Raw genomic sequence first — 57336 nt, forward strand, 5'->3', positions numbered from 1 at the left:
TCGACATACGAAAACAGCGACCCCGTCCGATCATCCCCGCCGCGCATCCAAATTCCCTCGAAATCACTTGCAAGATGGAATCATGTGTCCAGCCCAAAAGCCAGTGGGTTTTTCAGCAGCCTGCTAGAGCCTTTCCTGGTTAGATTGAAGCATTCTGTTGGCTCAAACGGATTCGGATGGTCGACCGGCCGGCGCGCGTCGTAGCCAAGCGCTACGGCTAGTGGACCATTCCGCCTGGTTTCGTCCTGTTGGAAAATTGGTGGACGAGCATGATACCCTGCTCGAGGAGCAATTCGGCCGCCCGCAGATCGCGGGGCGCAAGCTCCCCCGATAGTCCCCGGATCGTATTGGCGATGCAGATGGAGTTGGCGACGAAGCGGGCGTCGCCCTCCCCTCCTGCCTCCTCAGCGGTTGCCTCAAGGGCGTCGGCGACGGTGTCGAGCAGGCTCGACCGTTCGACAAGCGTCATGTCGTTCAGGGTTTTCGAAATCTCGTTCATGATTGTCTCCTCGCGCGTGCCCAAGCCGGGTCGGAGCGCCGATTTTCTCGATTTGAGTCAGATGGCTTTGACTGTCAGATGGAGATGGACGTCTGTAGAAACAACTCATAGCTGCTGCGCGCTTCACGCATGCGTGCGGCGAGCGGGGTGGCTCAATTCATCATTTCCCGCCGATCATTCCTGATGCTTCAGGAGGTCGGCAAGCATCGGGCGCTGGCCTTTCAAAAGCTTTGTTCCCGCGTCGGCCAGGGAAAACCAGCCCGCGCGATCGACCTCCGGAAAGCTCTTTAGCCGGCCCGATTTCGGGGGCCATTCCATTTGAAATTCAGAGCTCCGTATGGCGTTCACGTCCAATAGCGGATTGGCTTCGATCGACCACGCGACGACGATCTTGCCACTAGGCTGCCGGTATTCGCCCAGCGGTGTGACTATGCCGTCGACTGCAACACCCAGTTCTTCGGCAGTCTCCCTCATTGCCGCCGCCAGTTCATCCTCTTCCGGCTCGACCAATCCCTTCGGGATCGACCAGGCAGCCTCGTCTTTCCCAGCCCAGAAGGGACCGCCTGGATGGACGAGGAGAACTTCGAGGTCATTGGACACGCGCCGATAAATCAGAAGTCCGGCGCTGCGGATTGCCATCGCGTTGTGCCCTTCCTGCTTTCATCATGAGGCCAGACATTCCTCGCAGATGCCGCAGCCGTCGTCGTCCATCCATCGACACCGGCGTTTACAGCAAAGGCAAATACGGCCATCGGACTGGTCTTTTGTGTCTTCCGGAGGAATGATCTCGATCGTCGTATCGAATTGAGTGTCAGCCACAAGTTCCACCATCTCGTCGCTCCATCAGTCTATTGGACATGAGATAGGAGCGACTCCCGATGTCGGCAAGTTCTCGACCAGCGGCGCAATGAAAGTTGCGCGCTTTCACCTTGAGGGCGTCCCGTGCCGCCGGAACCTGGCGATATCAGTTGCTTGCTGGAATACGGGCGATGACCTTTATCTCGAAGTCGAAGCCGGCGAGCCAGTTGACGCCGAGTGCGGTCCAATTCGGATAGGGCGGCTTGCTGAAAATCTGTTGTTTGACGGCCATGATGGTTGCGAACTGGTTTTCAGGATCCGTGTGGAAGGTGGTGACATCGACGATATCATCGACCGTGCAGCCGGCTGCGCTGAGCGTGGCCTTCAGGTTTTCAAAGGCCAGCCGGACCTGGCGTTCGAAATCGGGTTCGGCTGTTCCATCCGAACGGCTGCCGACCTGTCCGGACACGAACAGCAGATCACCGGATCGGATCGCGGCCGAATAGCCGTGCTGCTCGTAAAGAGCGTGCCTGTCGGCAGGAAAGATTGCTTCGCGTTCAGTCATTCTGGTCTCTCTTTCTTGTTGGCAACGACCGATCAGCGCGGCGTAACGCTTCACAGGCTCGCGCACTATTTGATATACGGTACGTATGTGTGATATCTCGCATACGCAGCGTATGTCAATCCTATATACGTTACGTATGTGAATTTGAGGGGTCGGATGGCGAAAACACGCAGCGAAACGATGCAGGAAAACCGCGCCAAGTTGATCGCGGCAGCGCGAAAGGCTTTTGCGGAAAAGGGGTACTCCGCTGCATCGATGGACGAGCTGACCGCTGACGCCGGTCTGACACGGGGCGCGCTTTACCACAATTTTGGAGACAAGCGCGGGCTGCTGGCAGCGGTTGTCGATCAGATCGACATGGAAATGGCGGCGCGCGCCAAAGAGATCGGGGCTCTGGCGGGTAACGATTGGCGGGGCCTGCTCGCCGAGGGTGCGGCCTATATCCAGATGGCGCTCAATCCGGAAGTCCAACGCATCGTTCTGCTCGACGGACCTGCGGTGTTAGGCGATCCCTCGCAGTGGCCAAGCCAGAACACCTGTCTGCAGGTGACCAAGAGCACCGTCGAGCGCCTGATCGCACAGGGCGTCCTCAAGCCGCTTGACGCAGAGGCAACGGCCCGGTTGCTGAGCGGCGCGGCTCTCAATGCTGCTCTCTGGATTGCCGCCAGCGAAAATCCGCAAAACGTGCTGCCGAAAGCGGTCGACGCCTTTCATGCCTTGGCGGCAGGTCTGCTTTTGCAGCGTTTGTGATCGTTCGCTGCAGGTCAGCGTGCAAGGCTGCCGGCGGCGGCGATGATCTCCGCCGCGGTCGGGAAGATGGAGAGGCTGTTCGGTCCGTCGAGCGCCTCGATTCGTGCCCAGCCGACGGTGCCGTTCGCATTGACCATGAAGTGCCCGACGAGTTGGGTAGCGTGATTCGCGAAGATCGCATGATCGGCTTCCGTAAGCTCGAAGCGGTCCTTGGCGTTGAGTATGGTGTTGGCTTCCATCGGGTGCCGCGGTTCCGGCAGTTCGCCGGTAGGGTTGATGCGTGCCGCCTGGAACTGCGCCATCGTCGCGCTATAGGGCCATTCGGGCTGCTCGCCACTCCCATCGGGCAGGAACCCGGCATGCGGCACACCGTAGGCCCGATGCGTGCGGCAGTCCGGGTCACATAGAAGCGTTACCGGCGTCGGCCGGTGGCGGAAATACAGGCGGGCACGTTCCACCGGCGTGTTGATAACGGCCACGGTCTCCACCCCGGCGGCACGCAGGGTCGGCTCTACGCCGGCAAGCTGTTCCAGCTGACGCCGGCAGAACGGGCAGTGGAGCCCGCGAAAGAAGCCGATCAGGAACGGGCGACCGCTCAAGTCGGCGAAAGAGACTGTTCCGTCGAAGTTGGCCGTGGCTAGTGCAAACCCGGGCGCGGCTTCTCCAGGTTGCAGCGGGCGTTTCTGGTCTCCCATGGAATAATTCCTTTATCGTATCGTCCAGATGGATGACCGACATTTAACTATACCACGTGTCGCAAGAAGGCCCAGTGCTCGACATTGAGACCGCCGAATGTGGTTCGGCATCCCATTTGCCGCTGTCACTCCTTCACCGCCCCGGTCATCGAGGACACGTAATAATCCACGAAGAACGAGTAGAGGATGACCACCGGGAGTGAGCCGAACAGGGCTCCCGCCATCAGCGCCCCCCATTCGAAGACATCGCCGCGCACCAGTTCGGTCAGCACGCCGACGGGAATAGTTTTATTCTCCGAGGACTGAATGAACGTAAGAGCATAGATGAATTCGTTCCAGGACAGTGTGAAGGCGAAGATCCCGGCCGAAATCAGCCCCGGCACGGCGAGCGGCAGGATGATCTTGGTGAGAATCTGCCACCGGTTGGCGCCGTCCACGAGCGCGCTTTCCTCCAGCTCGAAAGGGATCGAGCGGAAATAACCCATCAGCAGCCAGGTGCAGAAGGGAATGAGGAAGGTCGGATAGGTGAAGATCAGCGCCAGCCGGGAGTCGTAGATCCCGAGCTTGAAGACGATGAAGGCAAGCGGGATGAAGAGGATCGAGGGCGGCACGAGATAGGCGAGGAAGATCACCAGGCCGACCGAACGCGAACCGGTGAAGCGGACGCGCTCGATGGCATAGGCGCCCAAGACCGAAGCCACAAGCGAGAGAAAGGTGGAGCAGACCGCCACCAGCATCGTGTTCCACAGCCAGCCCGGATAGGATGTCTCGAGGAACAGGTATTTGATGTGCGCGAGCGTCGGTCCCACCACCCAGAACGGGCTGTAATTGTTGTAGTCGGTCAGCTGGTCGTTGGGTTTCACCGCGGTGACCGCCATCCAGTAGAACGGGAAGAGCAGGACGAAGACGAAGACGGCCATCGGCAGGTAGAGCATCACGATCCGCCGCGGCAGGCGGTTCAGATAGCTCATGCCTTCTGCGTTGTCGGTCACGACCTGATCGGCGGTGGTTAAATTTGTCGACATCGTCACTCTCCTAATCCTTGGCCTTAATCCTGGCCGCCCTGCTGCCATTTGCGCCGTTGCAGGCCGAAGAAGCTGAACATGATCGCGCCGAGCAGGAAGGGCACCATTGCAACCGCGATCGCCGCACCCTCGCCAAGCTGGCCGCCGGGAATGCCGCGCTGGAACGAGAGTGTCGCCATCAGATGCGTCGCGTTGACAGGGCCGCCCTTGGTCAACACGTAGATCAGCTGGAAATCGGTGAAGGTGAAAAGCACCGAGAAGGTCATCACGACGGCGATGATCGGCGTCAGCATCGGCAGCGTCACATAGCGGAAACGCTGCCAACTCGTGGCGCCGTCGAGGGAGGCTGCCTCCTGCAGCGAGGCTGGGATCGTCTGCAGCCCGGCAAGCAGCGAGATCGCCACGAAGGGAATGCCGCGCCAGACATTGGCGACGATGACGGATATGCGCGCATTGATCGGGTCGCCGAGGAAGTTGATCGGTCCGCTGATCAGCCCCAGCTTCATCAGCGACCAGGAGATGATCGAGAACTGCGCATCGTAGATCCACCAGAAGGCCAGCGCCGACAGCACCGTCGGCACCACCCAAGGAAGCAGGACTATGGCCCGGAAAAAGGATTTGTAGGGCAGGTGCTGGTTGAGCAGCATCGCCAGCCAGAGGCCGAGCGCGAATTTCAGCACCGAGGCGACGGAGGTATAGAGGATGGTGTTGAAGACCGACAGCCAGAAGACCGAGTCGTCCATCAGGAACTGGTAGTTTTCCAGCCCGATGAAGACGCCGTCGCGGCCGATCCTGGTATCGGTGAAGCCGAGCCAGACGCCGAGCCCCAGCGGGTAGGTAAGAAAGCAGACAAGGAACACTGCCGCCGGCAGCATGAACAGGAAGCCGAGCACATTGTTGTTCTGCAGGAGCGAAGAGACCGGCCCACGTCTATCCCTCGAATTTGCCATCGACATTGCTTATCTCCAGATCGCGTTTGAACTCCCGGAGGAGGCTGCGGCATGCCGAAGGCCGGCACCCCGCTTGCTTTAGGAATAGTCAGAGCATGATGGCATCATGCTCCGACGCGCGGGTCAGACGCGATAGTAGCGGTTTGCCCGGCGTTCAGCTTCCTTCATCGCATCTTCCGGCGACATCTGACCGGTGACGGCGGCGGCATACATGTCGACCAGAACATAGTCGGCCATGGTCGCTGCTGAGGCATAGCCGAGCGGGCCGGCATAGCCGTTCGGGCGCAGCTTCTCCGAGGCGCGCGCATAGGGCGCGTGCACCGGATCGGCGGTCCAGATCGGGTTCTTGGCGAAGGCCTTGAGCGGCTGGCAGCAATAGGCGCTGGAGCCCTGGATCCAGGCATTCATCTGATCGGCTTCCATCATGAACTTGATGTAGGCCTTGGCCGCTTCTGGATATTTGGTGTGCTTGAAGAGAAGCAGCGAGCTCGTCTGGCAAAGTTCGACGCTCTTGCCGACAGGTCCGATCGGGAAGTTCGTCGTGCGGATGTCCTTGGCGATCTCGGCGAGCTTCGGGTCGTTCTTGGCGGTGTAATAGACCGAGACGCCGTTGGCGATCAGCGAGACCTGGCCGGCCAGGAAGGCGCGGTTGTTGTTGACGTCCTGCCAGCTCTCCGTGCCCGGAATGAAGGTCGCGTAGAGCTCCTTGGCATAGTTGATCGAAGCCAGCGTCTCGGGGCTGTTGATCGTTACCTTGCCGCCTTCGTCAACCATCATGCCGTTATGGCTCCACAGCAGCCAGTGGGCGTAGTTGTTGCCGTCGCCGACGGCCTTGCCATGCGGGAAGCCGGCCGGTGTGCCCTTTGCCTTCATGGCCTTGCAGAGTTCGAGGAAGCCTGCGGTATCGTTCGGGAATTCGTTGAAACCGGCGGCCTTGACGTGGCTGTCGCGATAGACGACGGCGTTGCCGATCGCCGTCAGCGGCATGGCGATGAAGGTGTCGCCGCGGGTCGCATAACCCTTAACACCGTCGTACCAGCCCTCATATTTATTGCCGAGATAATTGCCGAGTTCGGTGAGATCGACCAGCTTGTCCGGATACTGATGCGCGTCGTCGAACCAGCACATGATGAGATCGGGGCCGGAGCCGACATTGGCGGCAACGGCGGCCTTCGGACGGATGTCCTCCCAGCTTTCCTTGTCGATGCGCACTTCGACGCCGGTCGCTTCGGTAAACTTCTTGGTGTTGGCGATCCAGGCCTCCTCGTCGCCCTTGACGAAGGGTGTCCAGCGCAGCAGACGAAGGCTGGCACCGCTTTCCGGCGTGTAGCTCGGTTCGGCCTGGGCGAGAGATGGCCGAATGCCGAGGCCGGCGGCGCCGGCGACGGCAGCCGAGGCGGCAAGAAAGTCACGTCTTTTGATCCTCATGAGATTCCTCCTCATCAAAACGCGGGTGCGAACTCCCCGGCGCTCACCTCCCGCTTGGTGAACGACGGTCCTTGCATCCCTGAGAGGGGATGCGACCAACCTGCTGGCTGCGAGAGCTCCTCCGCCCCGCCGCTGCCGGACGGCGTCAGTCGGTTAATCTCCGGCCGCTCTCGGCATCGAAGAGATGAACATGCGCGGCGTCGATCGCAACGCGCAGAATTTCGCCCGGCCGCGCGTTGACGCGTTCGCGGAAGACGCAGCTGACATCGCTGCCGCCGAGCTTGAGGGTGAGATGGGTCTCATAGCCGGTCGGCTCGATCACCACGATTTCGCCGGGCAGGCCATTGGCGTCGAGCAAGATGTATTCCGGGCGAAGTCCGTAGACGAGGTCGCGGCCGATGGCGCCGGCCGGCGGATGGGCGACCGGCAGCGTCGTGCCGTCGGATGCCCTGAATTGCGTCGGGTTTTCCGGATCGAGCCTGCCCTTGATCATATTCATCGCCGGCGAGCCGATGAAGCCGCCGACGAAGAGATTGGCCGGCGTGTCGTAAAGCTCGAGCGGCGTGCCGATCTGCTCGACGACACCGTCATGCATGACGACGATCTTGTCGGCCATGGTCATCGCCTCGATCTGGTCGTGGGTGACGTAGACGGTAGTGGTTTTCAGTCGCTGATGCAGCTCCTTGATTTCGGCGCGCATGGCGACGCGCAGCTTGGCATCGAGGTTGGACAGCGGTTCATCGAACAGGAAGACCTCCGGATCGCGCACGATCGCCCGGCCCATGGCGACACGCTGGCGCTGGCCGCCGGAAAGCTGGCGCGGATAACGGTCGAGCAATTTGTCGAGACCGAGGATGCCGGCGGCGTATTTCACCCGCTTCTCGGCCTCGGCCTTCGGCGCCTTGTTCAGCATCAGCGAGAAGCCCATGTTCTGCTCCACCGTCATATGCGGATAGAGCGCATAGTTCTGAAACACCATGGCGATGTCGCGGTCCTTCGGCGGCAGCGTGTTGACCACGCGCCCGCCGATCTTGATCTCGCCGCCGGAAATGTTCTCAAGTCCCGCCAGCATCCGCAGCAGCGTGGATTTACCACAACCCGACGGGCCGACCAGGATCACGAACTCACCATCGGCGATGTCGATATCGACGCCTTTGATGACCGGAAATGCCCCGAATGATTTCCGCACATCCGCGAATTGAACGCCTGCCATACTCACTCCTCCCAGAAATCGAGCGCTACATGCTGTGTCTTCGTCTTGTCGTTATAATGAGGCTCCCGCCCCTCTCCTCAATCTCCTCGCGACGCACCCGGAGCGTCTTCGGCGAGGTAGACCTCGATCAGCTCGTCGACGCTGGTTTCGGCGGTGAAACCCAGTTGCGTCGCACGATCAGGCGCAAAGGATTTCGGCCATCCGGCGACGATCGCTTCAATGACCTCGTCGCGGCGACGGTCGATCAACTCAACCGCCTCGGGGCCGGCAACCCGGCGCAACGCGGCAATCTGGTCGGCAACGGTGGCTGCAACCCCCGGCATGGTCAGCGTGCGCCGCGCACCCAGCGACGATGTGTCGAGCGTCGCGGCGTGGATCAGAAATTTGACGGCGGAACGTGGGCTTGCCAGCCAGTGCTTGACCGTTTCCTCCACGGGAAGAACAGCCCGCTGGCCGGCGAGCGGTTCCCGCAGAATTCCGGAAAAGAAGCCGGATGCGGCGGCATTCGGGGCACCCGGCCGGATCACGATGGTCGGCAATCGAATTCCCACGCCGTCGATGAAGCCGCGCCGCGAATAGTCGGCGAGCAACAGCTCCGATATCGCCTTCTGCACGCCGTAGCTGGTGAGAGGCGCCTGGACGTAATCGTCGGGGATCGGATCGGGAAACGGCGAGCCATAGACCGCAATCGACGAGGAGAAGACGAACCGGGGAACATAGGCTTGCCGGCTTCCTTCACGACGGATCGCTTCCAACAAAGCTCGCGTGCCATCGAGATTGACCCGGTAGCCCAGTTCGAAATCGCGCTCGGCCTCGCCGGAAACGATCGCGGCGAGATGAAAGATCACGTCGGCCCGGCGAGCCGCCAGGGCTTCCGCGGCATCGCCTGCGGAAATATCGGCGGCTAGGGCTTCCACCGACGCAACGACGCCGGCTGGCACAGGCGGAGGGGCGATATCGGCGAGCGTCATGCGGGTGATCGTATCGGCGCCGAGGAAACCGCTGCGCGCCAAGCTGGCAGCGAGCTTCCGGCCGATCATGCCTCCCGCCCCGATAATGAGAATATGCATCGTATTCCCCCTGTCTTCGACTTCTGTCTCTCCTGCTCTTCGCCTGCGGCCTAGGCTAGGAGCAGCTTGGTTGTCGTATAAATGCGGGTTTCGTGGAGCGCGAAGGCCGCGCATGCGGCGTCCGGATCCCCAGTCTCCAAACCGGCGAGGATCAACCGGTGATCGGCGATGCTGGTGGCGATCGTCCCGGGCTGCGATACAACGCGCCTTCGGTGGCTGAGAAGGTAGGAATAGAGGTCGGCGGCCATGTCAGCCAGCACCGCGTTGCCGCTGGAGCGATAGATGGCGGTGTGAAATTCCCGGTCACAGATCAAGAAGCGAACAGGATCGTCACAGGCGGCTTCCTGTGCTGCGATCGACTGGCGGAGATAATCAAGCGTCGAAGGTTCCATCCTGACCGCGGCAGCCCTGACGACCTGCGCTTCGATCAGCAGCCGCGCCTCATGAACATTGTCGAGACTGTAGGCCGCAATGTCGCGATAGCGCGCCGCCTGAACAGCCAATTCGCCGACATCTTCAGACGCCACCACCGTGCGGGTTCCCTGCGCAACCGAGAGAATTCCATGCGTGGAAAGGATCAGGATCGCCCCGCGGACGGTCTCGCGGCTGACCGAGAGCGCGGCAGCCAGTTCACGTTCGCTCGGAAGCGGGTCACCTGTCTTGAGGATGCCGGTGGCGATGAAGGTCGCAATCTTCTGGACGACGAAGTCTTTCATCGACTTCTTCGGCGCTCCACCAAGCGTCGCAACGTCGTCTTCGAGCATGGCTCGAACATCCATCGCCATGCCCTCCCCCTGAGGTCTGCTGGTCCGATAAGTGGGCCAGTAGACCTCGAGGGCAAAGGATTGTCAACGCTTGATGTCCACGATCCACTCCGCTGTCATTTGGAGCGGTTTTGCGAAGGGCAATATCGGCCCTCAGAGAAAATTCATTCCGACAGGGACAGCTGACCACGGGCGGACTGTTATTCGCGTTCAGGCCGCGTTCGAGACTTTGCCAAGGCGTTTGATTGCCTGCTCCAGCGGGCGCTGGCCGTCGCAGTAATCCTCCCAGGCTGACGATTTCGACAGCAGTGCCGGCACGGTGCGGATGGTGAAGCGTTTGGGGTCCAGATCCGATTTGACCTGGCTCCAGGTCAGCGGCATCGAGACGGTTGCGCCCGGGCGCGCACGGGGCGATAAAGGTGCCACGGCCGTCGCCATCCGGTCATTGCGGAGATAGTCGAGGAAGATGCGGCCGTTCCTCAGGCTCTTCGTCATCTTGATCAGATAAAGTTCCGGATGGTCGCGCGCCATCTGCTGGCAGACGTCGTGCGCGAAGCTCTTCGCTTCTGCCCAGGAAAGCGGCTTGCGCTTGTTGATCGCAAGCGGCGTGACGACGTGCAGGCCCTTGCCGCCGGTCGTCTTGCAAAAGCTGATCAGACCCAGCGCGTCGAGACGATCGCACATTTCGCGGGCGGCGGAAACGACTGTGGAGAACGGCACGTCGGGGCCGGGGTCGAGGTCGAACACCAGCCGGCCGGGCACCTCCGGCTTATGCGGTTCGCAATTCCAGGGATGCAGCTCGACAGCGCCGATCTGCGCGACGGCAGCCAGACCCTCGACCCGGTCGATCTGCAGATAGGGCTTTTTGTCACCGAAGACCTTGACCAGTTCGAGAAGGTTCGAGGTGCCGGGCATCGCATGGCGCTGGAAAAACTGCTCGCCGCCAACCCCGTCGGGCGTTCGGATGATCGAACAGGGGCGACCCTTGATGTGCTCGATCATCCAGGTGCCGACGGCTTCATAATATTGGGCCAGATCCTCCTTGGTCACGGCTTTGCCATCATTGGCATCCGGCCACAGCGACTTGTCGGGATTGGAGATCAGTACGCCCATCACCTCGGCCTTGGCGCCTTTGCGGCGGATGGGTCTGCTCTTCACCGCCACCGCGGGCTCCGGCACTTCAGTCTGTGCGGGCTTCGCCGGCCGTTCGGCCTTGACTTCCCTGGCCGGCTTGTCCTCGCGCAGACCCTTGAAGGCGGCCTGGCGGGCCTGACCGTCGGCGGTCCAGCCTGCGAATTCGATTTCGGCGACGAGTTCCGGCTTCAACCAGGTGACCTCGGCCTCCCTTTTCGGCGCGCCGATCCCGGTAAAGGGCGATTTTGCCGTCTCGAGCGCCTTCAGCTTCGGAAGCAGCGTTTCCACCTTTTTCGCGCCATAGCCCGTGCCGACGCGGCCGACATAGACGAAGTGGTCGCCGCGATAGACGCCGACCAGCAGGGATCGGAATTTGCCATTGGTCTTGGCATAGGCGCCGATCACCACTTCGTGGCCGGCGCGGCATTTCGATTTCGCCCAGCTTTCGGTGCGGCCCGATTGATAGGGTGCATCGCCCTGTTTGGAGACGATGCCTTCCAGTGAGAGCTTGCAGGCAGAGCGAAGGACCGCATCGCCGTCGGTCTCGAAATGTTCGACGAAACGCAGGCGGGGATCACTGCCGGCATCCGACAGAAAGCTTCGAAGCCGCGCCTTGCGCTCGATGAGAGGCAGAGATCTCAAATCCTCGCCACCCTCATAAAGAAGATCGAAGGCGAAATAGACGAGATCGCCGGTCCTGCCCTCCGAAATGGCTGCCTGTAGGGCTGCGAAATCCGGTGCGCCATGGTCGTCGAGCGCGCAGATCTCGCCGTCGATGATGGCATTAGGCAGCACCGATGCCGCCTCGGCGATCTGTGGGTATTTGCCGGTCCAATCCAGGCCTTTCCTCGTCTTCAGCGTCACCTCGCCCTCGAGCGTGCGCATCTGGATGCGGTAGCCGTCAAACTTGATCTCGTGAATCCAGCCGGTGCCGGCCGGCGGCCGCTCCAGGGCCTGGCAAAGTTGCGGCTCAATGAAGTCTGGAAGGTCGACCCTTGCTGCCGTCTTGGGCTTCCTGTCGGCTCGGGCGTCCTCTTTTCGCTCTTCGGCGGCCAGCCCGTGATTGCTGTCCCAGACGGCATTCGCTTGAACATCACCACCCTTGATCATGAATGGCTTTGGCTTGCGGCCTTTGCCGGCCGCGATCATATCCATCGCTCGGCCGGAGGCGACCGAGGTGTCGTTCTCTTCCAGGATCGCTGCGCCATTCTCATCGACCGAGAATTCGTCGTGGTGCTTGATTAACAGCCAGTTGGTTCGCTTGCCGCGATCGCGGTCATTACGCATGCGCACCAGCACGAAGCTTCCGTGCAGCCTTTCGCCTTCCAGGGTGAATTTGAAGTCACCCTTGGCGAGCGCCTGCTCCGGACTTTTCTTTCCCTCCGGCTCCCAATAGCCGCGGTCCCACAACATCACCGTGCCGCCGCCATACTGCCCTTTCGGGATCGTGCCTTCGAAATCGCCATAATCGAGCGGGTGATCCTCGACCTCGACAGCCAGCCGCTTGTCGTGCGGATCGAGCGATGGGCCCTTGGTGACCGCCCATGATTTGAAGACGCCGTCGAGTTCGAGCCGCAGGTCGTAATGCAGCCGGGTGGCATCATGTTTCTGGATGATGAAGCGACGGCGATTGCTGCGCGCGCTCTGCTTATCGCCGCTCGGCTCCGTCGTCTTTTGAAAGTCGCGCTTCGATCGATATGTCGAGAGGTTGTCACTGGCCATGGTCGTTCCCCAAACAGCATATCCGAGCATGGAATGCCGGCTGGCGGCTGGAAGTTCCATGGTGGCCTGCTCTTGCTGAATATTGGCAACACGCGCGTCTATTCCAAGCCTCACCGCATCGCGAACGTGGCCTTCGATACTTCGAATGACGGCCAGGCGTGCCGACCGGGCCGAACAAACCGGCACCCACCGATTGTCGGCCACAGGAAGCGGCGAGGCGATGAAAAAAATTCGCCGTCGCGTCGTATCGTTCTCATGCCTCAAACGTTAATTGCTACCACCGGGATGCAAACATGCGCGTTGACCAATGGCTTTCCCTTCTCATCATCGCGCTCATGATGGGCGCCTTCGTATGGGGTCGTTATCGATACGATATCGTCGCCGTGAGTTCGCTGCTCGTTGCCATCATTGCCGGCATCGTGCCTGCCAAAGCTGCCTTTTCCGGTTTTGCCGATGACATTGTTATCATCGTTGGCAGCGCGCTCATCGTCAGTGCGGCGATATCCAGATCGGGGATCATGGATGTCGCGTTGCGCCGATTTTCTCCCGAAAGACGCGGGCCGCGGATGCAGCTGATCATTTTGGTTGCCATTGTCGCCGCCCTGTCAGCTTTCGTCAAAAATATCGGGGCGCTGGCAATCATGATCCCGGTTGCCGTGCAAATGGCGCGGAAATCACGCGTATCGCCGTCGATGTTCCTGATGCCGATGTCTTTCGCCTCTCTGCTCGGAGGGCTTATGACGCAGATCGGCACATCACCGAATATCATCGTTTCCCGGGTGCGTGAGGAAATCACCGGGCAGCCGTTCACGATGTTCGACTATACGCCCGTCGGCCTGGCGCTCGCGGTCACCGGCGTTGTCTTTCTGGGGCTGTTCTACAAGCTGCTTCCGGAAAGAACCCGGGCAGAAACCTCGATGGATGAGGCGGTGGCGATCAAAAACTACACGACCGAGGCCAAGGTCGTCACGCCGTCGGCGGCGATTGGCCGGTCCGTCAGCTGGCTGCAGAAGCCCGCCGGCGGCGATGCGATGGTGACCGCAATTATCGGTGGCAGCGGCCAAAGACGAACGCCGCTTCCCGACACAGTGCTCAAGGATGGCGACCGTCTTATCATCGAGGGCGAGCAGAGCGCTCTCGACAAGATCGTCAGTGAAGCCAGGCTTCAACTGTCCGATCGTAAACACGAGCCGGAGACACGCCAGGACATCAGTTCCGTTGAAGCCATCGTCGGCGAACATTCCCGTTTGATCGGCGTCAGCGCAAAAGACGTCTCTCTCTTCCACAATACCGGCCTCAACCTTCTTGCCGTCAGCCGCCGGGACAGGCGCTTCACCGAGCGTCTGGGCGAGATCAAGATCCGCAACGGCGACGTCGTGGTCTTGCAGGGCGACTTGCAGAAGCTGCCGGATCTTTTACGCGAATGGGGATGTTTGCCGCTGGTCGTACGGGATTTGAAGCTCGGCAACGCCCGCAACGGCATGATCCCCGTCATCATCCTCTTGGCCACCATGGGGGCGACAGCCTTCGGCGGCATTCCTGTCGCGACAGCATTTTTTGCCGCCGCCTTTCTGATGGTGGTCACCGGATCTATTCCCTTGCGCGAAGTCTATCATCATCTTGATGCGCCCATTTTGATCATGCTGGCCGCTCTCATCCCGATCAGTGACTCGCTGAGAACCACGGGAACCACCGACATCATCGCGGACCTCCTGTCGCGGATCGCCGAGATGCTCCCGCCGTTCGGCGCTCTGGCTCTGATCCTGGTTGCGGCCATGGCCGTGACCCCATTTTTGAACAACGCAGCAACTGTTCTGGTCATGGCGCCGATCGCCGCGACTTTTGCCGCCAAGCTGGGCTTTCGGCCCGATGCTTTTCTGATGGCGGTGGCCATTGGTGCCGGCTGTGATTTCCTCACGCCCATCGGGCATCAGTGCAATACGCTGGTTATGGGGCCGGGCGGATATCGATTTGGCGACTATGCGAGATTGGGCCTGCCGCTCTCGCTCATTGTCGTGCTGGTCAGTGTGCCCGCCCTGCTGGCGGTCTGGCCGATGTGAGCCGGCGGGGTCGGCCTACTCCGCGAGGCAATTCAGGCTGGGCCATCGGCGCAGCCTTGGTGCGTTATTTCCACTGCGTCGCGTCGGCGGCAGCGCAGCCATATGGCGGCAGGGAACCGGCAAAGGTGATTTTCAGCTTGGCGCAGCCCCAGCTGTTGATCGGACCGGGCATGGAATTGTTGAGGGTGATGCCGATTTCGTCATAGGGGCTATCGGTGTTGGAGATATAGCGATACCAGCGGAAACCGGTAAAAACGACGAGAGCAAGAGCGATCGTCAGCAGCAGGCGAACTAATTTTTTCACGATATTTCCTTATATGCAAAGGTCGCCGTTTAGCACTCCCATGTCGATGCTGATAGCTCCGGCCAGGTGCAAGACGCGCGTTCGGTAATGGCAGTTTGAAAAATATCCGGCGCAATCGATTCTTTGACGGGATCTGCAATGACCATCGAAGCAGCACGTAATTCGCATCCCATCTACTTCATCGGAGCTTTTGCGACGGGTGGGCTCTTAACGTTCATGGTGCATCTCAACGGTGAGTTGGCACGGGTCGGCAATCCCATGTTCTCATCTTGGACCGCTCACGGCACAGGCATGGTCGCCGCCGTCATTCTTCTTTTAGCGCTCAACCGCCGCCGCGCTCCGATGGTGGGTAAAACCGACAGAGCGCCCTTATGGGCCTATCTCGGTGGTGTATCCGGGGCCGCAACGGTTATTCTGACCTCGACCGCGGTCAACTCGCCGCTCGGGCTCTCCGGCACCTTGGCTTTGGGTTTGGCAGGCCAGGTCGCCTTCAGCCTGGCGGCCGACAGTTGGGGTCTATTCGGACTGCCCAAGCGGCGCCCGGACATGCGGGACATCGCCGCGCTCGGCCTGGTCGTCACCGGCGGCGCACTCATTATCCTGTTTGGGCGAGGTGCGGCGTGACAGTGTTCGTTCTCCTGGCTTGCCTCGGCGGCGTGCTCGTCGGCCTCAGTCGTCAGCTCAATGGGCGGTTGAGCATATCCACAACGCCGCTGATCGCATCCTTCTGGAATCACGCCGTAGGCTTTGCGGTTCTTACATGCCTTGGTCTCGTTGTCGGAGGCCTGCTTCCAGCTGAAGCCGCCGAGGCGCCTTGGTATGTCTTTTTGGGTGGTCCGATCGGCGTCGTTTTCGTGGCGGCAGGCAGCTGGGCGATTGCTCGGATAGGCGCGGTCAATGCGGCTCTGCTGATCATTGGCGGCCAGATGGTAACGGGGGTGGCGTTTGATTATCTTCGCGCCGTGCCGACGTCGTTCTGGGCGAACGCCACCGGAATTGTTCTCATCGTCGGCGGAATGATGGTCAGCCGGCGGCGACGCAAAGCCGGCGGCTCGCAATAGCTGTGCGCGTCGAACAGCACGGCAACCCCTGTCGGAGTTGTCGGAGGCAGTGGATATTCTCGGAGTTTAACGGCTGGTTCGTTCGTCCAAGGTGGAAAGAGCGTCCTGCAGTCTCAGCGCCGCAAGTGCCCTCGTTGCCTCATCCGGAGACCATCCCGCTTCCAGTGCCGCGGATAGAACCAGCGATTCCGTTTGGAGCTCGAGCTTCTCATAAAGCGGCTCGATGGCTTCGCGCGCGGTGACGACGTGCTGGTCAGGTGGGGTGATGGGTGTCGCAGCAACCGTAGGCATGAATGCTCCTCCTTTTGAACGCTAAGGTTCGAAACCCAATGACAGGCATCCTTGTTCCGTGCACATCGCATTTTGGCCTGATCATCGATGACAGAACGTATTCTGCAATCCCGACGGTCGATACTTCGTCGTCTGAAGCCGTCTCCAGCGTCGAGCGAAAACCTTCGCTCGATGAAAGCCAGCGGGCAGGCTACCGCATAATTGCTTAAATCGGAAGCGACTTGAGGATTGTGCCGCGATTCAAGCTGTTGCAGCGCTCTTTGCGCTTCATGAAGAGGCGAGGAAGCCTTCCGTATCCTCCGCCACGAATGTTCGTTCGCCTTTGGGCAGCATCGCATCGCCATGCTTGCAAGGTAGGGACAATCAGGCATCCGCCAGAAAGACCACTAAGAATCCTGCCTCTACAAATCGATCACGATGTCGCCCTTAGGCTTCGAGCAGCAGATCAGCACGTTGCCGTCCGCCGGCGCATCGACCGGGTCGGGCCGGTAGTCGACGCTCCCTGCTACAAGCCCGGTCTCGCAGGTGTGACAGACGCCGGTTCGGCACGACCATCGCACCGGCACGTCGCAGGCCTCCGCCAGTTCGAGCAGGCTCTGGAATGTCGGCTCCCAGCGCACATTAAGACCGGTGCGCGCAAACGACACCAGCGGCCCCGAGCCTGGAGACCCCGCCGGTGAATGTGGTGGACGAGGCGGCGAAGCAGACATTCCGGGGGTTATCGACGGACCGGCGCCGAACATCTCGCTGTGGATGCGATCCGGGGCGATGCCCAGGGCTATCAGTCCGACGGTCAGATCGCTCATGAATGTCGAGGGCCCGCAGATATAGACATCACAATCGCGCGGCAGGTCGAGTGCTCTTAGCGACTGCACATCCAGACGGCCGTAAGCGTCGAAATCCAGCTTCGGCCGATCCTCGGGGTCGGGCAAACTGTAGCGAATGTGGCTGCGATGGTGAGCAAGCGTCCCGAGCAGCCCGCGCGCCTCCTCGGCAAACGGATGTTCGCGGCCGTTGCGGGTAGCGTATAACCACCAGACTTGCCGGGTCGACGCTTCGGCCGCCAGAACGTGAAGCATCGCCAGCACCGGTGTCACGCCGATACCCGCACTCAAGAGAACTATTGGCGAGGCGCCCGGCCGCAACGTGAAACTGCCGCGTGCGGCGCTTGCCTGCACGATGTCTCCAATCTGCAGTTCGTCATCGATGTAACAGCCGGCAAGGCCATGGGGCTCCCGCTTGACGCTGACGCGATAATGGCTGGCGCTGGGCTCGCCTGACAGCGAATAGCTACGCATCATCGCCGGCGCAGAAGCTGGCCCGAACCGCAGCACCACGAACTGCCCAGGCAGTGCCGCGGTAACGGGTTGGCCATCCGTCGGTTCGAGCAGGAGGGAGGTCACGTTGCCGCTTTCCCGCACCTTGCGCGACACACGCATAGGGCGGAAACCGCGCCATGCCGGCGGCGGGCCGGATGCGGCGGCGAGCCCGGCATTTCCCGTCGTTGCCCCCTCCTCCCGCCTCTGCTTGAGCAGCGCCTCGAATGAACCACGCCAGCCGGCGCTCAGCGCCGGGATGCGCAGCGCGCGCTCCAACTGGTCACGAGGATGGCCGGGCATGTAAAGCAGCGCGTTGATCGCAAAAATGCTCATGCCTTCGGGGCCGGACGCAACCTTCGTGATCTCGTCGCCTGCCCGCACGTCTCCTTCTTCGAGCACACGCAAATAGAAGCCGGGACGGCCATGTTTGACCAGCAACGCGGCCATCTGCGGCTCGTCCATGCGTATACCAAGCCGGTAGCAAGTGACGCGCGGCTGCGTCACCTCGAACAGCGCGGCGCCGATCCGATAACGGTCTCCAATGCAGACTTCTGCGTCAGGCAAACCATCGATGGTAAAATTCTCTCCGAACTGCCCGTAGACAAAGTCGTCGCGGCGCAACTGCTCCTGCCAGTACCGGTAGGAATCGATCTGATAGACAAAGACCGCACGGCCTTCACCGCCATGGCCGGCGAGGTCGGCTTGTCCATCGCCGTCCACGTTCAACCGCCGCACCATGCGCGGGCCATCGACCGGCGTTTTCCAAATGGCGGTGTTGACGATCTTGCCTTGCCAAGTGATGTCGCGCGGCAGGCCCACATTGACGGAAAGCAAGCGTACCATGACATTTCTCCCGAATGATCATCACCGCAATTTCGAGATCGATAGAGGATGGCTGCATGATGAGCCCGTCTCTTCGCGAGGGTGCTCCAGTGACGTCCTCCGGTGGCTCTCGCGATCATAGGCTTGCCCATAGAACCACAGAAGGGCTTTTCGATCGATCATACCATGGTGTCCCCGCCGGGGTCCCTTCCAGTCCGCGAGCCGGCAGGCAAGGCCTGCCGTTTCCCCGCGCGGGTCGAACCGCAGAGCAATCTAGATGTGAACGGAAATCATAGGGTTGTCGCAGGACCGCCCCAGGCGGCGGGGAATGGCTCCCCGCCGCAGCATCGTTCAAGCCACTGCCTCCTCAGGCTAGGTATTTCGTAAACCAGTCGACCGTGCGCTGCCAGGCGAGCTTGGCGGCTGCTTCGTCGTAGCGCGGCGTGGTGTCGTTGTGGAAGCCGTGATTGACGTCGGGATAGACATAGGCTTCGTAGATTTTTTGCGAGGATTTCAGCGCAGCTTCATAGGCCGGCCAGCCTTCGTTGATGCCCTTGTCCAGCCCGGCATAATGGAGAAGCAAGGGGGCCTTGATCTTCGGCACGTCCTCGGCGCGCGGCTGTCTGCCGTAAAAGGGCACGGCTGCGGCAAGTTCGGGATAGGCGACCGCCGCAGCATTGGCGACGCCGCCGCCGTAGCAGAAGCCGGTGATGCCGACCTTGCCGGTGGTGAGGTCGCTCTTCATCAGAAATTCGACCGCCGCGAAGAAGTCGTTCATCAGCTTTTCCGGGTCGACCTTCTGCTGCAGGTCACGCCCCTTTTCGTCGTTGCCGGGATAACCTCCGACCGAAGTGAGTCCATCAGGCGCCAGTGCGATGAAACCCGCCTTTGCCACGCGTCGCGCCACATCCTCGATATAGGGGTTCAGGCCTCTGTTTTCGTGAACGACCACCACGGCCGCTACTTTGCCGGCGGCGTTTTTAGGGCGCACGAGATAACCGCGGACATCTCCATTTCCTTTCGGCGACGGATAGGTGATGTATTCGGCCACGATGTCGGGATCGGTGAACTCGACCTGGGTCGCCAGCGCATAGTCGGGGCTCAGCGACGAAAGAATGGCGGCTGCGGTCAGCCCGCCGACCGCAAATTTGCCGGCCCGGTCGAGAAATTCGCGCTTGGTAATCTTCCCGTGCGCGTAATAATCGTAGAGTTCGAGAAGTTCCTGAGGGAAATCCTTGGCTGTCATGCGGGTCATGATGGCTCCTCCTTGCCTTCGGGTCTCGTGCCATCCTACACACGTAAACTCACGTGTCTTTTCAACATTTCGCGAGTCCCGCGTGTGGTTGTCGGGACGATCGCCGCCTGGGCAAAATACGATGAATTCGCCGCCGCTGCTTCAAGCTGTGCGCGCTATTCCATTCGGCAATCCGCGTCCGGCCGGTTGAAGCCAACAATCGGCAGCCGCCAACCGATCTATGAAAATTAATTTCATGCCCGCGCTTAGAGGCCCGTTTTCTATTGACGCCTCTCGATTTTTGTCCCAACTTAAAGAAAATAAATTACTTAATTGGGAACTTGATCGGCATGAAAGTGGGAATCATCGGGCTAGGATTCCGGCTCGGCTATCTCGGATATGTGTTCAAAGCGATCGATAGCAGCTTCGACATTGTCGGCTATGTGGATCCGGAACCCGCCGGACTTCCCGGATTGACGGAAAAGGGAGTCTCGGTCGGCAAGGCCTATGCTTCGCCGGAGGAGCTGCTGGCTTCCGAAAAGCTCGATCTGCTGATGATCGGCTCCCCCAATCACCTGCATCTCGATCATATCAGGCTCGGACTGCAAGCCGGTCTCAAAGTCTTCTGTGAAAAGCCGATCGTTACGACGATCGCTGAAAGCATCGAGCTTGCCCATCTGATGGCGAAATTCGGCCATGAGCGACTGATGGTCGGCCTCGTGCTGCGTTATTCTCCACTCTATAAGGATCTGCGCGCCATCCAGGCCGAGGGCACACTCGGCCAGATCGTGTCGATCGAGGCCTCCGAACATATCGAGCCCTATCACGGCGCCTTCTTCATGCGCGACTGGCGCCGCTATGAGCGCTATTCCGGCAGCTTCATGCTGGAGAAATGCTGCCACGACCTCGACCTTTATAATGGCGTCGTCGGCGCGCGGCCCGAGCGCGTTGCAAGTTTCGGCGGCCGCAAGAGCTTCATTCCGGCCAACGACCCGGCGCGCGAGGGCATCAACGACCTCGAGCTTTTCCACCGCAAGCCGAGCGGCTGGATGGGAACGGACAAGGTCTTCGACAGCGATGCCGATATCATCGACTATCAGGTGGCGATCGTCGAATATGAAAATGGCGTCGGCATGAACTTCCACACCAATCTGAACGTGCCCGACCAATTCCGCCGTTTCGCCATCATGGGTTCGCGCGGCATGGCCGAAGGCGATTTCGTTCGTGGCTATCTCGACGTGCACGAACAATTGACCGGCAACAAGGTGGTCGAAAACAAATACGCTGCCACCGAGCTCTCCCAGCACTACGGGGCCGATGAGCAGATGGCTAGCGACCTGCTGGAAAGTGTGCGCACCGGGCTCGAACTTCCCGTTTCGACGCTCAATGCGCTGGAAGCCGGCATCCTCGCTCTGGCGATGGACGAAGCGAGGATGAAGAAAACCGTCGTCGACCTGCGTCCCGTCTGGGACCGCTTCGACGAAGCGCTTCACGCAAGAGCGGCTTGAGGAAGGCGGCAAGATGAGTGTTCAAAGAAGCGCCTTCATCTTCGCTTGTATCCTTCTTCTTCCGGCCGTCCTCTATGTTCTGGCAATCGTCGCCTATCCGCTGGTCGATACGTTCATTCTCTCCTTCACCGATGCATCGCTGAGGAAGACCACCAACTGGGTGGGCTGGATCAATTACGAGAAGATCTTCAACGAGCGGTTTGCCGAAGTCATCATCCGCACCTTCATCTGGACGTTTTTTTCGGTCGCCTTCAAAATGGTGATCGGCACCTTCGGTGCGACCATGCTGAACGCCGCGGTGCCGGGCCGCTCGCTGTTCCGGCTCTTGACCATGCCGCCATGGATCGTGCCGATGGCCATCGGCATTTTCATGTGGGGCTGGATGTATAATGGCCAGTTCGGGATGATATCGGGCGTTTTGCAGCGCTTCGGGCTGGTCGACGGTCCGGTCGCCTTCCTCGCCTATGGCAGCACCGCCTTCTGGGCAACGATCATCACCGACGTGTGGATCGGCGTGCCGCTGGTGACGATCTACTTTCTGGCGGCGATCCAATCGATCCCAAAGGATCTCTATGAGGCCGCCTGGACCGACGGCGCCGGCCGTTGGTACCGCTTCCGCCGCATCACCTTGCCGCTGATGGTTCCGGCCATCATCACCATGTCGATGCTGTCGCTGATCGCCACCTTCAATTCGTTCGACATCATCTGGATCCTGACCCAGGGCGGGCCGAGCGGCGAGACGACGACGATGATCATCGATACCTATCAGACCGCCATCGGCTCGAAGAAATACGGTGAAGGTGCAGCGCGCGCCGTGTTGATCTGCATCTTCCTGTCGCTCTTCTGCTTTACCTATTTCCGCGTCACCCGCCGTCTCAATCCGGAGAAACGCGCATGAGCAATGCTGCCATGATCGACCGTTACCGCTGGTGGGAAATCATCCTGATCTATTGCGGCATCGCGCTCTTTCTGTTCTTCGTGCTGGCGCCCTTCTTCGAAGGCTTCATGGTGTCGCTCAAACCCCTCAGCCAGCTCTTCTCCTCCCCCTACCGCTTCTGGCCTGAGAACGGTTCCTTCGAGGCTTACCGGACGATGTGGGTCAGCGTGCCGGGTTTCGGGCGTTATATCTTCAACTCGTTCTTCATCTCGATCATCGTCACACTGATCGTGCTCTGCCTCGTCATTCCGGCGGCTTATGCCTTCGCGAAGTTCGAATTCAAGGGCATGGGCATCCTGCTCGGCGCCTTCCTGACAGTGAACATGTTCTCCGGCGCCGTGCTGTTGATCCCGCTCTTCCGGCTGATGCGCAGCATGGGCGTGCTCAACACCTATCTCGCCATGATCGTGCCTGGAGTCGCCTTCCTGATCCCCTCGGCAATCTGGCTGCTGCGCACCTATATGATCCGCATTCCACAGGAGCTCAACGAGGCGGCCTATATGGATGGCGCCAGCCATTTCTACACGCTCCGCCGCGTCATCCTGCCGATTGCGATGCCGGGCATCATCGTCGTCGCCATCACCACCTTCATCGGCGCTTACGCGCAGCAATTCATCTTCGCGCTGACCTTCAACTCGAAGACCGAATACATGCCCTTGCCGGTGGGTCTCTTTGCTTATTTCGGCAAGCAGGAGGTCATCTGGAACGAACTGATGGCGGCTTCCTTCGTCGGCATCGCGCCGGCGATGGTCGTCATCTTCTTCCTTCAGCGCTACCTTGTCGGCGGGCTGACCGCCGGTGCGGTGAAACAATAAGATCAAAAAACCAGTGAACAGCTAACACAAGAAACGGGAGTCACGACGTGAGCATAACAATCAAGACAGGCCTTATGGCGCTCGCTTTGCTCGGTTCGACCGCACTGACCGCGGTCACTGCCCATGCAGCCGACAAGGAAATCAGCTGGATCTATTGCGGCGACACGATCGACCCGGTCCACACCAAATACATCAAGCAGTGGGAAGAAAAGAACGCCGGCTGGAAGATCGCCCCCGAGGTCGTCGGCTGGGCGCAGTGCCAGGACAAGGCGACGACGCTTGCCGCCGCCGGCACGCCGGTGGCGATGGCCTATGTCGGTTCGCGCACGCTGAAGGAATTCGCGCAGAACGACCTCATCGTTCCGGTGCCGATGACCGATGACGAGAAGAAGGCCTATTATCCCCACATCGTTGACACGGTGACCTTCGAGGGTAACCAGTGGGGCGTTCCGATCGCCTTCTCCACCAAGGCGCTCTACTGGAACAAGGATCTCTTCAAGCAGGCCGGCCTTGACCCCGAGACGCCGCCGAAGACCTGGGCCGAAGAAATCGAAATGGCCAAGACCATCAAGGAAAAGACCGGCATTCCGGGCTTCGGTCTCTCCGCCAAGACCTTCGACAATACCATGCATCAGTTCATGCATTGGGTTTACACCAATAACGGCGCAGTGACCGATGCCGACGGCAAGGTCACGCTCGACAGCCCGCAGATTCTCGCCGCGCTGAAGGCCTATAAGGACATCGTCCCCTACTCCGAAGAAGGCCCGACGGCCTATGAGCAGAACGAAGTCCGCGCCATCTTCCTCGACGGCAAGGTGGCGATGATCCAGGCCGGCTCGGGTGCCGCCGACCGTCTGAAGAAGACGCAGATCAGCTGGGGCATCACGACGCTGCCGCTCGGCCCCGACGCCAAGGGCCCCGGCACGCTGCTGATCACCGACAGCCTGGCGATCTTCAAGGGTTCGGGGGTCGAGGACAAGGCGATAGAATTCGCCAAGTTCATCACCTCGCCTGATGTCCAGCCGGAATACGAGCTGCAGGGCGGCGCCGGCCTCACCCCGCTGCGCCCCTCCGCCAAGGTCGACGAGTTCGTCGCCAAGGATGCCAATTGGAAGCCGCTGATCGACGGCATCAGCTACGGTGGTCCCGAGCCGCTGTTCACCGACTATAAGGGCTTCCAGAACTCGATAATCGAGATGATCCAGTCGGTGGTAACAGGCAAGGCCGAGCCGGAGGCAGCGCTCAAGAAGGCTGCCGGCGAAATCGAAGCCTTCAAGTAAGCCTCTCCTGGGGTCGCGGCGGCATCAGCCGCGGCCCCTCCCCTATCATGATCGAACATGCGACCAGGCCGCCGGCGGAGACAGATTTTTGGGACAGCTCCTTCTCAACAAAGTTCAGAAATTCTATGGCGACTACGAAGTTCTGAAGGGCGTACAGCTCGATGTTAAGAACGGCGAGTTCGTTGTCTTCGTCGGCCCGTCTGGCTGCGGCAAGTCCACGCTGCTGCGGATGATCGCCGGTCTCGACGCGACGACGGCTGGAGATATCGTCATCGACGGCGTCAGGGTCAACGACCTGCCACCGGTCAAGCGCGGCATCGCCATGGTGTTCCAATCCTACGCGCTCTACCCGCACATGACCGTCTTCGAAAACATCGCCTTCCCGCTTCGAGTCGAAAAGATGGAAGAGGCAAAGCTCAAGGCCAGGGTGGAAAATGCGGCGCGCATCCTGCACCTTGAACAGCGGCTGCAGCAGAAACCCGGCGTGCTTTCCGGCGGCCAGCGCCAGCGCGTCGCGATCGGCCGCGCCATCGTGCGCGAACCGAAAATATTCCTGTTCGACGAACCGCTGTCCAATCTCGATGCGGCGCTGCGCTCCGACATGCGCATCGAGCTTGCCAAGCTGCACAGGGCGTTGAAGGCGACGATGATCTATGTGACGCACGACCAGGTCGAGGCCATGACCATGGCCGACCGTATCGTCGTGCTCGACGCCGGCGACATCTCCCAGACGGGCGCGCCGCTGGAGCTCTATCACAAGCCGGCCAACCAGTTCGTCGCCGGCTTTATCGGCAACCCGAAAATGAATTTTCTCCCCGTCACCTGCAAGGGCGTCAGCGCCAACGGCGTCGAGGTGGATTATCAAGGCCAGACAGCCGTTCTGCCGGTGACCCCGCGTGACGGCATCGCCGGTAAGACTCTGACGCTCGGCATCCGCCCGGAGCATATCCAGCTCAACGGCGGCGATATCGTCTTTACCGTGACGCCGACGGTCATCGAACGCCTCGGCGCCAATACCGTCGCCTACGCCTCGCTCAACGGAGAGTCCGAGAATTTCTGCGCCATGCTGCCCGGCAGCGTCGGAATCCGCGCCGATGCGCCGGTTGCAACCGGCATCAATGCCGTTGACTGCCATCTCTTCGACGAGGCGGGCATTGCCTTCGAGCGGCGCGTGGAACTGACCGAAATCGATATGAACGTGATTAATCCGACGGCGGCTTGAACGGCTGGCTCGGTGTCGGTGGTTCGTTCTGCCAGGGGGCGGTTCCGGGGGCGAAATGACACCCCAAGCGATTACGGCTGCCCACGGTAGGAGTTCGGGTGGTTTCAGTCCACGAACGTCGTCGGACAATCTCTGCAGGTAGCAGAGTGGTCCATTGCGGATATTTGATAGCAAGGCTGCATTGCGCCCTATCCAAACAGGCTCCGAGATTTCCTCAAATCCGCCATTCGGCTCATGCGACTCGAACGTCCAGCTCGGGGGTGGTCTTGTGATGGTCAGCTTTGGAGACCGCAACTAGGGAAGCTGCCGTCGGCGGGCTTGACAGATCCTCCCGCAAACAATCACAATCGAGACAACCTTGTATTATGTTGCCCCTGCCCAGGGGAACGCGACGATATTGTCGCAGCATTGGCATAAGCATTTTGGTTTCCGCGCAGAACCGAGCCCGCCGTCGACCAAGTTATTAAAGCTCCGCGCTCAGTTTCGCGTCACAGGCGTAGCTGAATCAGCGATCGATCCCCCTTCTTCCCGCCATCACCACTGTCGAAAGCCTTTCTCGCTGCGGTGACATCCGGCAGTTTTACGAGCGTCCATTTGTGCAGTTCCTGAAGGGGTTCCCGCAAGGTGTGACCGAGTGGCGTCAGGTGGTATTGAACCGCGACCGGAGAAAGTGAGATCACCTCTCTCGCTACGAGACCGTTGCGCTCGAGGCGGCGAAGGCATTGAGTGAGAGCCTTCTGCGTCACCCCTTGCAAACGGCGGCGGATGGCATTGAAGCGCTGCGGTCCCTCATTGAGAACTGCAATCACCATCATCGACCACTTGTCAGCAATCTGATCGAATAGAGCCCGGCTCGGGCATTCGGAAGAGAAGCAGAGCGGTTCAAGTTCGAGCATGTCGGTTTCCTTCAATATACCTAGGCGACTTCAGGTGCCTGATTGACGCTAGGTTTACATCGTATACCTAGAAGTCCGTTTTACGCAACGGAGTTCTACTAATGTCCAATCCCGATACAAGCAGCCTGTTCCGACCTTTCACCATTCGGTCGCTTGAACTGAAAAATCGTATAGTTATGGCGCCAATGACCCGCCTGTTTGCGCCCGAAGGCGTGCCGGGGCCGGCAACTGCCGACTACTATCGGCGCCGAGCAGAAGGTCGTGCGGGACTGCTATTATCTGAAGGGACCGTGATTGATCGCCCGGCCTCCCGCAACGACGGTGGGATTCCGTTTTTCCACGGTGATGCGGCCCTGAGAGGATGGAAAAATGTGATTGACGCTGTTCATGGTGCCGGTGGTCGTATGGGGCCACAGATCTGGCACACCGGAGCGACTCGCTACATCAATAGTTGGGAGCCCGACGCCCCGGTGGAAAGCCCGTCTGGCCTCAACGGGCCCAGTGAGGCTCGCGGCGTTGCAATGACTGAAGAGGATATCGCCGATTCTGTCGCAGCATTCGCCAAAGCGGCGGCAGACGCCAAGCGGCTCGGCTTTGACACTGTTGAAATCCACGGCGCGCACGGCTATCTGATCGATCAATTCTTCTGGTCGGGCACGAACCTGCGCACCGACCGGTATGGCGGACCGACGATTAAGGAGCGCTCGCGCTTTGCTGGCGAGATCATTTCCGCCGTACGCGAAGCGGTGGGACCTGATTTCCCGATCATTATGCGCGTCAGTCAATGGAAGCAGCAAGATTTAACCGTGCGTCTCGCAGAAACACCAGCAGAGATGGCGACTTGGCTCCTGCCGTTGGTTGAGGCAGGGGTAGATGTTCTCCACGTGTCGCAGCGTCGCTTCTGGGAACCAGAATTCCCAGAAATTGATGGCGAGAACGGCCTCAACGGCGCGGGCTGGGCAAAGAAAGTGACGGGTGCCGCGACAATCGCTGTCGGCTCGGTGGGCCTCGACAACGACGTGACTGCAAGCGCTTTTGTTGGCAAGGGGTCAACCACAGCTAGCATCGATCGCTTGATCGACCGCATGGACCGCAATGAGTTCGACCTTATTGCCGTGGGTCGCGCGCTGCTCACCGATCCAAATTGGGTCGCCAAAGTTGAGAATGGCGATTATGCAGAATTGAAGGGGTTTGACCCAGCTACCTTATCCGAGCTTGCCTGACCCAGACGGGGTGACGGATGCAAGCGCGGGCTGCATTCGTTCACCCCGTCGCTCGTTCTTATCTCGATGCCGAACTGGGACTCGAAACCTTGGTTGATGCGGTTAAAGGTCGGTTCACGATGCCCATTGTTGATCAGAACGTTAATGCGTGGCTCATACCATTGGGGCACAGAAGACTGCGGAGCGGTGTTAAAAATTAGTATGCGGACGCCGAAATCACCGTTGCTCTACGGCGGGTAACGGGTCGTTGACACCGAAAACTAACCTTCAGGATACGGCCCCAATCCTTGAACCCGGAATTTGCGCGTTCTTCCAGCGGCCAATGGCGGCCCAAGGAGAACTCAAAATGGGTATCGCAAAATATGATCCTGCTGCACTGGGTCGCCCAGCATGAATGCAGGCCGAAAAGTCGGCGTAAAGAAACCCCTGCAGCAGCGGCATATTTGGGCAATTCGTTTCTTCCTCGATAGAGAGAGGCGCGTGCGAGACCGAGCGCTGTTCGACCTCGCGATCGACAGCAAGCTACGAGGCTGCGAGCTTGTTAAGATCAAGATCGGAACCCTTGTCGCGGGCCAGGAGATCCGAACGCGCGCCATGGTCATCCAGCAGAAAACCGGTCGCCCTGTACAGTTCGAGATCAAGGCGGACGTCAGGGGCAAGTTTGCTTGCGTGGCTTGAACGAAGAGGCGGCACCATAGATGACTTCGCCTTCCCAGTAGGGTCGATCATGCCGATTACCTCAGCACCCGCCAATACCCCAGATTGGTCGATGAGTGGGTCACTGCGATTGGGCTGCGCCGTGAAGATTACGGCGCGCACTCGCTCCGACGCACAAAGGCAGCGGTGATCTACAAAGCCACTGGGAATCCTCGTGCGATCCAGATTCTGCTCGGACATGCCAAGATCGAGAACACAGTCAGGTAATGTCATCTGCCGCGAGCACGTCTTGCGATACTAGCAACTGATCCTGCTGATACAGAGGCCTTCAGCCATCAAGGCCATTTCGCCCTCAATCGGCCCCTACCACACGAGGCCGCGGGCGGCGACCTCCTCGACGCGGGTGACGACGCCGCCACGATGGAAAACCATCGTATCGAATAGGTTGGACACCACGCAGGTGTGGTTCGGGATGATGAAGACCTTCTCGCCGATCTGCGGCCGGGGGCCGCTGCAATTCGACAGGTCGATGACGCCGTGTTCTTCCGAGAGGCTAGTGATGCGTGCCTCGGGATAACCGACGATCAGGCCGTAATCGCCAAAACCCTGAAGATCGGATGTCAGCGCCTTCGAGCCGGCATCGATGACGGCGCGGTCGGCGGTGGGCCGTGAGACGACGGTCGCCAGCACATGCATGGCGCAATCGTCCTCGGTGCAATGGCCCATGCGCACCATCTGGCGATCGTTGTAGATATAGGTGCCGGCGCGGTGTTCCGTCGCCGAGGGGACGAGATGGGCCTCGAACAGGCTCGGCGTTCCGCCATTGCTGACGATCGGGCAGGTTATGCCTTCCGGTTTCAGGTGGTCCAGCGTTTCGGTGATGAAGGCTTCGACGGCGGCGGCCGATTGCGGCTTCGGATAGGTGACGATGCCGCCGAAGGTGAGGCCGTCGGCGGCGGCGATGCGTTTGGCAAGCGAGGCGGCTTCTTCCGGCGTCTGCACGCCGCAGCGGCCGCCGCCGGTGTCGCATTCCACCAGCACCGTGATCGGCTTATGGCCGGAAAAATGCGCAGCCAGCCCGTCGACTGTCGTTTCGCTGTCGGCGACGACCTTCAGCGCTGGGATTTTGTCGTTCAACCTGGCCAGGCGCTCGAGCTTCTGCTGTCCGAGGATGTTGAAGGTGATGAGGATATCGCCGAAGCCGGCTTCGCCGAAGACCTCGGCTTCCGTGATCTTCTGGCAGTTGATGCCCTTGGCGCCGGCGGCAAGCTGCGCCACGGCCAATGCCGGGATCTTATGCGTCTTGATATGCGGGCGGAAGTTCAACTTATGCTCGTCCATATAGGACTGGACGCGGGTGATGTTGGCAGCCAGCCGATCTTCGTCGATCACGGGACGCGGCGTCGAGAGATTGGCGATCCTGTCGCCTGCCTTGGCGATGACGGCAAACGTGGCATCATGCATCTAGGCGGCTCCGCGTTCTCTACCGTGTGGATCGGCGACGATCGGCCATATGGTCTTCGGCGCCCGCCGGTACGGCGTCGTCTTCGGATTATTGGGATAGGGCGTTCCGGCCGAGCAGTAAAGGATCTCCGCCGCGATCTTCGAGAAGGATGCGAAGAAGTGGTTGGTGGATTTGATCACCAGGATCGTCTGCCTGCCCGGGTCGATGCCCATCGCCGAAAACAGGCTTGGATCGAAGCTTTGGGCGCGGGTCGAATTGAGGATGATGTCGATGCCGTTGAGCACGATATGGGCGGCATCGCCGAAAGGCGCCAGGCTCTCGCCGAACTGCATCTCGGCATTCTTCACGAGCCTGACGATCTTGACGGTGCCATCGATCGGATTGCCGGTGCCGGGCGCCGACTTGGCGCCGAAGCGCAGCGGAATCTCCGCCCCCTCGCCGGCTGCAAAACAGATCTGCACGGCCACCGGATCCCAGATGGTGCCGATCGCCGCACTCGTGACCCCGCGGGCCAGAAGCTCTCCAAGAATAACCGTCGCATCCCCGGCCGTGCCGCCGCCCGGATTGTCCCAGACATCAGCGATGACGACGGGCCATGCGCTGGCAGTCATCGCCCGCGCGACGGCTTGCTTCTCGTCGATCTGCGGGACCATGAAGGTGCCCCGTTTCGAAAACAGCTCGAGGCCGAGCTCACGCGCCAGGGCCGCGCCCTTTTCCGGCTTGTTGTCGGTGACGACAAGCAGCTTCGTCCCCATTTCGGGAACGTCGCCGACCATGAAACCGTGGATCACCGAGATCGACAGGATATCGGGGTCATCCTTCTCGATCTGCATGATCTTGTCGACGAAGGAGCGCATCGGTTCGCGCGATGTCGGGAAGACGTCGATCATCCGGCAGTCGAACACCGAGATTTGAGGCTTGACCCGGCCTTCGAGCGTGTCGACGGCGATGCGCCAGAGGTCCTCGGCGCGGTCGACGAAATCGGTATGCGGAAATTCCTTGAAATAGACGGCGAAATTAAGTGCCGCGACGCGCTTGGCAGTCAGATGGCTGTGCGGATCGAGCTCGGCGCAGATGAGCACATCGGGCCCGACGATCTCGCGCATGCGATGGAGAAGATCGCCTTCGGTATCCTCGTATCCGGCGGCCACCATGGCGCCATGCAGGCCCATGACGACGGCATCAACAGGCATGGCCGCGCTGAGCTGCCCGAGGATTTCGTCACGCAATTCCTCGTAGGTTCCCCGGTTGACGAGGCCGGCGGGGTCGGCCCAGGCGGCGGTTCCCTCGATCAGTTGCCAACCTTTCTCTCGGGTGACGCGCCTTCCGACGGTGATCGGCGCGGTGCAGAGCGTCGGTGTTTCCGGATGCTGGCCGGGCGGCGCATAAAGAGAGGCTTCGAATGCGCGGCGATCCACGCAGATCGGGGAAAAGGTATTGGTCTCGGTCGCCAATGCTGCCGTGAAAATGCGCAAGAAAGTGGCCTTCGTGTTATCGGCCCTGCTTTACCCCATCGGGTTCGGCAGGTAGCCGGTGAAACCTGAGATTTTCCAGCGTCCTTGGTGCAGCCTGCAATAATAAAGCGTCTGCCATTGCAGGACGTCTCGAGTGCCGTCGGACTTGGAAATGCCGCCGTCGAACTTCTTGCGAACGAGCGCCATCTCGCCTTCGATCTCGATATCCTCGAGCGTCGTGGTGGTGAAGATCGCCGTGCGCGGATCTTCCGCAAAGCTCTGCGTGGCGAAATCCTTTGCCTGCCTCAGCCATTCCTGGCGATAGGCCGACAGCGTCGGGAAAGCGAGGCGCCACCTGTCGGGGCTGACCTGCTTCTGGGCATCGATGCCGATGAAGCCCTCTTCGACGAAATCATGCTCCACCATCGACCAATCGGCGGCGAGAAAAGCATCGATATCGCGCGGAACGAGCATTTCCCAGATGGCCTGCCGGGCGCTGTCGGAGGGAAAAGGATTCAGGAAAGGATCGCGCATATCTGCCCCGGATTGAAATTCTTTTCATAATTCATGTTTTTCACTGGTCAAATTCTGCTTTCTATGGTCCTTTGTCAACTTATCAAGAAAATAATTTGCAAGGACATCGGCATGCCCATCAAGCGCTATGGCACTGTTCAAACGGGCGCCGGCGGCAAGGCGCTGCCTTTCGCGCGGGCGGTCGAAGCCGACGGATGGCTCTATGTTTCCGGCCAGGTTGCGATGGAAGACGGCGAAATCATCGACGGCAATATCATCGCCCAGACCCATAAGACGATCGCCAATGTTCTGGCGATTCTCGAGGAGGCCGATTATGGCGTCGAGGATGTCGTGCGCGTCGGCGTCTGGCTCGACGATCCGCGCGACTTCTGGACCTTCAACAAGATCTATCAGGAGTATTTCGGCGAGCACCCGCCGGCGCGTGCCTGTGTGCAATCGTCGATGATGGTCGATTGCAAGGTTGAGATCGACTGCGTGGCCTATAAGAAGAAGGATGCTTGAGGAATAAGGGTGGGAACGGGCTTGGATATCTTTTCGACATTGCAGGAAGACAAGAGCAAGCTCTCCCCCTCCGAGAGCCGCATCGCGGAGATCATCGTCAACGACTTCGAGTTCGCCGTGAACGCCTCGATCATCGAGCTTGCGGAACGGGCCGAGGTATCGCCGCCGACCGTCACCCGCTTTTGCCGGCGGCTGGGCTGCGAGAGTTTTTCCGACTTCAAGGTGCAGCTCGCCCGGACCGCCCATATCGGCGTGCGTTATCTGAAACCGGAATCGAAAAGCACCGATCCGGCCGATGTCGCCCAGGATATCATCACCAAGGCCCAGAACGCGCTGTTTCTGCTGCACCGGTCGCTCGATCTGGCGGCGATCGAAGCCGCCGTTTCTCACATCGCCAAGGCCGATATGATCTACGCCTTCGGTTCGGGCGGCAATTCGTCGATGATCGCCGACGAACTGCAGAACCGGCTGTTCCGTCTCGGGCTTCGCATCACTGCCAGTTCCGATCACAGCATGCAGCTGATGATGGCGGCCGCGGCGAAGCCGGGCGACGTGCTGATCGGCTCGTCCTTCTCCGGGCGCAATATGGAACTGGTGCGAGCCTTCGAGCTTGCCCGCGGGGCCAAGGTGAAGACGATCGCGCTGACCCAGACGGCAAGCCCGGTTGCCAAGGCTGCCGAAATCGTCGTGCCGATCGACCTTCCCGAAGGCAACAACATCTATCGCCCGACTTCGACACGCATCGCCTATATCGCGACGGTCGATATTCTGTCGAGCCTGGTCGCCTATGCGGTGCAGCCAAAGGCGACGACCACGCTGCGCCGCATCAAGCAGCAGCTCGTCCTCCACCGCGACGGCGACGACCGGCAATTGCTTGGAGATTGAGGTTCATGAACGGGAGCGACAGAAAATGACGAAATCGATAGCGATCGTCACCGGCGCTGCGGGCGATATAGGTGCTGCGATCGCCGCGCGGCTCGCCGATGACCACGATGTCGTGTTGCTCGCCGATATCGATGCTGCCGCTGCGGCTGCGGTGGCCTCAAAGCTCGGGCCGGACAATCGCTTCGTGGCCGTCGGATGTGACGTGACCAGCGAGGCCAGCATTGCGGAACTGGTCAGACGCGCCGCCGACGCCGGCGTGGTGCGAACGCTGGTCAATAATGCCGGGGCGGCCCGCGCCACCAGCCTGCACGAGACGACGCCCGAAATCTGGCGGGCGGACATTGCGCTCAATCTCGAAGCGGCATTCCTGTGTTTCCGTGCCGTCGAGCCGATGCTGAAGGCTTCGAAAGGGTCCGTCGTCAACATCGCCTCGGTCAACGGCATGAATGTCTTCGGACACCCGGCCTATAGCGCGGCCAAGGCCGGGCTTCTGCATTTCACCCGGCTGGTGGCCGTCGAATACGGCAAGTTCGGCATCCGCTCCAACGCCGTCGCACCCGGCACGGTGAAGACGCAGGCCTGGGAGAAACGCGCCGCCGCCAATCCGAATGTTTTCGAGGAAGCGCGCCGCTGGTATCCGCTGCAGCGGGTCGTCGATCCCCAGGATGTCGCCAATGCCGTTGGCTTTCTTGCCGGTCCACTCGCCGCCGCCATATCCGGCGTCTGCCTGCCTGTCGATTGCGGCCTGACGGCCGGCCAGGCCGAGCTGGCGCGGACCTTTTCCCAATCGGAACATTACTGACATTCAGATGAGCGCATGAGCCGCCTTTTCCCCGACGTCTTCCGCAATCCGGCGATCCGCGCCAGCATGATCGCCATTTTCACTTTCGGAATGGCAGGCGCAATGACCGCGCCCTATCGTTCGATCGTGGGCATCCGCGAATTGGGCTTGAGCGACGGCCTCTATTCCGTGCTGAGCTTCGCCTCGGCGGCCGTGAACGTGGTCATCAGCATCCTGCTCGGCAATCTCGCCGATCGGCTCGGCGAGTACCGTTCGGCGATGATCGGCGCCTGCATTTTCGGCATCGTCGGTTACGGCATGGTCTATACTTTTCCGAGCGCGGCGGTCTTCGTCATCAGCGGGCTGCTGCCGCTGCCGATCTACGGGGCGCTGAACTCGCTGCTGTTTGCCAATGCACGCGCGGCGATGCACGGCATGACCCGGAGCGACATGGTAACGGCCAATTCAGGTGTGCGCGCCATGATCTCGCTCTCCTGGGTGCTGATTCCGGGAGTGACCGGCCTGCTGCTTTCGGGCGCATCGAGCATGCTGCCGGCCTATCTCTTTGCCGCCATCTCCTGCCTTCTCTGCCAGGGCATCATCCTCTTCGCCTTGCCGAAGCGGGCGGCAACGGAGATGGCCGCGGTTCATCATCTCACCTATCTCGGCGCCCTGCGGCAGGTGATTTCGCCGCGGATTTCAGCGCATATCGCCGGTGTGGCGCTCATCACCAGCACGCTGCATCTGAACGACGCCCTTCTGCCGTTGATCGCCACCGGTGCTGCCCATGGCGCGCTCAGCGATGTCGGCATTCTTGTCGGCATCGTCGCCTTGCTGGAAATCGTCTTCATCATCGTCTGGTCGCGGATTGCACGGAAAACCGGGCAGATGACGGCGCTTGCCGCCGGCACCGTCATCTATGCGGTCTTCCTCAGCCTTCTCGGCTTTGCCTCTGAGCCCTGGCACCTCTATGCGCTGACCTTGATCGCCGGCATCGGCGCCGCGGCGATCATCAGCATTCCGATCACCTATCTGCAGGATCTGATCGCCGATCGGCCGGGCCTCGGCAGCGCGCTGATCTCCGTCAATATTTTTGCGAGCGCCGGGATCGGCGCACTGGTCTTTGCTTCAGGCACATGGCTGACAGGTTATTCCGGAACCGCCATCCTCAGCGCCGTCACCGGATTGTCGGGCATCACGATCCTCGGCCTGCTGCAGAGACGCAATGACGTTGCGCCTGTTGAGGCAGAGGTTCAATAAAAGCTGACGAAGAATGTGGCTTTCCTCACTATCCGTCTTGTGACAAGGGTGAGGCCCCATTTCCTTTGAAGGCGACATGAAGGCGATCTCAGGCACGAATCTCGAGCAGGCCAAGTCTCACAACAGGCGTGTGGTGATCGAGGCTGTCCGCACCAACGGTCCCTTGTCGCGCGCGGCGATCGCTCGGATGACGGCGCTGACCGCCCAGACCGTGTCGAATATCGTCGAGGAACTGGAGAGGTCGCATCTTCTCGTGCCGGCCGAGGCGCAGAAGCTGGCGCGGGGACAGCCGATCATTCCCTATTCGATCAATCCCGCCGGCGCCTATTCGATCGGTCTCGAACTTGGCCGCCAGCGTGCCAGCGGCGTTCTGACGGATCTCTCCGGCGCCGTCCGCGCGCGCATCGAGCGTCCTATCGAACATCCCGATCCGCAACGGGCGATGCCGGTTCTGCAATCCATTGTCGAGGACATTCAACAGGCCTTCGTCTTCGACCGAAACCGGCTGCTCGGCGTCGGCATGGCCCTGCCCGGCCGCTATGCCGATGGCGGCATCACCTCTCTCAGCCCGCAGAATCTGCCGGGCTGGCAGGATTTTCCGGTCGGGCATGAACTGGAACAGCGGGTCAAGGTGCCGGTGCTCGTCGAAAACGACGCGACCGCAGCGGCGATCGGCGAGCGCCTCCACGGCGTCGCCCGCGGTTTGGGCAGCTTCGTCTATCTGTTTCTTGCCGGCGGCGGCGGCATCGGCGCTGGAATGTTCCTCGACGGCCACCTCTACAAGGGCAGCCGCAGCAATGCCGGCGAGATCGGCCATATCATCGTCGAGCCGCATGGCAAGCTCTGCAGCTGCGGCAAGCGCGGCTGCCTGGACCGCTACATCTCGCCGACCGTCGCCTACGAATTCATGGGCATTGCCAATGCCGAGGAGCTGTCTTCAGACGATCTCGACGCGCGGATCGCCAAGGGCGGCGAAGGCCTGGACGCCTGGCTCGATCAGGCCGTCCAGCCGCTGCGGCAGACGCTCGACTTCCTCGAACTTGCCTTCGACCCGCAGACCATCGTGCTCGGCGGCAGCGTATCGACCTTGCTGATGCGCCGGCTCGCAGAACGGCTGGAGCCGCTGCACGTCCCGATCGATCCCGGCCAGAAGCGGACCATCCCCCGCGTCATGATCGGCATGACCGGCAAGGATACCGCCATCCTCGGCGCCGCCGCCCTGCCGATCTTTTCCGAAACCAATCCGCGCTTCGACGTTCTGCAAAAGCCGGTCGGCTAAATTGAGTTTAGCCGATAGCCGGCTTGGTCGTAGAGCCGGGCTACGGCGCGCGCGGCGACACAGCGACGGTCGACCGGCTATTCAAACAGAATGATACTTGAAGGAGTCGGCGGCATCGGTTTGACTGTGACGTCGGCAAGACCGGCCTGTCTTGCCATCTCAGTCAGCTCACTTTGTGTATAAGCCTGGCCCGCCGGGGTGCTGGCGAGCATCTCCCAGGAGAAAGCTGCCGGAAAAGGCGGCGACACGCGATCTTCGTTCGGCACGAAATCTACCGCGACGATCCGACCATCCTCTGCAAGGCCGGCGATGATCTTTCGCAACAGCTGGGCGCATGTCGGCAGATCGAAGTGGTGCAGAAAATTTGGAAGCAGGACGAGATCATAACCCGTGCCCCAATCGACATCGAAGGCGCTGCCGGCGATCGTCCGGTACCGGTCAGCCACGCCGGCTTTTTCCGCATTCTGCCGCGACAGCTCCAATACGGCGGCCCAATCGATGGCGACGATCTCCGCTGATGGAAAGGCTTTCGCAATTTCGATCCCGAAAATGCCTGGACCTGCAGCGATGTCCAAGACCTTTTTGGGAGACCTCGGCCAGCCGGAGATTTCGCCGGCCAGTATTTTGGCGCTGAGCCCGGTAAAGGAGCCCATGCCGCGCGCAAACTTCAACCAGACGGGATTGTCTGACGACATGTTCGCAAGCCCGGCCGAACCGCCGTTTCGCACGACGGCGGCCGGATCGCGCAGAAAATTATCCAGTATTTCGGGTGCGGCGACGAACTCGACAGCGGAGCCCATATAGGCCGGCGAATTGCGATCGAGGAACATTCTGGTCGCGGGAGTCATCCGGTAGTGTCCGCTCTCCTTTGTCAGGAAACCATGTACCACGAGGTAGTCGCACAGGATGCGCACTCCACGTTCCGAGGCGCTTGTTGCCGAGGCCAACAAGGCTGCCGTTTTGCCCTCGCCGATATGAGTAAAGAGATCAAGCTCGATGGCCGCCTTGATCGCCGCCGTCTTTCGGCATGCAAACAGGGCATCGACCACGAGTTCGGGCGACACGACGCCAACATGGGCGTCTTCGACGATTGTTTCCATTGGGATCTCCCAGAGCCCTCGATCGTTCTTGCCTGGCAGCTCCAGCCGCAGAAATTATGCGCACATTCGCATATTCTACAATACTTACCACGCTAACCCGATCGGGTGCCCCAACGGCCGACCGCCAACCTCGCAGACCTACTCAAAGCGTATGAAAGACGGCTCGGTGGCGCCGACCAGGAACATTCTATCACGGTCCCAATCCTCGCCTTAATGCATGTCGCCCGGAAGTGTGCAGCGGTTCCGGGATAACGACACGCATAAAAACAAAGGCCTAAAGCGCGTCGCATGAATCAAGTTTGATGCGACGCGCTTTAGGATTCCTGCAGCCCATAAAGCAGCGGCATCAGCCCTGCCAGCGCCTTGAAACGCTCCCACGACTTGGATGACGGTTTCGTCCAGCCGGTTTCGGCCAGTGCCGAAAGGCGCGGGAAAACCAGACGGTCGAAAACGGCGCGATCCGTCATCGGTTCCGACCAGATGCAGGCCTGGATGCCGAGCAGTTTTTGTTTCTGGCTCGCTGTCCAGCCGCCGATGGGATCGAAGGTGTAGAGCTTTTCCGCATCCGAAGTCCCCGCCCAACTGGCGCCGGGCTCATCCCAGTCGGGCCTGAGCGCCATATCGAGGTAATAGACCTGCCCGGGGCAGACGACCATCTCGTAGCCGCGTTCGGCGAGTTCGGCCGAGACCTCGACATTGCGCCAGCTGCAGAGATAGCTCTTCGCTTTGTCGATGACATCGCCGTGCGCCGCCTCTTCCCATCCGCCGGTGATGCAGCCCTTGCTCGCCAGGAAGCGCTGGACTCGGTTCAGGAATTCCGCCTGCAGGACGGCCGCACCCGAGCCGTGGATATCGTCGGCGCCGTGGGTGTTGGTCACGACGTTCAGCCGCTTGGCATGCGCATCGGCAACCTCGCCGCCGGCGACTGTGCGCAGGCGCTCGAGTGCTTCCGGCGAGCCGGACCACGCGCCGAGGGGAACTTCGTCGGCGCCGAGATGGATGGTCTTGAACGGAAAGAGCTCGATGAGTTCCGTAAGGATGGTCTCGACGATCTCGTAGGTCTTCTCGCGGGCCGGATTGATGCAATTGTCTGGAAAGCCCTGAACCGAATAATAGCTGCCGACCTCGGCCGGATCGCGCAGCTCCGGTATCGCCTGCAGCATCGCGTAGCAGTGACCGGGCACATCGATCTCCGGCACGATCTCGATGCCGAAGCTCTTTGCGTGGGCGACGATCTCGCGGATAGAGGCTTTGGTGTAATAGCCGCCTGTACGGGCCGGGCTGGAACCGAGCAGCGGCGGAACGGCAAGGCCGTGGCCGCGCCAGGCGCCGATCTCGGTCAGGGCGGGATAGGCGTCGATCTCGACGCGCCAGGCCTCGTCGTCGGAAAGATGCCAGTGGAAACGATTGAGCTTGTTCCAGACCAGCACCGCCAGCAGCTTCTTGATCTCGGCTTCGCCGTAAAATTGGCGGGCGACATCGAGATGCAGGCCGCGCCAGCTCATCGACGGCTCGTCGACAATTTCGCCCGAGGCCGGAAACCGGAAGACACCGGGATGCAGCCTTGCACCGCGCCAGATCTGGCCAAGTGTCACGAGGCCATAGAGAAAGCCGGTCCGGCTGCTTGCCTCGATCGTGATCGTCTCACCCTCGAAGCTCAGCCGATAGGCCTCCGGACTGAGCCCTGCGGCATCTTTCAGGGCAACCGGGACCGCGCCTTCCGCCTCAGTCCGCACGATGCCTTCGACGGCGAAGAGATGCTCCACCAGCGCCGCGAAGCTTCGCGCCGCCTCCTCCCCTTCCCCGCTCCGTGCCTGCGGCGCAAAACCGGCCGGCAGCGGCTGGCGCGAGGTGACGGCCACATGGTTCGGCCAAGGGATGATCGACACCTGGACGGGCGCATTGACGGGTACCGGATAGATCTCGGCGCCGCGTTTCAGCGGCGCATTGCTGACTGAAGAGCGCGTCGGCTCGATGCCGAGCACGATGGTGCTGCCGTCGGAAAGCGCGAGATAGCCGCTCGTCGCGCCGTCCGTCCAGTGCCGGAAATCCCGGCTCAGCGCGTAGACCGATATCGTCCACGTCTCGCCGGCGCCGAGTATGAAATTGGCCGGCGGCTGGAATTCGGTGAAATTCGAGATCCGCTGTGAGACCGTTGCGCCCTCGACGCGTCCGGCCGGATCGACGCGGCCCGGACCGCTGACGCAGAGCGAGAAATTCGAAAGCGGCTCGGCGCCGAGATTTTTGAGGCGCAGGACGTAGGAAAAATCCTTGCCATCCGCAGCCGGGTTCCAAAGGGTTTCGAGCCGCAGGTTTTTCGGTCGCGGTGTGGACATGGTCTCTCTTCCTCTTGAAAATCAGGGCTTGAACATTCCAGCGCAGTGCCGGAAGCGAATTGGGAGTTTGAAGTCAATCAAATTGATTTAATATCGATAGCCAATTTTTCGCCGGCGCGTCAATTGCCGATCTCAAATCTTCCGCAAGTCACCGTCGGGTGGGTCTTGATGAGCTTCATTCAGAAATTGGCCGGTGGACCGAAGGCGCAGAGCGATCGCATTTGGTGACGAAGCAGCCAATCCGTGCGTAGCAGACACCTTCGCGGCAACTGCCGGACATCCGGCCAAAGATGGCTCTTTGCCCCGATATGCCTGTTGACTGTCGATCGTCTCGATCGCAAACATGATCGGTATTGTCACCGGGATCATCGCATGTCGCAACGACGCCAATCTGCCCGTCCCGGTGAAACGCCCGCCATCGTGTGGCTCGGCTTCATCGCCATGTGCATCGGCATGTTCATGGCGATCCTCGACGTCCAGGTGGTGGCGACCTCGCTGCCGACCATCCAGTCGGCGCTGGGTATCGATCCGGATCAGATGAGCTGGATACAGACGGCCTATCTTATCGCCGAAGTGGTGGCGATCCCGCTGACCGGCCTGCTGACGCGGCTTTTGACGATGCGGTGGCTGTTCGTTACCGCCATCAGCCTGTTCGTCGCAGCTTCCGCCGGCTGCGCTGCCAGCGGCAGCTTCGGTGAGCTGGTGGCCTGGCGGGTGCTGCAGGGCTTTTCCGGCGGAACCTTGATCCCCTCGGTGTTTTCGGCCGTGTTCATTCTTTTCCCCAACGAGCGGCAGGCGCTGGCGACGACGATCGCCGGCGTGCTTGCGGTGCTGGGGCCGACCGTCGGGCCGATCGTCGGCGGATGGCTGACCGAGACCTATTCCTGGCACTGGCTGTTCCTGATCAACATCCTTCCGGGCATTGCCTCGGCAATCCTGGCGGCTCGCTTCCTGCCGCGACAGGCGGCCGATCCGTCGGAGCTCAGGCATCTCGACGGCCTGTCTCTTTTCTTGATGGCGACAGCGCTGACGACGCTGGAACTCAGCTTGAAAGAGGCGCCGACCAGCGGCTGGGCCTCTGCCTATGTGCTCAGCCTGCTCACGGTCTGCCTGGCGTCTGGGGGCGTTTTCATCCGGCGAACGCTGCGCCGCAGCCGGCCGATCGTCGATCTCGGCAATTTCACTGACCGGAATTTTCTCGTCGGCTCGGTTCTGAGCTTCGTGCTTGGTATCGGCCTGTTCGGCTCGGTCTACCTGATGCCGGTCTTTCTCGCTTTTGTCAGGGGCCACGACGCCCTTGAGATCGGCATGACGATGCTGGTCACCGGCATCGCCCAGCTGATCACGGCGCCGGTCGCCGTCGCGCTGGAGAAGCGTTTGGATGCGCGGCTGCTGTCGGCCGCCGGTTTCGCCCTGTTTGCCATCGGCGTCGGCATGAGCGCCTTTCAGGATCCGCGTTCGGATTACGACGCGATGTTCTGGCCGCAGGTCGTGCGCGGCGTCGCCATCATGTTCTGTCTGTTGCCGCCGACGCGGCTGGCGCTCGGCACGCTCCCGGCCGATCGCATTCCCGATGCCAGCGGTCTTTTCAATCTGATGCGCAATCTCGGCGGGGCGATCGGCATCGCGCTGATCGACACCATCATCTACACCCGCTCGGAACCACTGGGCCAAGCCCTCTGGGCGCGCCTTCAGGCCGGCGACATCGAGGCTGCGACCTTCGTCGGCGCTCCGCTTGCGGCCATATCGGGACATAGCGGCAGTTTCGACGCCGATACCACGGCGCTGCTCGATCCGCTGATCCAGACTGCGGCAAGCGCGCAGGCGATCAACGAAGCCTGGATGGTCATCGCCGTCCTCACTGGCTGCGCTCTGCTTTGCGTGCCCTTCGCCAGACGGTCGGCGCCGGCGTGAAGACCGTCGCTGACGAACCCGCTCTAACTTTAAAGAGAATCAGTCAACAAGCTGAATTTGCACATTCACCACGCTCTGACCTCGGCTGACTGAAAGAAAACAGGTAAACAGAAATGCTGATCAAGCAAACCGACTATCATCGGATTTATCGAGTTATAAATAGCTTGATCCTAAATGAGAACGGAAATCCCGCGCACGCCTGCATGTACTTTGCTACATTCGGCTCGTTCATTCTCGAACGGCACTATAAGGTGAAAGCGACGCCCAAAGGCGGCCTTGCGGCATACAATCTGGATGGGACAATGATCCTATTTGCCGACCACCGTGAGGATGGTTACGTCACAGGAGCTGGTGAGAATTTCCATTGCTGGGTCGAAGCAGAGGGTTGGGCCATTGATTTCATGGCCCCTGCGTTTTCAGAGACAGCGGCAGGTCTCCAGGTCCCGTCAAAGATGTTTCAACGGCCCTTGTCATCCATGGCGTCCAGCATCAATGGTTTGGATCACTCCGGAGACTTCTTCTATTTGTCCGAACCTGCCGCGACCGCCGCTCGTTTTCAGGATTGGCACAAACTTGCGATGATCGGCGATCTTGCAAGTGTTGCAGCAACGTGGTTTCGAAAGACTCCTAAAAATATGGCTGCCGCTATTTCCGTGGACGATCGGTCAGGCAAGACCACAAGCGTTCCTCTTGTCGGCAATCCTCTTGTCGGCAGTTGGTGAGAGCGACGCGCCACGGCTCTAGCGGAATTGTCTACTGCCTTTCTCGCCGCAAGGGGCACAGGAAGGCACGACCGCGGCAAGCGCGCAGGCGATCAACGAAGCCTGGATGGTCGTCGCCGTCCTCACGAGTTGCGCCCTGCTCTGCGTGCCCTTCGCCAGGCGGCCGGCGTCTACGTGACATAGGACGACAGGTTGCCCGATCGACCGGCTGCCGGTAAGATTTCTCTCAATCATTTTGCGTCATCCTCCAGTTCCCCTCTGAAGCCAATCGACGAGATCTCAATGGCCCCGGACCTTGACCGCAGTCTTCAAATGCCCCGCCGCGACGACCTTGGCCTCCTTGCGATCAGCAACGGCTCCGGCCTGTCGATATCGGCGCTGCCGAACGGCACGCTGTTTGCCATCGAATATGCCGACGACAAGGGATCGGTGCAGGTCAACCAGATCCAGGGCTCGCCGCTCATCGGTGGTATCGGCCGCCTTTACCTGCGGGTCGGTGGCGCTCGGCCCGATGTCGTCGAAATCGTCGGGCCGCGCGCCAATGGCAGCTTCGGACATAACGCCACCAGCTTCTCCTGGAGTGGTGAGGCCGGGGATATTCACTATAACGTCCGGCTCGAGCTGCATCCTTCCGAGACGGCCTGGTTCTGGCGTGTCGCCATCCGGCATCTGAAGGATGGAACGTTGCCGGTCGATCTGGTGCTGATCCAGGATGTCGGTCTCGGCGATCGCGGCTTCCTGATGAACAGCGAGGCCTATGCCTCGCAATATGTCGATCACCATATCGCCGATCACCAGGCATTCGGACCTGTGGTGATGAACCGGCAAAATCTCAAACAGGGAGGTGGCCGCAATCCTTGGCTGGCGCAGGGTTGCCTCGACGGGGCAGTTGCCTATGCCACGGATGCGATCCAACTGGTGCAGGCGAGAGACCGTCTCGACGACCGGCTGGTCGGCCGCTTCGGCACCAGCCTGCCGAGCAAACGGCGCCAGCAGGAAACGGCCTGCCCCGCCATCCAGTCGAAATTGCTGTCTGTCACCGCAAGCGGCGCGACCGCGACCTTCTTCGCGCTCTTTGCCGCCGATCATCTCGAGGCCTCGAGCGATGCCGATCTTGCGCGGCTCGGCGGGCTCGCGGCGGCAGACGGTGCGATCGCCGATATCGAGGAGACGGCGCCTGCCCGCAGCCTGCTGCAGGACGCGTCACTGTTGGAGGTCGAGCCGCTCGACAAAAAGGCGATCGGCCGGCTCTATCCCCAGCGCAGCCTGGAGGAACGCGTCGACGGAAAGCTGCTGTCGTTCTTCGTGCCGGACGGCGTCCTCAACCGCCATGTCGTCTTGCACGAAAAGGAATTCTTGGTGGCGCGCCGCCACGGCGCGATCGTCAGAAGCGGCCAGAATATGCTGCTCGACGATTCGACCCTTGCCGCCACCTGTTGGATGCAGGGCATTTTCGCCGCGCAGCTGACGATCGGCAACACCTCCTTTCACAAGCTGTTTTCCGTCTCCCGCGATCCCTACAACCTGACGCGCGCCAGCGGGCTGCGCATCATGGTGGATGTCGGCGCCGGCTGGCAGCTGCTGGCGGTGCCGTCGGCTTTCGAAATGGGGCTCAGCGATTGCCGCTGGATCTACAAGTGCGCCGACCGCACCATCATTGTAACCGCGGTCGCCTCCGGCGAGGATGCGGCGATGCAGTGGACCGTGTCGGTCGAGGGCAAGCCGTGCCGTTTCCTGGTGTTCGGCCACGTCGTGCTCGGCGAGCGTGAATATGACGCGGGCGGCCAGATCGAATTCGATACCTCAGGTAAGCGCATCCTGTTTCGGCCGGATCCGGCCTGGCTCTGGGGCGAACGTTATCCCGAGGCCGCCTATTGGCTGGTGAGCGCGACCCCCGATGCCATCGAGGAGATCGGCGGCGACGAACTGCTCTATGGCGATGGCGTCACGCGCAACGGCGCCTTCGTCGCGCTCAGATCCCGGCCGACGCAGGCGCTCTCCTTTGCAGTCGTCGGTTCGATGACCGATGCCGAAGAAGCCGAGCGGCTGGCAGGGCGTTATCAGGCCGGCGTCACCGATGAGGCCATGCTGGCGCCGGCCTCGACATTCTGGCGCAACACCGTGCGCGGCCTGGCGATCGGCGACCCTTCGCCCGACCTTGCCGCGCAGACGACCCTGCTGCCCTGGCTCGCGCACGATGCCATCGTGCATTTGAGCGTGCCGCACGGCCTCGAGCAATATACCGGTGCGGCCTGGGGCACACGCGACGCCTGCCAGGGGCCGATCGAGTTCCTGCTTGCCTATGAGCATGATCGCGAAGCCAAGGAGGTGCTGAAAACCGTTTTCAGCGAACAATACCTTGAGAAAGGCGATTGGCCGCAATGGTTCATGCTGGAGCCCTATGCCAATATAAGGGCGGGCGACAGCCATGGCGATATCGTCGTCTGGCCGCTGAAGGCGCTCTGCGACTATATCGAAGCGACGGGTGATCTCGCCATCCTTGACGAGAAGCTCTCCTGGCGCGACGAAAAGACCATGCAGAAGGCGGCCCAAACCGACACTATCGCGATCCATGTCGAGAAACTGCTCGACACCGTTCGCGAAGCTTTCATCCCCGGAACGCATCTGATCCGCTATGGCGAGGGAGACTGGAACGATTCCCTGCAGCCGGCCGATCCGCATCTGCGCGACTGGATGGTCAGCAGTTGGACCGTTGCCCTGCTCTACGAGCAGATTGTCCGTTACTCCGCAATCCTGCGCCGACTCGGCCACGGCGTCGAGGCCAAGGGGTTGAGGAAGGTAGCAACGGCGATGCGCCGGGATTTCAACCGCCATCTGATGCGGGACGGCATCGTTGCCGGCTACGGCATCTTCGATCTCGCCCATGACGGCGTCGAATTGCTGCTGCACCCGAGCGATAAGCGCACCGGCCTCTCCTACTCGCTGATTTCGATGACGCAGGCGATGCTCGGCGGGCTGTTCACACCGGATCAGAGACGCGCTCATATGAAGCTGATCGACGAGCATCTGCGCTTCCCCGACGGCGTGCGGCTGATGGAGAAACCCGCGACCTATGCCGGTGGACCCGAGACGCTGTTTCGCCGCGCCGAATCCGCCTCCTTCGTCGGTCGCGAGATCGGGCTGATGTATGTGCATGCGCATCTGCGCTATTGCGAAACGCTGGCGCTGGACGCCGAAGCCGACGAACTCTGGAAGGCGATTTCAGTCGTCAACCCGATCTCGGTCACGACAGTGCTGCCGCATGCTTCGCTGCGCCAGCGCAACAGCTATTTCAGCAGCAGCGATGCGGCCTTTCATGACCGTTATCAGGCCGCGGCCGAATGGGAGCGCGTCAAGGCGGGAGAGATAGCCGTCGACGGCGGGTGGCGGATCTATTCAAGCGGCCCCGGGCTCTACACCAGGAGCGTTGTCGAAAATATCCTCGGCTTCAAACGGCGCTTCGGCCGGCGCAGACGCAAACCGCTGTTGCCTGAGGTTCACGCCTCCGTCGAGTTGCGGACGGATCATGCCGCTTGGCGGCGGCTAATGAAGCCGAAGCCCGACGCGTAATATTCACGACGAAGTGCTGGCGTCGCGCAGTTCTTCGAAGCGGGCGGCACTCTTCGAGAGGTGGGTTCGAATGGCGCGGCGGGCGGCGGCCTCTTCGCCGTCGCGGATCGCCGCGAATATGGCATGGTGTTCCCGGCGCATGCGCGCCGCATGGCGCTTGCGCTCGGCCGCCGTCATTTTGTCCAAGCGTGCCCATTGCCGCGGCACCATGAGGTCGCCGAACGTATCGAAGAGGCGGCCGTAATAGGAGTTCTGCGTCGCGACCAGAATGGACCTGTGAAAGGCGTAGTCTTCCTGCGCCCCGTATCCGCCCTCCTCCAGCGCCTTGTCGAGCGCATCGAGCCGATCCTGCATGCGGTCGAGATCCTCAGGCGTGCGCCGCAGCGCGGCAAGACCGGCGGCTTCGTATTCGACCCCCATGCGCAGCTCCAGCACGTGCAGAACCTCGTCGATCGACTGCAGGTCGTTGGGAATGATCGAGAAGGATCTGGGGGTCGGATCGTTCGCGACGAACGCCCCAAGCCCTTGCCGCGTGGTGATCAGGCCCTTGGCGCGCAGGGTGGCGAGCGCCTCGCGGACGATCGTCCGGCTGACGCCGGTCGTCCTCATGATCGCCTGTTCGGTCGGCAGGCGCTGGCCGGGCTTCAGATCGCCGGATTCGATCTGCGCCATCAGCGTGTCGGCAAGGCCGCTGCGCAGGTTCGGCGGCTGCCGAGTGGTGGTAACCGCGTTGTCCCTATCCGTCATCTTGTGTCGATCCTGCCCCCGATGCGGCTGCGCCAGCCTCATTTCCTTTTGCTAACGCATGCCGGCAGGAAAGGCAAAACGACGTAAGTCACGGCAGCTCCGGATAATGCGGATCACCGCTCACCGTGCCAGCCACCCGCCGTCGACGGGCAGCACCGTGCCGTGCACGTAGTCGGAGGCCGACGATGCCAGGAACACCGCGGCACCGCCGAGTTCATCCGGCGTTCCCCAGCGCCCGGCCGGAATACGGGCAAGGATGGCGGTATTGCGGTCGGCATCCTCGCGCAGCGCCGTGGTGTTGTTGGTGACGAAATAACCGGGCGCGATGGCGTTGACGTTGACGCCCTTGCCGGCCCATTCGCAGGCGAGCAGCTTGGTCAGGCCGGCAAGGCCGCTTTTCGAGGCGGTATAGGAGGGGATGCGGATGCCGCCCTGGAAGGAGAGCAGCGAGGCGATGTTGATGATCTTGCCTCTGCCCTTGTCGACCATATGGCGACCGGCCGCCTGCGACAGGAAAAAGGCGGTCTTCAGGTTGACGTCGATCACCGCGTCCCAGTCTTCCTCGGTGAAGTCGAGCGCATCGGCGCGGCGGATGATGCCGGCATTGTTGACGAGGATGTCGAGGCCGCCAAAGGTCTGGATGGTCTCAGCGACGATCCCCTTGACTGGTTCGATCGTGCCGAGATCGGCCTTGACGACATGGAAGCGGCTTCCCGCCTGCTTCACCAGCGTCTCGGTCTCGTCCATCGAGGAGCGCCCGACGGCAACGATCGAAGCGCCGGCCCCGGCCAGCGCCGCCGCGATGGCTTGGCCGATGCCGGTATTGGCGCCGGTGACGACGGCAGTCCTGCCGGAAAGGTCGAAGGGGTTTGCCACCACGATCACCTCAGATCCGCAATGGCGATATGATCCATGTCGGTGAAGCTCTTGTTGTCGCCGGCCATTGCCCAGATGAAGCTGTAATTCTTGGTGCCGGCGCCCGAATGGATCGACCACGGCGGCGAGATGACCGCCTGTTCGTTGGCGACAAGCATATGCCGGGTCTGCTGCGGCTCGCCCATGAAGTGGAAGACGCGCTGCTCGGCTTCGAGATCGAAATAAAGATAGGCTTCCATGCGCCGGTCATGCGTATGGGCCGGCATGGTGTTCCAGACGCTGCCCGGCTCGATCATGGTGAAGCCGAGGGTCAGTTGGCAGGACTGGCAAACCTCAGGATGGATGAACTGGTAGATCGATCGCTTGTTGGCCGTCGCCGCGTCGCCGGGCGTCAGGTGGCGGGCTTTCTCGCGGGTGAGCAGCACCGTCGGGTGCGCTTGATGTGCCGGCGTCGAGACCAGATAGAACTTTGCCGGATTGGCGGCATCCGCGCTCTCGAACCGGACGTCCTTGGCGCCCTTACCGGCATAGAGGCAATCATACTTGGCAAGATCGTAGCGGGTGCCGTCGACGACGATGCGGCCGGCGCCGCCAATGTTGAGCGCGCCGAGTTCGCGCTCGGCTAGGAAGGTTTCCTGGCCGATCGCCGTCGGCGCCGTCAGCGCCAGTCCATCGGCCAGCGGCGTCGCGCCGCCGATGACCATGCGGTCGTAGTGGGAATAAGTTAGCCGGATCTCGCCGCCCGCAAAGACGGTTTCCACCAGAAAGTGACGCCGCAGCGTCTCCGTGTCGTATTCGCGCACGGCCTCGGGATGGGAGGCGTGCCTCACGTCGATCTGCATGTCAAATTCCTTCAGTTTCGTTGTCGTCAACCGTCGTTGCTCCCGCGAGAGCCGGATCCGCTCGGCGGCCGTTTCGCTCGGCAATGAACCGAATGGTTACATAGTTGTACGACAAATTCGAAGTCAATATGTTTCTGCAGCACCGGCTCGCAGTGGGCGGTGGCCGCAGGAATCGGAAGTAAAATCAGCGATAAGCAGGAAAAAGTCACCAATGCCGGGCGACGGATCGCGAGCGGCGGTTTTGGCGCGATCGGCCAAAAACGAAAAAGCCTGCCGCGGGAGGAGGTGCGGCAGGCTTTCGAAAAAAACCGAACGACAGCTGGGAGGAGGAGTGCTGCCGTTCCCGCAGACGACCCTGGGAGGAGGATGGGGCGCCCGCATGTCGAAGGGATGCGGGAGGAGGTGCATCGCTTCGATAGAAATAATCATACTTATTTCGTGCTTAGTTGGTAGGCGTTTCTTTGCAAGGCAGCTATGCGCTATGCGAAAAGCGGGCGGCTCCGTCGCCGTGGTTCCATCAACCGGGAGCCCAAATGCAAAGCGCCCGCTTCTAGAGAAAGCAGGCGCTGGCCAAGTGTCGATAATGCTTAGTCTGCGGGCCGTTAGCGGGCGATGGCAGCGCGAGCGATGTTGCTGATGTCGCTGCGGCCGATGCCGAGGTCGTTCAGTTCGCGCGTGGACATACGGCCCAGTTCAGCGACCGTCTGACGGTACTTGCGCCAGTTATTGAAAGAGCGTGCTACGTTCATGATGATCCCCTTTCGATGGGCTTTCGAAGCCTAGCTGCCAGTCCTTGGCGCTTCGTTCGCTTCGATGACTTGCATATAATACGAGCCGATCGATTGTTGCAGCGCCAATGCATCACTGCACCTATGCGACGCTTGCATGGGTCGTCAGATTTGGGAGTTGTTTCTGCTCAAGATTTGAAACGATCGAAGGCCGTCAGCCGGACGATCGGCGGCTCCGCCTCTTTCCATCGGTAAATTTCCGAGCGCAGATAGGACAGTTCGTCGCCGAGATCGTCTTCGCCGACTTCGATCCACCAGGACTTCAGGCGGCCGTCGCTTCCATCAGACCAGCGATAACCCCTCGCCTTCAGATGGTCCTTCATCTCGAACGGGCTGTGTTCGGCAAAGAGACGGATGCGGCAGCACTGGCTGGCGCTGTAAAGCTCCGCGAACGGGCTTTCGCCGTCGCCTTGTTCCCGATCGAGGATTTCCAGCAGCGCGTAGCAGTCGTCCACGGCACGATGGCCGTCATGGAAATAACCGGCCTGGCCGACGAGATAGCCGAGCTTGGTGCCTTCGAAGCCGCGGGCGCTCCAGTCGATTTCCGAAACCGAGCAGGCCCAGGCCTTGCCGGCGAAAACCTTCGAGAAGGCTTCGCAGAACGGCCGGTCGAACCCGGCATTGTGGGCGATGATCAGATCCGCCGGCTCGATCAGATCGCTTAGCGATCTTATATCGATGACCTGGCCTTCGACCATCGCATCGGTGATGCCGGTCAACCGGGTAATTTCCGGCGGTATCGGCCGCGATGGCTGTTGCAGGCCGCCATAGATGCCGACGATGTCGCCGATCGCACCGCCGTCGTCGAATGTGAAAGCGACGGCGCCGATTTCGATGATCTCGTCGCTGCGGTGATTGAGACCTGTGGTCTCCGTATCGAGAATGACGCCGAGCCGCGAAAACTCCGGCCGTCTGGCGGCTGCGACCGGCCGGGCAGTCAGTTTCCTGAGGATGCGGTAGTTGCCGCTCTCTTCAAGCGCCCGCGCCATCTCTTCGTCGGAATAGGCGGCCGGCTGCGATAGCCGCCGGCGCGACGGGTCGCGTAGCTGGACCACCGCGGGCGATGCCTTGGCAAACATGTCGAGTTGCGAATCTCTGTTCACGCTCATCGGATCTATATGTCATGGAGACGCAGTTTAATCCATCGCGCGCGGCGCTATACACCCTTGCGTTTCGGGGACACGGAGGCTTAGCTGAGCGGTGAGCGGCGGGAGGAGAATGCATGCCTGGTGACAACGGCAGGGGCGCCGAGAAGGATGTCGTCATCATCGGCGCTGGCGCCGCCGGCATTGCCGCTGCTCGTCGCCTGCAGGCAATCCGCCCGGATCTTTCCATCCTGCTGCTTGAAGCGGGCGATCGTCTCGGCGGCCGCGCCTGGAGCGTCGGGCTGCCTGAAACCGGCGATATCGCACTCGATCTCGGTTGCGGCTGGCTGCATGGGGCGCGGACCAACGCCTGGACCGCGATCGCCGGTGAGGTCGGACTGGCGGTCGACCATACACCGGCGCCCTGGAACGGCGGCCGGCGGCTGCAGCGGGACGATGCGGAGACCCACGCCGCGCGAGCGGCGATCGGTGACTATTTCGAACGCCTTGAAAGCCATGAAGGCGATGACACCGATCTGGCCGAGATGCTCGAACCCGGCAATTCCTGGAACGGGCAGATCCGGGCGATCGGCACCTATATCACCGGCGCCGAGCTGGAACGCTCGTCGGTCCTCGACTACAACCGATACGACCCCGGTCCTGGCCCCGATTGGCGGGTGCGCCAGGGCTATGGGACGTTGATCTGCCGTTACGGCAGGCCGGTTGCGACGAGGCTCGGCGTCGAAGTGACGCGCGTAAATCACCGCCATGCCGGCCGCATCGACATTCAGACGAACCAGGGTGGGCTCAGTGCCCGTGCGGTGCTGGTGACGGTTTCGACGAATGTGCTTGCCGCTGGCAAGATTGTTTTCGACCCGCCTTTGCCCGAGAAGATCGAGGCAGCGGCGCGGTTGCCGCTCGGGCTCGCCGACAAGCTCTTCCTCAGGCTCGCAAATCAGCAGGCGCTGCCGGCTGATACCCATATGCTCGGCTCCATCAGCCGCGGCGCGACCGGCACCTATCAGCTCCGGCCACTCGGCGCTGCCGTCGTCGAAGCCTATTTTGCCGGCGACCTCGCGCATGATCTGGAGCGGGAGGGAAAAGAGGCCGCCTTTGCCTTCGCTGGGGATGAACTGGCGGCAGCATTCGGCGCCGATATCCGCAAGGAATTGTCGGTGGCGGCAATGTCGGCCTGGGCCGCTGCACCCCATATCGGCGGCTCCTATTCCTATGCCGAGCCGGGCGCCTCCGATCTGCGCAGCCGTCTCGCTGCACCGCATGACCAGCGGATCTTCTTTGCGGGCGAGGCCTGTTCTCGCTCGCGTTACTCGACGGCGCACGGCGCCTATGAGACCGGGGTCGCTGCAGCCGATCTGATCGACGGGTCGTTCTCGAGAAAAGCGTAACCGTCGCCGGTGGCGCCCGCGGGAATATTTTTTCCCACTTGTGGCACCGGTCGGATTGGTTATGCTGCCCTCGCCCCTGCGCCAGATTGAGCCCAGGGCGCCAGACGTCATCCGGCGGCAAGTGGCCGCCTCAAGCACGATATTGACATTGATTGCGGGAGCCCCGGCTTCTACCCCGACGGTTTTGCACGTCGGCTGTGGGTCTCCGCATGAGGAGGAAAAATGGATTATCGCAAGCTCGGTTCCAGCGGGACCGTCGTCACTGCCTATTGCCTCGGCACCATGACCTTCGGCGCGGAGGCCGACGAGGCGGCCTCGCACAAGCTGCTCGACGATTATTTCGCCTGGGGCGGCAATTTCATCGATACTGCCGATGTCTATAGCGCCGGCAAGTCGGAAGAGATCATCGGACGCTGGCTGAAGGCCCGCCCGACCGAAGCCCGCCAGGCGATCGTCGCCACCAAGGGACGTTTTCCGATGGGCAACGGACCGAATGACATCGGCCTGTCGCGCCGGCATCTCGGTCAGGCGCTCGACGATTCTCTCCGCCGCCTCGGCCTCGAGCAGATCGATCTCTACCAGATGCATGCTTGGGACGCGCTGACGCCGATCGAAGAGACGCTGCGCTTCCTCGACGATGCGGTATCATCAGGCAAGATCGGCTATTACGGCTTCTCCAACTATGTCGGCTGGCATATCGCCAAGGCATCCGAAATCGCCAAGGCGCGGGGTTATACCCGCCCGGTGACGCTGCAGCCGCAATATAACCTGTTGGTGCGCGACATCGAACTCGAAATCGTCGCCGCCTGCCAGGATGCCGGCATGGGCCTGTTGCCCTGGTCGCCGCTCGGCGGCGGCTGGCTGACCGGCAAGTACAAGCGCGACGAGATGCCGACTGGCGCCACCCGCCTCGGCGAAAATCCCAATCGCGGCGGTGAGTCCTATGCGCCGCGCAATGCGATGGAGCGAACCTGGGCGATTATCGGCGTTGTCGAGGAGATCGCCAGGGCGCATGGCGTCAGCATGGCGCAGGTGGCGCTCGGCTGGACGGCGGCGCAGCCGGCGATCACCTCGGTCATCCTCGGCGCCCGCACGCCGGAGCAACTGGCCGACAATCTTGGCGCCATGAAGCTCAAGCTCTCCGACGATGACCTGGCGAGATTGGATGAGGTAAGCGCGCCTCAGCCTTTCGATTACCCCTACGGCAAGGGCGGTATCAATCAGCGCCACCGCAAGATCGAAGGCGGCCGCTAAGCTTCGCCCACAAATGCAAAAAGCCGCCATGTTTTTTCATGGCGGCTTTTTTGCTTGGGAGGCACTTTAAGCCGGAAGCTGAAAGATCACGTTGGCGATCAGGACGATCGCCAGACCGGCGGCGAGCGCGAGATAGGGCAGCATGCCGGCCTTCTTGACGCCAAGATCCTGGCCGACGAGGCCGAGATCTTCCATCGCACCTGCCGGGAATTTTCCGCCGTCGCGCACATAGTGGCGATAGGCAAAGACCGGCAGGATCAGGGCGGCGAAGATGAAGCCGACCCAGAGCGCATTGGAATAACCCCAGACCTTGGCGCCGGCGCCGAGGAACAGAGCATTGACGAAGGCAAGCGCTGTGTTGAGACCGATCAGCCAGGTCGGCGCCTTCCAGGGGCGTTCGATATGGCCGGAGTCCATCCGGTGTATCCAACCGGAATTGAGGTTCAGGAAGTTGAAGATGATGTATCCGACATTCGACACGGCGAGCACGAAGAAGTAGCCGCCGGTATCCGAGGCGATGGCCAAAAGGAAGAGGTTGAAGGCGAAATCGGTCCACATCGCCCGTGTCGGGGCGCCGTTTTCGTTGACGTGGTCGAGATATTTCGGCAGCCAGCCGTCCTTCGAGCCCTGGTAGAGCGTGCGCGAGGAACCGGCCATCGCCGTCATGATGGCGAGGAAGAGCGCCATGATCATCAACACGACGAGCAACTGGGTGACGACCCGGCCGGCGCCGATCAGGCCGCCGAGCGCTTCGGCAACGCCGGTGCCGTCCACAATACCGGGGGCGAGCATGCCTGCATGGCCGAGAACGCCCTGGAAGGCGAAGGGCACCAGGAAGAAGAACAGGCAGCAGGCAAGGCCGGAATAGAAGATCGCCTTGAAGGTGTCGGTCTTCGGATTCTTGAGCTCGCGGGTGTAGCAGACAGCCGTCTCGAAGCCATAGGTCGACCAGGCGGCGATATAGAGTCCGCCGAGGAAGAGCGTCCAGCCGCCATTGCTCCAGGTGCCGTCGGCGCCGGAATAGGCGGCCGTCGGCGGCACCAGGCCGGTGACGTTGGCGGCAAGGATATGGCCGCTGACAATGGGGTAGAGGCCGATGATAAGCAGCGGCACGAGCACGATGATGGCCAGCCACTTCTGCACGCTGGCGGTTTCCGAAATGCCGCGATGCTGGATCGCGAAGATGATCAGCATCAGGATGCCGCCGATGAAGAAGGTAGCATTGACGTTGGCGGTGGCAAGAAAGGGAATGCCGAAGCTGACGAGCGACCAGCTGCGGATCCACGGCGTCAGCGCGGCGACGCCGTCGGTGCCGAGCAACGCCTTGACGGCGTCACCCGGCGTCGTGCCGGCATGAGCCGCGATATATTCGGCGACGCGGGGGCTATCGGCCGTGATGGAAGCGGCATGCGCGGAGATCCAGTCGAGGACCATCTGCGAATCCGCCGCCGGGATGGGGAAGAATGAATTGAGGATATAACCGGCGGCGATGGCGCAGCCGAGCGACAGCACGGGCGACCAGGCAAACCAGTTGCACCAGACGGATAGTGGCGCGATGAATTTCGAATACCGCAGCCAGGCGGTGGCGCCATAGACCGAGGCACCGCCGGATTTGTTGGCGAACATGCCGGCGATTTCGGCATAGGTGAAGGATTGCAGGAAACCCATCACCATCGAAATGATCCAGACGAGGAAGGCGAGCTTGCCCGTCGTGCCCGCAATGCCGCCGATGGAGAAAAGAACGAGCGGCGGCACGCCCGCAGCCACCCAGAATGCGCCCTTCCAGTCGAGCGCGCGTACAAGCTTACCTTCGGTGCCGGATGAAATCCCGGCCTCCACAACGTCTGTCATCAGTAAAATTCCCCATTCGATTGTTCCGGACGTATCTTTGTACGTCTCCCTGAACGTGTCTCCCTGACAGTCTCAAGCCCGCCCGGATGATTTTGGCGATCCGTGTTCCCGACGGATTCCCGAGTCTCAGCCCTTGATGCATAGTGAAGATATTTTCTTTTTAGTCAACATGACTTTACTTTCGCGAGACATTTTGTAACCTGTATGGGTGGTGCCCGAGGGCATGCCGATCCTCCCAATGAGGGCAGAATGCGAGAACTTCATCCTGCTATGACGGGCCTGCGGCCGGCGGCTGCGAGCCTCGTGCGTTATCCCGGCATTCCCACCTTGCCGGAGGGAACGGAGCGCTACAGGGCAAAAGGCGGCGGATCGGTCGTGGTGCGTGTCGAGCCGGGCGACTGCGTCACTGTCATCGACAGCGAGGGCGGTCAGGTTTGCGAGGTCTCTTTCCTCAACGAAAAGGGACGCTTCCTGGCGGCGGGTCTCGGAACGGCATTCAGCAATTCAGCCGAAGGTTTGAAGGCCATTCTCCAAGGGGAGGATGAGAGTGCTGCCCGCACCCGCGCAGCGCTTGAGCGGCGCGGCGCCGATCTTGCCGCGGCCGGAGCGCTCAGCATCTTCGGGGCGGGATCGAGCCCGGGCAGCCGGGCGGATTTCACGACTTCCATGAAGGGCCTGCTGATCGTCGCGGCACCGGCCGGCGCCATGTTGCCGGAGGCCCAGGATACGGCGACGCCGATCGAGGTCAGGATTAAGCGCAGCCTGCTGATCCGCGATTATCCCTCCGCCCTGCCGGAACCGGCCGCCGACCCCATCGAGGATATCCGCATCCGGGCGGCGACCGCCGCGGCCTATTTCGTGCGTGCCGGCGAATTCATCCAGATCATCGATGTTTATGGGCGCCAGTGCACCGATTTCCAAGCTTTCGCCGCCCGCAAGGTCGACAAGGGCCTCGATCTCGCGCTTGATTCGACGGTTACCCGCACACTGCTCAGCCGCAGCTATCCTATGCCGGGCCTGCCCTCTAAGGCCTTCGACCGGGACTTCGAGCCGCTGGTCGAAATCGTCCAGGATACGGTCGGGCGCCACGATGCTTTCGCGACCGCCTGCAATTCGCGCTACTACGACGACATGGGTTATCCTGGCCACGTCAACTGCACGGACAATTTCAACGCGGCGCTGGCGCCTTACGGCATTGCCGGCCGCAAGGGTTGGGAAGCGCTGAACTATTTCTACAACACCAATATCGACCACAACAACCAGCTCTATCTCGACGAGCCCTGGTCGCGCCCCGGCGATTACGTGCTGATGCGGGCGCTCACCGATCTTGTCTGCGTCTCATCGTCCTGCCCCGACGATATCGACGCGGCGAACGGCTGGGATCCGACGGATATCCATGTCCGCACCTTTTCCGGAAAAGAAAAATTCTCACGAGCGGTGGCCTATCGCATGACCCCAGATGCCGACGCCGAACTGACGCGCGAAACCGCCTTCCATCCACGCCTCTCGACCCTGACGCGCGATTACACCGAATATCGCGGCTACTGGCTGCCGAACCGCTTTTCCGCCGAGGGACCGGTCGAGGAATATTGGGCCTGCCGCGAGCGCGCCGCCGTCATCGACCTTTCGCCCCTGCGGAAGTTCGAGGTGACTGGGCCGGATGCCGAGGAGCTCTTACAATATTGCCTGACACGCGACGTGCGCAAACTGTCGACAGGTCAGGTCGTCTATTCCGCCATGTGCTACGAAAACGGCGGCATGATCGATGACGGCACGCTCTTCCGCCTCGGCGACAAGAATTTCCGCTGGATCGGCGGCGATGATTTCAGTGGCATATGGCTGCGTCAGCAGGCCGAAAAGAAAGGCTTCAAGGCCTGGGTTCGCTCTTCGACCGACCAGATGCACAATATCGCCCTGCAAGGGCCGAAGAGCCGCGATATCCTGAAGGAGATCATCTGGACGGCGCCGCGCCAGCCGACGATCGGTGAGCTCGAATGGTTCCGATTCACTGTCGGCCGCATCGGCGGTTTCGAGGGCGCGCCCGTCGTCGTCTCACGCACGGGTTACACCGGCGAGCTTGGCTACGAGATCTTCTGTCATCCGAAGGATGCGCTGGCGGTATTTGACGCGGTCTGGGAGGCAGGGCAGCCGCACGGGTTGAAGCCGATGGGGCTGGAGGCGCTCGACATGGTTCGCATCGAGGCAGGTCTGATCTTTGCCCATCACGAATTCACCGACCAGACGGACCCGTTCGAGGCCGGCATCGGCTTCACCGTGCCGCTGAAATCCAAGCAGGACGATTTCATCGGCCGCGAGGCGCTGATCCGGCGCAAGGAGCATCCGCGCCATCTGCTTGTCGGCCTCGACGTCAAGGCCAACGAGGCGGTCGGCCATGGCGATTGCATCCATATCGGCCGGGCTCAGGTCGGCGTCGTCACCAGTGC

50 protein-coding genes (1 of these 50 only partly in view) are annotated in these 57336 nt (G+C 61.2%); 23 read left to right on the forward strand and 27 right to left on the reverse strand.

What is annotated here, in order from left to right:
* Positions 1 to 217 precede the first annotated feature (217 nt).
* The 3 genes from HJB84_RS30370 to HJB84_RS30380 all read right to left on the reverse strand — a co-directional run bounded on the left by HJB84_RS30370 (position 218) and on the right by HJB84_RS30380 (position 1862).
* A complete protein-coding gene (locus tag HJB84_RS30370; RefSeq protein WP_221117728.1) occupies positions 218 to 499 on the reverse strand; it encodes a hypothetical protein in 282 nt (93 codons plus the stop codon).
* Between the two features lie 174 nt (positions 500 to 673).
* Positions 674 to 1138 (reverse strand): NUDIX domain-containing protein, encoded by a 465-nt coding sequence (locus tag HJB84_RS30375; protein WP_221117729.1) that lies wholly within the window; start codon positions 1136 to 1138, stop codon positions 674 to 676.
* Between the two features lie 325 nt (positions 1139 to 1463).
* Complete coding sequence (locus HJB84_RS30380; RefSeq protein ID WP_221117730.1) at positions 1464 to 1862, reverse strand: RidA family protein; 399 nt, start codon at positions 1860 to 1862, stop codon at positions 1464 to 1466.
* Positions 1863 to 2018: 156 nt separating this feature from the next.
* Here HJB84_RS30380 and HJB84_RS30385 point away from each other — a divergent pair, with 156 nt between their 5' ends.
* The gene (locus HJB84_RS30385) at positions 2019 to 2612 is read left to right on the forward strand and encodes a TetR/AcrR family transcriptional regulator (protein ID WP_221117731.1); all 594 of its coding nucleotides are present in this window, start codon (positions 2019 to 2021) and stop codon (positions 2610 to 2612) included.
* Between the two features lie 14 nt (positions 2613 to 2626).
* Here the strand turns inward: HJB84_RS30385 and HJB84_RS30390 are convergent, their stop codons facing one another.
* From HJB84_RS30390 to ligD, 8 genes are all read right to left on the reverse strand, one after another.
* The gene (locus HJB84_RS30390; RefSeq protein WP_207585275.1) at positions 2627 to 3307 is read right to left on the reverse strand and encodes a redoxin domain-containing protein; all 681 of its coding nucleotides are present in this window, start codon (positions 3305 to 3307) and stop codon (positions 2627 to 2629) included.
* A gap of 125 nt (positions 3308 to 3432) precedes the next feature.
* On the reverse strand, positions 3433 to 4332 hold the full coding sequence (locus HJB84_RS30395) for a carbohydrate ABC transporter permease (protein WP_221117732.1): 900 nt from the start codon (positions 4330 to 4332) through the stop codon (positions 3433 to 3435).
* A 23-nt stretch (positions 4333 to 4355) separates the two neighbouring features.
* Positions 4356 to 5288 carry a carbohydrate ABC transporter permease gene (locus tag HJB84_RS30400; RefSeq protein WP_207585277.1) on the reverse strand — a complete coding sequence of 311 codons (933 nt, stop codon included), beginning with the start codon at positions 5286 to 5288 and terminating at the stop codon, positions 4356 to 4358.
* Positions 5289 to 5405: 117 nt separating this feature from the next.
* Entirely contained in the window at positions 5406 to 6710 is a 1305-nt protein-coding gene (locus tag HJB84_RS30405) for an ABC transporter substrate-binding protein (RefSeq protein WP_221117733.1), read from the reverse strand.
* Positions 6711 to 6855: 145 nt separating this feature from the next.
* Positions 6856 to 7923 (reverse strand): ABC transporter ATP-binding protein, encoded by a 1068-nt coding sequence (locus HJB84_RS30410; RefSeq protein ID WP_207585279.1) that lies wholly within the window; start codon positions 7921 to 7923, stop codon positions 6856 to 6858.
* A gap of 77 nt (positions 7924 to 8000) precedes the next feature.
* Complete coding sequence (gene denD / locus HJB84_RS30415; protein ID WP_207585280.1) at positions 8001 to 8993, reverse strand: D-erythronate dehydrogenase; 993 nt, start codon at positions 8991 to 8993, stop codon at positions 8001 to 8003.
* A 50-nt stretch (positions 8994 to 9043) separates the two neighbouring features.
* Positions 9044 to 9772 (reverse strand): FadR/GntR family transcriptional regulator, encoded by a 729-nt coding sequence (locus tag HJB84_RS30420; RefSeq protein ID WP_207585633.1) that lies wholly within the window; start codon positions 9770 to 9772, stop codon positions 9044 to 9046.
* A gap of 195 nt (positions 9773 to 9967) precedes the next feature.
* Positions 9968 to 12613: a DNA ligase D gene (gene ligD / locus HJB84_RS30425; protein ID WP_221117734.1), complete on the reverse strand. Its 2646-nt coding sequence runs from the start codon at positions 12611 to 12613 to the stop codon at positions 9968 to 9970.
* Positions 12614 to 12906: 293 nt separating this feature from the next.
* Between ligD and HJB84_RS30430 the strand changes: the two genes are divergently transcribed.
* A complete protein-coding gene (locus HJB84_RS30430) occupies positions 12907 to 14673 on the forward strand; it encodes an SLC13 family permease (protein WP_221117735.1) in 1767 nt (588 codons plus the stop codon).
* A 64-nt stretch (positions 14674 to 14737) separates the two neighbouring features.
* Here the strand turns inward: HJB84_RS30430 and HJB84_RS30435 are convergent, their stop codons facing one another.
* A complete protein-coding gene (locus tag HJB84_RS30435; RefSeq protein WP_207585283.1) occupies positions 14738 to 14977 on the reverse strand; it encodes a hypothetical protein in 240 nt (79 codons plus the stop codon).
* A 138-nt stretch (positions 14978 to 15115) separates the two neighbouring features.
* Between HJB84_RS30435 and HJB84_RS30440 the strand changes: the two genes are divergently transcribed.
* Together HJB84_RS30440 and HJB84_RS30445 are read left to right on the forward strand one after the other, a co-directional pair.
* Positions 15116 to 15601, forward strand: a complete 486-nt coding sequence (locus HJB84_RS30440) for a DMT family transporter (protein ID WP_221117736.1) — start codon at positions 15116 to 15118, stop codon at positions 15599 to 15601.
* Positions 15598 to 16038, forward strand: coding sequence for a DMT family transporter (locus tag HJB84_RS30445; RefSeq protein WP_207585285.1), 441 nt, complete (start codon positions 15598 to 15600; stop codon positions 16036 to 16038). Before HJB84_RS30440 ends, HJB84_RS30445 begins: the two co-directional genes overlap by 4 nt.
* Before the next feature lie 66 nt (positions 16039 to 16104).
* On the opposite strand, the gene HJB84_RS30450 is transcribed toward HJB84_RS30445, so the two are convergent.
* The 3 genes from HJB84_RS30450 to yghX form a co-directional block, all read right to left on the reverse strand.
* The gene (locus HJB84_RS30450; protein ID WP_207585286.1) at positions 16105 to 16329 is read right to left on the reverse strand and encodes a hypothetical protein; all 225 of its coding nucleotides are present in this window, start codon (positions 16327 to 16329) and stop codon (positions 16105 to 16107) included.
* A 401-nt stretch (positions 16330 to 16730) separates the two neighbouring features.
* Complete coding sequence (locus HJB84_RS30455) at positions 16731 to 18491, reverse strand: MOSC and FAD-binding oxidoreductase domain-containing protein (protein ID WP_207585287.1); 1761 nt, start codon at positions 18489 to 18491, stop codon at positions 16731 to 16733.
* A gap of 346 nt (positions 18492 to 18837) precedes the next feature.
* Complete coding sequence (yghX, locus tag HJB84_RS30460; RefSeq protein ID WP_207585288.1) at positions 18838 to 19725, reverse strand: YghX family hydrolase; 888 nt, start codon at positions 19723 to 19725, stop codon at positions 18838 to 18840.
* A 329-nt stretch (positions 19726 to 20054) separates the two neighbouring features.
* On the opposite strand from yghX, the gene HJB84_RS30465 reads away from it, so the two are divergent.
* The 5 genes from HJB84_RS30465 (at position 20055) to HJB84_RS30485 (ending at position 25466) form a co-directional block, all read left to right on the forward strand.
* Complete coding sequence (locus HJB84_RS30465) at positions 20055 to 21212, forward strand: Gfo/Idh/MocA family protein (protein WP_207585289.1); 1158 nt, start codon at positions 20055 to 20057, stop codon at positions 21210 to 21212.
* 13 nt (positions 21213 to 21225) lie between these two features.
* Positions 21226 to 22110, forward strand: a complete 885-nt coding sequence (locus HJB84_RS30470) for a carbohydrate ABC transporter permease (RefSeq protein WP_221117737.1) — start codon at positions 21226 to 21228, stop codon at positions 22108 to 22110.
* A complete protein-coding gene (locus HJB84_RS30475) occupies positions 22107 to 22964 on the forward strand; it encodes a carbohydrate ABC transporter permease (RefSeq protein ID WP_221117738.1) in 858 nt (285 codons plus the stop codon). The genes HJB84_RS30470 and HJB84_RS30475 overlap by 4 nt, the downstream gene beginning before the upstream one ends.
* Before the next feature lie 74 nt (positions 22965 to 23038).
* A complete protein-coding gene (locus HJB84_RS30480) occupies positions 23039 to 24244 on the forward strand; it encodes an ABC transporter substrate-binding protein (RefSeq protein WP_207585634.1) in 1206 nt (401 codons plus the stop codon).
* Between the two features lie 88 nt (positions 24245 to 24332).
* Positions 24333 to 25466 (forward strand): ABC transporter ATP-binding protein, encoded by a 1134-nt coding sequence (locus HJB84_RS30485; RefSeq protein WP_221117739.1) that lies wholly within the window; start codon positions 24333 to 24335, stop codon positions 25464 to 25466.
* 488 nt (positions 25467 to 25954) lie between these two features.
* Here the strand turns inward: HJB84_RS30485 and HJB84_RS30490 are convergent, their stop codons facing one another.
* Positions 25955 to 26362 carry a helix-turn-helix domain-containing protein gene (locus HJB84_RS30490; RefSeq protein ID WP_221117740.1) on the reverse strand — a complete coding sequence of 136 codons (408 nt, stop codon included), beginning with the start codon at positions 26360 to 26362 and terminating at the stop codon, positions 25955 to 25957.
* A 101-nt stretch (positions 26363 to 26463) separates the two neighbouring features.
* On the opposite strand from HJB84_RS30490, the gene HJB84_RS30495 reads away from it, so the two are divergent.
* The 3 genes from HJB84_RS30495 to HJB84_RS33870 all read left to right on the forward strand — a co-directional run bounded on the left by HJB84_RS30495 (position 26464) and on the right by HJB84_RS33870 (position 28509).
* Positions 26464 to 27585, forward strand: coding sequence for an NADH:flavin oxidoreductase (locus tag HJB84_RS30495; RefSeq protein ID WP_221117741.1), 1122 nt, complete (start codon positions 26464 to 26466; stop codon positions 27583 to 27585).
* A gap of 390 nt (positions 27586 to 27975) precedes the next feature.
* Positions 27976 to 28263 (forward strand): hypothetical protein, encoded by a 288-nt coding sequence (locus HJB84_RS33865; RefSeq protein WP_259671215.1) that lies wholly within the window; start codon positions 27976 to 27978, stop codon positions 28261 to 28263.
* Positions 28264 to 28347: 84 nt separating this feature from the next.
* Complete coding sequence (locus tag HJB84_RS33870) at positions 28348 to 28509, forward strand: tyrosine-type recombinase/integrase (protein WP_259671216.1); 162 nt, start codon at positions 28348 to 28350, stop codon at positions 28507 to 28509.
* A 96-nt stretch (positions 28510 to 28605) separates the two neighbouring features.
* Here the strand turns inward: HJB84_RS33870 and HJB84_RS30505 are convergent, their stop codons facing one another.
* The 3 genes from HJB84_RS30505 to HJB84_RS30515 are packed head-to-tail and all read right to left on the reverse strand — an operon-like array spanning position 28606 to position 31695.
* Entirely contained in the window at positions 28606 to 29706 is a 1101-nt protein-coding gene (locus tag HJB84_RS30505) for a D-TA family PLP-dependent enzyme (protein WP_221117742.1), read from the reverse strand.
* Positions 29707 to 31182, reverse strand: a complete 1476-nt coding sequence (locus tag HJB84_RS30510) for a M81 family metallopeptidase (protein ID WP_221117743.1) — start codon at positions 31180 to 31182, stop codon at positions 29707 to 29709.
* Between the two features lie 30 nt (positions 31183 to 31212).
* Positions 31213 to 31695 carry a hypothetical protein gene (locus HJB84_RS30515; RefSeq protein WP_221117744.1) on the reverse strand — a complete coding sequence of 161 codons (483 nt, stop codon included), beginning with the start codon at positions 31693 to 31695 and terminating at the stop codon, positions 31213 to 31215.
* A 111-nt stretch (positions 31696 to 31806) separates the two neighbouring features.
* Between HJB84_RS30515 and HJB84_RS30520 the strand changes: the two genes are divergently transcribed.
* The 5 genes from HJB84_RS30520 to HJB84_RS30540 all read left to right on the forward strand — a co-directional run bounded on the left by HJB84_RS30520 (position 31807) and on the right by HJB84_RS30540 (position 36401).
* Positions 31807 to 32196: a RidA family protein gene (locus HJB84_RS30520; RefSeq protein ID WP_221117745.1), complete on the forward strand. Its 390-nt coding sequence runs from the start codon at positions 31807 to 31809 to the stop codon at positions 32194 to 32196.
* A 21-nt stretch (positions 32197 to 32217) separates the two neighbouring features.
* Positions 32218 to 33081: a MurR/RpiR family transcriptional regulator gene (locus HJB84_RS30525; RefSeq protein WP_207585299.1), complete on the forward strand. Its 864-nt coding sequence runs from the start codon at positions 32218 to 32220 to the stop codon at positions 33079 to 33081.
* Positions 33082 to 33106: 25 nt separating this feature from the next.
* Positions 33107 to 33883 (forward strand): SDR family oxidoreductase, encoded by a 777-nt coding sequence (locus tag HJB84_RS30530; RefSeq protein WP_221117746.1) that lies wholly within the window; start codon positions 33107 to 33109, stop codon positions 33881 to 33883.
* A gap of 15 nt (positions 33884 to 33898) precedes the next feature.
* Complete coding sequence (locus tag HJB84_RS30535) at positions 33899 to 35122, forward strand: MFS transporter (protein ID WP_221117747.1); 1224 nt, start codon at positions 33899 to 33901, stop codon at positions 35120 to 35122.
* Between the two features lie 76 nt (positions 35123 to 35198).
* Positions 35199 to 36401, forward strand: a complete 1203-nt coding sequence (locus HJB84_RS30540) for an ROK family transcriptional regulator (protein WP_221117748.1) — start codon at positions 35199 to 35201, stop codon at positions 36399 to 36401.
* 77 nt (positions 36402 to 36478) lie between these two features.
* Here HJB84_RS30540 and HJB84_RS30545 read toward each other — a convergent pair whose 3' ends face one another.
* Complete coding sequence (locus tag HJB84_RS30545) at positions 36479 to 37501, reverse strand: bifunctional 2-polyprenyl-6-hydroxyphenol methylase/3-demethylubiquinol 3-O-methyltransferase UbiG (RefSeq protein WP_221117749.1); 1023 nt, start codon at positions 37499 to 37501, stop codon at positions 36479 to 36481.
* A 314-nt stretch (positions 37502 to 37815) separates the two neighbouring features.
* A complete protein-coding gene (locus HJB84_RS30550; RefSeq protein ID WP_221117750.1) occupies positions 37816 to 39837 on the reverse strand; it encodes a beta-N-acetylhexosaminidase in 2022 nt (673 codons plus the stop codon).
* 372 nt (positions 39838 to 40209) lie between these two features.
* On the opposite strand from HJB84_RS30550, the gene HJB84_RS30555 reads away from it, so the two are divergent.
* From HJB84_RS30555 to HJB84_RS30565, 3 genes are all read left to right on the forward strand, one after another.
* The gene (locus HJB84_RS30555; RefSeq protein WP_221117751.1) at positions 40210 to 41751 is read left to right on the forward strand and encodes a DHA2 family efflux MFS transporter permease subunit; all 1542 of its coding nucleotides are present in this window, start codon (positions 40210 to 40212) and stop codon (positions 41749 to 41751) included.
* 113 nt (positions 41752 to 41864) lie between these two features.
* Positions 41865 to 42473 carry a DUF2026 family protein gene (locus tag HJB84_RS30560; RefSeq protein ID WP_207585306.1) on the forward strand — a complete coding sequence of 203 codons (609 nt, stop codon included), beginning with the start codon at positions 41865 to 41867 and terminating at the stop codon, positions 42471 to 42473.
* A 282-nt stretch (positions 42474 to 42755) separates the two neighbouring features.
* Positions 42756 to 46043, forward strand: a complete 3288-nt coding sequence (locus HJB84_RS30565; protein ID WP_221117752.1) for a GH36-type glycosyl hydrolase domain-containing protein — start codon at positions 42756 to 42758, stop codon at positions 46041 to 46043.
* Positions 46044 to 46046: 3 nt separating this feature from the next.
* Here HJB84_RS30565 and HJB84_RS30570 read toward each other — a convergent pair whose 3' ends face one another.
* The 5 genes from HJB84_RS30570 to HJB84_RS30590 all read right to left on the reverse strand — a co-directional run bounded on the left by HJB84_RS30570 (position 46047) and on the right by HJB84_RS30590 (position 50405).
* A complete protein-coding gene (locus tag HJB84_RS30570) occupies positions 46047 to 46790 on the reverse strand; it encodes a FadR/GntR family transcriptional regulator (protein ID WP_207585308.1) in 744 nt (247 codons plus the stop codon).
* A gap of 120 nt (positions 46791 to 46910) precedes the next feature.
* Positions 46911 to 47675, reverse strand: coding sequence for a 2-dehydro-3-deoxy-D-gluconate 5-dehydrogenase KduD (gene kduD, locus HJB84_RS30575; RefSeq protein WP_311044064.1), 765 nt, complete (start codon positions 47673 to 47675; stop codon positions 46911 to 46913).
* Positions 47672 to 48508: a 5-dehydro-4-deoxy-D-glucuronate isomerase gene (gene kduI / locus HJB84_RS30580; RefSeq protein WP_207585310.1), complete on the reverse strand. Its 837-nt coding sequence runs from the start codon at positions 48506 to 48508 to the stop codon at positions 47672 to 47674. The genes kduD and kduI overlap by 4 nt, the downstream gene beginning before the upstream one ends.
* A 602-nt stretch (positions 48509 to 49110) precedes the next feature.
* Positions 49111 to 49257 carry a DUF1127 domain-containing protein gene (locus tag HJB84_RS30585; protein WP_207585311.1) on the reverse strand — a complete coding sequence of 49 codons (147 nt, stop codon included), beginning with the start codon at positions 49255 to 49257 and terminating at the stop codon, positions 49111 to 49113.
* Positions 49258 to 49424: 167 nt separating this feature from the next.
* Positions 49425 to 50405, reverse strand: coding sequence for a 3'-5' exonuclease (locus HJB84_RS30590; RefSeq protein WP_221117754.1), 981 nt, complete (start codon positions 50403 to 50405; stop codon positions 49425 to 49427).
* A 113-nt stretch (positions 50406 to 50518) separates the two neighbouring features.
* Here HJB84_RS30590 and HJB84_RS30595 point away from each other — a divergent pair, with 113 nt between their 5' ends.
* Together HJB84_RS30595 and HJB84_RS30600 are read left to right on the forward strand one after the other, a co-directional pair.
* Positions 50519 to 51787, forward strand: a complete 1269-nt coding sequence (locus HJB84_RS30595; protein ID WP_221117755.1) for an NAD(P)/FAD-dependent oxidoreductase — start codon at positions 50519 to 50521, stop codon at positions 51785 to 51787.
* Between the two features lie 222 nt (positions 51788 to 52009).
* The gene (locus tag HJB84_RS30600; RefSeq protein ID WP_207585314.1) at positions 52010 to 53041 is read left to right on the forward strand and encodes an aldo/keto reductase; all 1032 of its coding nucleotides are present in this window, start codon (positions 52010 to 52012) and stop codon (positions 53039 to 53041) included.
* Positions 53042 to 53107: 66 nt separating this feature from the next.
* Here the strand turns inward: HJB84_RS30600 and HJB84_RS30605 are convergent, their stop codons facing one another.
* The gene (locus tag HJB84_RS30605; RefSeq protein WP_221117756.1) at positions 53108 to 54892 is read right to left on the reverse strand and encodes an APC family permease; all 1785 of its coding nucleotides are present in this window, start codon (positions 54890 to 54892) and stop codon (positions 53108 to 53110) included.
* 249 nt (positions 54893 to 55141) lie between these two features.
* Between HJB84_RS30605 and HJB84_RS30610 the strand changes: the two genes are divergently transcribed.
* Positions 55142 to 57336: the 5' portion of a DUF1989 domain-containing protein gene (locus HJB84_RS30610; protein WP_221117757.1), read on the forward strand. It continues 175 nt past the right edge of the window; the window shows 2195 of its 2370 coding nt (coding positions 1–2195); its start codon is at positions 55142 to 55144; its stop codon lies beyond the right edge, outside the window.

This window comes from Rhizobium sp. NZLR1b (genome assembly GCF_019685155.1).
Lineage (GTDB): Bacteria > Pseudomonadota > Alphaproteobacteria > Rhizobiales > Rhizobiaceae > Rhizobium.

What these genes read in the sequence shown, in the direction of transcription:
- HJB84_RS30550 (WP_221117750.1), bottom strand. Translation starts at nt 39,837, where the DNA reads ATGTCCACACCGCGACCGAAAAACCTGCGGCTCGAAACCCTTTGGAAC.
- HJB84_RS30560 (WP_207585306.1), top strand. Translation starts at nt 41,865, where the DNA reads ATGCTGATCAAGCAAACCGACTATCATCGGATTTATCGAGTTATAAAT.
- HJB84_RS30405 (WP_221117733.1), bottom strand. Translation starts at nt 6,710, where the DNA reads ATGAGGATCAAAAGACGTGACTTTCTTGCCGCCTCGGCTGCCGTCGCC.
- kduI (WP_207585310.1), bottom strand. Translation starts at nt 48,508, where the DNA reads ATGCAGATCGACGTGAGGCACGCCTCCCATCCCGAGGCCGTGCGCGAA.
- HJB84_RS30430 (WP_221117735.1), top strand. Translation starts at nt 12,907, where the DNA reads ATGCGCGTTGACCAATGGCTTTCCCTTCTCATCATCGCGCTCATGATG.
- yghX (WP_207585288.1), bottom strand. Translation starts at nt 19,725, where the DNA reads ATGACCCGCATGACAGCCAAGGATTTCCCTCAGGAACTTCTCGAACTC.
- HJB84_RS30545 (WP_221117749.1), bottom strand. Translation starts at nt 37,501, where the DNA reads ATGGAAACAATCGTCGAAGACGCCCATGTTGGCGTCGTGTCGCCCGAA.
- HJB84_RS30490 (WP_221117740.1), bottom strand. Translation starts at nt 26,362, where the DNA reads ATGCTCGAACTTGAACCGCTCTGCTTCTCTTCCGAATGCCCGAGCCGG.
- HJB84_RS30540 (WP_221117748.1), top strand. Translation starts at nt 35,199, where the DNA reads ATGAAGGCGATCTCAGGCACGAATCTCGAGCAGGCCAAGTCTCACAAC.
- HJB84_RS33865 (WP_259671215.1), top strand. Translation starts at nt 27,976, where the DNA reads ATGAATGCAGGCCGAAAAGTCGGCGTAAAGAAACCCCTGCAGCAGCGG.
- denD (WP_207585280.1), bottom strand. Translation starts at nt 8,993, where the DNA reads ATGCATATTCTCATTATCGGGGCGGGAGGCATGATCGGCCGGAAGCTC.
- HJB84_RS30375 (WP_221117729.1), bottom strand. Translation starts at nt 1,138, where the DNA reads ATGGCAATCCGCAGCGCCGGACTTCTGATTTATCGGCGCGTGTCCAAT.
- HJB84_RS30590 (WP_221117754.1), bottom strand. Translation starts at nt 50,405, where the DNA reads ATGAGCGTGAACAGAGATTCGCAACTCGACATGTTTGCCAAGGCATCG.
- HJB84_RS30475 (WP_221117738.1), top strand. Translation starts at nt 22,107, where the DNA reads ATGAGCAATGCTGCCATGATCGACCGTTACCGCTGGTGGGAAATCATC.
- HJB84_RS30535 (WP_221117747.1), top strand. Translation starts at nt 33,899, where the DNA reads ATGAGCCGCCTTTTCCCCGACGTCTTCCGCAATCCGGCGATCCGCGCC.
- HJB84_RS30390 (WP_207585275.1), bottom strand. Translation starts at nt 3,307, where the DNA reads ATGGGAGACCAGAAACGCCCGCTGCAACCTGGAGAAGCCGCGCCCGGG.
- HJB84_RS30605 (WP_221117756.1), bottom strand. Translation starts at nt 54,892, where the DNA reads ATGACAGACGTTGTGGAGGCCGGGATTTCATCCGGCACCGAAGGTAAG.
- HJB84_RS30495 (WP_221117741.1), top strand. Translation starts at nt 26,464, where the DNA reads ATGTCCAATCCCGATACAAGCAGCCTGTTCCGACCTTTCACCATTCGG.
- HJB84_RS30520 (WP_221117745.1), top strand. Translation starts at nt 31,807, where the DNA reads ATGCCCATCAAGCGCTATGGCACTGTTCAAACGGGCGCCGGCGGCAAG.
- HJB84_RS30450 (WP_207585286.1), bottom strand. Translation starts at nt 16,329, where the DNA reads ATGCCTACGGTTGCTGCGACACCCATCACCCCACCTGACCAGCACGTC.
- HJB84_RS30515 (WP_221117744.1), bottom strand. Translation starts at nt 31,695, where the DNA reads ATGCGCGATCCTTTCCTGAATCCTTTTCCCTCCGACAGCGCCCGGCAG.
- HJB84_RS30470 (WP_221117737.1), top strand. Translation starts at nt 21,226, where the DNA reads ATGAGTGTTCAAAGAAGCGCCTTCATCTTCGCTTGTATCCTTCTTCTT.
- HJB84_RS30585 (WP_207585311.1), bottom strand. Translation starts at nt 49,257, where the DNA reads ATGAACGTAGCACGCTCTTTCAATAACTGGCGCAAGTACCGTCAGACG.
- HJB84_RS30400 (WP_207585277.1), bottom strand. Translation starts at nt 5,288, where the DNA reads ATGTCGATGGCAAATTCGAGGGATAGACGTGGGCCGGTCTCTTCGCTC.
- ligD (WP_221117734.1), bottom strand. Translation starts at nt 12,613, where the DNA reads ATGGCCAGTGACAACCTCTCGACATATCGATCGAAGCGCGACTTTCAA.
- HJB84_RS30370 (WP_221117728.1), bottom strand. Translation starts at nt 499, where the DNA reads ATGAACGAGATTTCGAAAACCCTGAACGACATGACGCTTGTCGAACGG.
- HJB84_RS30420 (WP_207585633.1), bottom strand. Translation starts at nt 9,772, where the DNA reads ATGGATGTTCGAGCCATGCTCGAAGACGACGTTGCGACGCTTGGTGGA.
- HJB84_RS30595 (WP_221117755.1), top strand. Translation starts at nt 50,519, where the DNA reads ATGCCTGGTGACAACGGCAGGGGCGCCGAGAAGGATGTCGTCATCATC.
- HJB84_RS30455 (WP_207585287.1), bottom strand. Translation starts at nt 18,491, where the DNA reads ATGGTACGCTTGCTTTCCGTCAATGTGGGCCTGCCGCGCGACATCACT.
- HJB84_RS30395 (WP_221117732.1), bottom strand. Translation starts at nt 4,332, where the DNA reads ATGTCGACAAATTTAACCACCGCCGATCAGGTCGTGACCGACAACGCA.
- HJB84_RS30440 (WP_221117736.1), top strand. Translation starts at nt 15,116, where the DNA reads ATGACCATCGAAGCAGCACGTAATTCGCATCCCATCTACTTCATCGGA.
- HJB84_RS30505 (WP_221117742.1), bottom strand. Translation starts at nt 29,706, where the DNA reads ATGCATGATGCCACGTTTGCCGTCATCGCCAAGGCAGGCGACAGGATC.
- HJB84_RS30410 (WP_207585279.1), bottom strand. Translation starts at nt 7,923, where the DNA reads ATGGCAGGCGTTCAATTCGCGGATGTGCGGAAATCATTCGGGGCATTT.
- HJB84_RS30480 (WP_207585634.1), top strand. Translation starts at nt 23,039, where the DNA reads ATGGCGCTCGCTTTGCTCGGTTCGACCGCACTGACCGCGGTCACTGCC.
- HJB84_RS30600 (WP_207585314.1), top strand. Translation starts at nt 52,010, where the DNA reads ATGGATTATCGCAAGCTCGGTTCCAGCGGGACCGTCGTCACTGCCTAT.
- HJB84_RS30465 (WP_207585289.1), top strand. Translation starts at nt 20,055, where the DNA reads ATGAAAGTGGGAATCATCGGGCTAGGATTCCGGCTCGGCTATCTCGGA.
- HJB84_RS30555 (WP_221117751.1), top strand. Translation starts at nt 40,210, where the DNA reads ATGTCGCAACGACGCCAATCTGCCCGTCCCGGTGAAACGCCCGCCATC.
- HJB84_RS30385 (WP_221117731.1), top strand. Translation starts at nt 2,019, where the DNA reads ATGGCGAAAACACGCAGCGAAACGATGCAGGAAAACCGCGCCAAGTTG.
- HJB84_RS30380 (WP_221117730.1), bottom strand. Translation starts at nt 1,862, where the DNA reads ATGACTGAACGCGAAGCAATCTTTCCTGCCGACAGGCACGCTCTTTAC.
- HJB84_RS30570 (WP_207585308.1), bottom strand. Translation starts at nt 46,790, where the DNA reads ATGACGGATAGGGACAACGCGGTTACCACCACTCGGCAGCCGCCGAAC.
- HJB84_RS30565 (WP_221117752.1), top strand. Translation starts at nt 42,756, where the DNA reads ATGGCCCCGGACCTTGACCGCAGTCTTCAAATGCCCCGCCGCGACGAC.
- HJB84_RS30530 (WP_221117746.1), top strand. Translation starts at nt 33,107, where the DNA reads ATGACGAAATCGATAGCGATCGTCACCGGCGCTGCGGGCGATATAGGT.